A 57671-nucleotide genomic window follows, 5' to 3' on the forward strand; every position below is an offset into this window, starting at 1 on the left:
TCCTGATTGAAATTCTTGTAATCCGCATGGGCCAGATGTTCCTTGTCGCCCATTTTTGGGCGCAGCAAGGGCACCAGCCAGGATTTTGGCGGCGTCAGATAACGGTTCAGGTCAATTTCCAGAATAGTATGGACGTGAGGCGCATGGCGAACCGCCTCTTCGACCTTCTGCGCCACATCCGTTTTCGGGAAGGATTTCAGCGTGACAACCACCTTTGCATTGGTTTCGCGCAAGATGGCCGCGATTTGTTCGGGTTCCAGAAGCGGGTTGATCGGGTTGACGATTCCAGCCACCGCACCGCCCATCATTGTCACAAGCGTTTCGGTACAGTTGGGCAGCACATAGGCGACCACATCTTTCTCACCAACACCCAAGGACCGAAACAGGTTTGCCGCCTGATTGACCTGACCCAGCAAACCGGACCATGTCAGCGTTTCCGCCTTGTCTTTTGGGCCAGAGAACAGCTGAAAACTGATTGCATTGTGGTTTGGAAATTTCTCAGCCGTCCGCGACAGCAATTGGTGAAACGTAACCGGCAGGTCGCGATCTTCCCACGGCATTTCCTGCTCGATCCGTACTTTGTCTTCTAGACCCACAAAGGCCATGTGGCTCCTCCCCTTGTTTTTCTCCTGCGCGCGGCACGGTTGTGATCCATCCTAAGATGGGACCACAACCAAGGCAGCGCAAGCAAGGGCTTAGCGACTGAACGGCAGAAAATGTAGAATGACGCTGCGACGGATGGCGGTCTGCCCGTACGTCACTTTACTCGGCGGCAACACCATCGGTGAATTGAAGACGCGCCAATCGTGCATATAGACCGTCCTGCGCCACCAGGTCATCGTGGCTGCCCTCCGCAACGATCCGACCCGCTTCCATCACCACGATCCGGTCGGCTTTTTTCACCGTTGCCAGTCTATGGGCGACAATCAGCGTTGTGCGCCCGGCGCGCATCTGGTCCACCGCACCCTGCACGGCGCGTTCGCTTTCGGCATCCAGCGCCGACGTCGCCTCGTCCAGCAACAGTACCGGTGCGTCGCGCAGGATCGCGCGGGCAATGGCAATGCGCTGTTTCTGCCCACCCGACAACATCACACCACGCTCACCGACAAAGCTGTCATAGCCGTCCGGCAGCGCTGAAATGAAATCATGCGCAGCGGCAGCCCTGGCAGCAGCCTCAACTTCGGCATCTGTGGCATCGAGGCGGCCAAATCGAATGTTTTCCCGGGCCGAGGCGGCAAAGATCACCGGGTCTTGCGGCACCAAGGCCATATGCGCTCGAAAGTCGGCGCGATCCAGGGTGCGCAAGTCCTGGCCATCCAGCCTGACGCTGCCGGAATTCGGGTCATAGAACCGCTGGATCATCTGTATCACAGTCGTCTTGCCGGCCCCTGACGGGCCAACAAAAGCGACCGTCTCACCGGGGCTTACGCGCAATGAAAGGTGGTCCAGCGCCACGACATCCGGACGCGCCGGATAGCGGAACGTGACATCATCAAAACTGATTTCCCCCCGGACGGGTTGCTGCAATGCGTTGGCCTGCGCAGGGTCAGAGACCATATCTTCGGCGTTCAGCAACTCGATCAGCCGTTCTGTCGCACCTGCGGCGCGCTGAAGCTCGCTCCAGATTTCGGACAGCGCTGCGACAGACCCAGCCATTATGACCGAGTAAATCACGAACTGGATCAAGACCCCCTCGGTCATGACACCGTTGCGCACGTCGTTTGCCCCCATCCACAGAACCCCGACAATGCCGGAAAAAACCAGAAAGATGACAATGACGGTCAGCACGGCCCGTGTCTGAATACGCCGCAATGACACCAGGTAGGACGTCTCGGTCATGTCGCCAAACTGGGTGCGACTGGCCTGTTCGTGGGTAAAAGCCTGCACCGTCTGTACAGCGCCCAAGGCTTCGCCGGCGTTACCCGATGACGCGGCGATCCAGTCCTGATTCTCACGGCTGATCACGCGCAGGCGACGGCCCAGTACAAGAATTGGAACGACAACCACAGGGATCAACAAAAGCACAAGCCCGGTCAGCTTGGGCGATGTCAGGAGCATCAGAACCAGCCCACCGACAAACATCAGCATGTTCCGCAGCGCAATCGACACCGACGACCCGAGCACCGACTGGATCAGCGTCGTGTCGGTGGTAATCCGGCTCAGAACCTCGCCGGTCATAATGCGCTCATAGAACTCCGGGCTCATGCCGATAACGCGGTCGAACACGGCCTTGCGAATATCGGCCACCACGCGTTCGCCCAGTCGGGTCACCAGAGCGTAACGGATGCCAGTGCCAACCGCGAGGATGGCGGCAATGCCCAGCGCCCCGAGAAAATACCAGTCCAGCAATTCTCCGTCCTGAATACGGAAATTGTCGACGACGCGCCGCACGGCAAGCGGAAGCGTCAGGGTCATGCTCGCCGTTAGGATCAGAGCAAGTGTGGCACCGACCATCAGCAGCTTATACGGTTTCATAAACGGCCAAAGTGAGGCCAGAACGCCCAGTTTCTTCGATCCCGCTCTTTCTTCGCTGGCTCCGGGCGCAGGAGTTGTCATCGGGCTGGCAGCAGTGTTTCTAGCCATGTCGGGTCTGTGTTTCCTCAACGGTCCTGATTGCACGTTTCTTGGCCGCAGCGGCACCCGGGGTCAAGCGACACGACGCGGATTCCAGAGCGGCAACGGCCATTTGACGCAGAAGTCTCTGACTTAGCCAAAAGCGCCAACCCGGGGCGAAACCCAGATCACAAGGGTTGCTGTTGCCCTCAAGCTCTTGAAAAGAAAAGTATATCAAACCTGCAGATCGCACGTTAAAATTATTCTAATGGTGCAAAGCAGTTTTTGAAAAATCGGATTGGAGCGGGCGGCGGGAATCGAACCCGCGTCATTAGCTTGGAAGGCTAAGGTCTTACCACTACACAACGCCCGCTCAACAGAGACATCACCTATTTCATGTGAATTTTGACGTCAAGAGCGCGTTTTGGTTCAGGGCAACAATGTTGGTTCGTTTTGAGTTTTTGGTCAAAAGCCGCGCTTCACGCATTGTCTTGTGTTCTTCATTGATGTCCATGAATCCGGGTCTTCTCGGCACCTTCCAACTCCGGAGATTGTCCAACTCACCCAATGTAAAGGAGAAGGACCTTCTGAGAAGTGCCGCATTCAGCACTTCGGACAGCTTGCTGCGCCTCCAAGTTTGAGTGTGCCCCATAGTCGCTGACCGAGAAGGCCAACTACCTCCTGACGCGTCAGATAGCCGCGTAGAAATCACCGCTTATCAACGGGTTTCACCGCCACTATCTTGCTATTTCTGTGACGGGAACAATGCGTCCGTGTAGTAGCCAGGAGGAAAAAATGCACGATCAAGGCCCCAATAAGGAACCGCTTGTCATAGCGCTGCAATACATCATCTATTGGGCTGTTCGATTGCTGGCGATCATGATGGTTGCCGTGATCTTGATGGGTGTCGTCGACGTTGCCTGGACCCTCTATCAGCGTGTCTTGGAACCACCGGCATTCATTCTGACCATCCCCGACATTCTGGCTACATTCGGCGCATTCATGGCGGTTTTGATCGCAATCGAAATCTTCATCAACATCACAATCTATCTGCGGGAAGATATTATCCACGTTAAGATCGTGATCGCCACCGCGCTCATGGCGGTGGCGCGGAAGGTCATTATTCTGGACATGGAACAGACAGAACCTCTGGAATTGTTAGGCTTGGCGGCTCTGGTGATAACCGCCAGTGTCGCTTATTGGCTTGTACATAAAACACCAGCTTTCAGTGTCCGGTTGAACAAGGACATTACGGCTGATCCCACGAAAAGCACGGCAATGAGCGATGGTTGACAGACCCTATCTCAAGGTCAAGCCGACACTGATACAACATGGAAATGCAATACAGAGTTGATGCCGGGACGGAACAGGATTGGCCCGATTTAACTGGTCCGGAGTGATTGTCAGTGCGTGACTGGCCTCTGGTCCATCGAGACGATGGTTTCAGGGGCTGGTGGCCGATAACCGAATGCGCTGTGTGGTCTTTTGGTGTCGTAGTGTTTTCTCCAGGGCGGCGGCGCGGGCGGTATTCATAGCCGCCATATAGCCGGGCCAGGCCGGCCATGCCCGCTACGAAACGACCTTCGTCTTCCCGGCCTCGGGGAGAGCAGCTTTGAGTCGATCGATGCAGCCCCAACACCCGGCAGGTCCGACGTTCTGATACTTCCATCTCACTTCGGATCAGCTTATCCGGGGTCAGGTCCGACACGGCCTTTCGCAGCGGCTCATCCTCTTTCTGTAGGGGTTTCAGTTCCTTCAGTTGGCCGGCTCCCATCCCACCATATTGCTTGCGCCACCGGTTACCCGCTATATCACCCCGTGTTCCACAATCTGATCCGGGTGCAGTTCCGCCCAATCGGCAAGAAAGGCGGACATCTCCGGCTGTGTCGCAAATTGTGGGGCCTTTCTGGGAAGCGGCACGCCCTTTTCCAGGGCCAAGCGGGCGCATTCAATATGCTCTCGATCGCGCCTTTGCGGGCAGTGTTCAGATCCGTGAATGATGGTCGACAACAGTGTGCCGCCATAGGCGTTTGTATGGTCTAGGTCAGGGTTCTGCTCCAGAAAGTACGACATGACATCGGCCATCCCCTCCCAACCGGCCAACTGCAGGGGCGGCATACCCATCTCGTCAGGCAGGTTGGCGTCAAAGCCCATCTCGACCAGACGCCTCATATGCGGCAACGTGCCTGCACGCCAGACAAGGCGGCACAACAGGTACCGCATCTCATTCGACACTTGGGCCATGTCAATGCGTTCGCCCGGCATTGGTTTGCCATCGGCAGCACGTGCCAATTGCGCTTCCACAGTCGACAGTACTGTGGATGCCCCGGCCCGTTCCAACAGGTCCGCTATGGCCCTGTTCCCAAAAATGCGGGCAAATGCATAAGGCGTGTGGCTGCGGCTAACGGCATTCGGGTTCGCGCCATGGTCCAGCAAGAGTTGGGCAATTTCGCCCGAGGCCAATCGCCGGGCTGCCTGGTGCAGGGCCGGTATCACCAGAGATGGTTCGCCCGACGGATGCGGAGTGATGCCTTCATTGGGATCCGCGCCATGCTCAAGAAGCAGTTGAACAGCCTCGGGACTGTTGAAATCAATTGCCCTGGGCAGCGCGTTGGTGCCTCTGGGTTCGGCTCCGTGTTCCAGTAGCAGGCGTAGAGCCACCGTGTGGCCCAGTTCTGTGGAATGATAGAGGGACTCATCGTCGTCGGGGTCGGCACCATGGTCCAAAAGCCACTTGGCAAGCGGCATGTTATCGGCGTGACCGATGGCACCATAGAGGGCGGACAAACGGTGCTCGGCCCCGGGTTGGAATGCAAAACTGTCATTCACATCCGCGCCATGCGCGAATAGCAAGTCGGCCATGGCCAACATGTCGCTCTCTCTTTCGGGTGCGAACTTGATGTGTTTGGAAAACGCCAGATGACACATCGGACGCCGGGGCGGATAATCGCGCGTTGCGGCGCCAGCGTCCTGCGTCAGGATTTTCCGCATTGCTTTAACATCATAAAGTGCCACAAGCAGCGGCACCTGGTCCTTGGCAAGGTCCGGATCGTTGTCGAGCAGATAAGTGACCGTCTGGGCCGCACCATGATAGAGCGCCCATCGCAAGCGCCCCTGTTTTTGGGCGCGATCCATGCCCTGAGTTTCAACAGCCAGTTTCAAAGCCGACCATGTCGCATAGCCTGTTTCGCGGGCAACGACATGCAGACAGTCGGCATGCTTGTAGACCCCGTTTTTGGGCGTCGGAATAATGCCGTGAACACGCAGGTTTGCACCCTCGTCCCCAGCGGCAAGCGCTTTGTTCAGAGCCTTGGCGTCACGACGCAGTTGGTCCAGTGATTTGGTCATCGGTGTTCCCTCCATTACCCGATGGTCCGCTGTTTCGGGTCGAGAAACCGATGTGGTTTTCTGCTTTAGCTGGGAGGTGCCGATGACAGCTTTCCGCGGACCGGGTGGCCGCCTCAAACGGCCCGACCCAACGGTATCGCGCGCAAGGCGCCCTAGCAAGCATGATAAGTCATGAAGTGTCAAAATTGCACGTACGCACAGCCACGTCTGTGACGCGGTTTTGGCGTTTGGGGTGAGCAGTCAATTCCTCAAATTGGTAATGTTGCAAAGATATGCAGTTGATGTAAGGGGACGATGAATTCACCAAGCTTACAGGCATCGAGACCTCGTGGACGTTTATACCGTTTGCGTCGCTACAGGAGGAGATCAATGCAGAGGGTATCGCGTCCAACAGGGTTTTCGACGTCTTCAACTGTCTGGACAGTTGGACCTTCGGAACGCGCGTTGACTGATGCCAATTGATGATCTCATCGCACGCGGCAGGATTGCGAGGGATCGCTATCCAACCGTGTTTGCGCAGTCGGGACCTTTTCGCGCATCAGGACATCGCGACCGGAGCGCCCACTTATCCATCCGCCGCCTAAGATGGCTACAACGGTCTGAATCTCGGTGCTGCTGGCGATATCTGAATGGCGGCCGTCTGGGCTTGCGCCAATATCTGGTCATCTTATCAGGATGGCCCCTTCCGATGAGTTCTGCAAAACCCGTCTTGCATTTGGTATGTCATTGGACAATGCTCGAGCCTTGGCCGACTTGGGGTCGAGGCCAAACGCGACCCACCTTTCTGTAAGCCGTGCTTCGAGTGTAGGCAACGCAACATCCAGAAACACACTTGACGCCCAAAGTTTCTGTAAATCCGCCCAGCGCGGTTCTTCCAGCAGAAGGTAGTTCCCCTCCACCAGAACAATTAGCTGATCCGATGTGACAACGGTTCGAGCCGCTATGGCTTTGTCCAGCGTTCTGTCGAACTCGGGTACGGCAACTTCGTCCTCGACAAGAAGCCGGCCCAGAATGGCGCGAAATCCCGCAATATCAAAAGTCTCCGGCGCTCCTTTTCGGTCCAAAAGACCGCGGACCGACAGAATCGCGTTATCGAAATGAAACCCGTCCATGGAGACCAGCCCGCAGGGTATCCCGCGCTTTTCCAACTTATGTTGCGCCAGTTCCGCGAGCGTTGATTTTCCCGAACCCGGCGGACCGGCAACAGCGACCAGTTGCCGTTTGGAAGAGCCTGCCAGCGCCGCAGCGGCGTCGGCGATTTTCTGTGCCAGATGGTCCGGAGAGGCATCTTGGCCGCTCACGCCGCTTTGTCCTCTGCCGGGGGTTCCTTGGCACCGGTCATGAACGCCACGGCATCAGACATTGTGTAATCCGCAGGGTCTATGACACACAGCCTTTTGCCCAGCCGGTGCACATGGATTCTGTCGGCAACTTCGAAGACGTGCGGCATGTTGTGGCTGATCAGGATGATCGGAATTCCACGCGCCTTCACATCGTTGATCAGTTCCAGCACCCGGCGGCTTTCCTTGACACCCAAGGCGGCGGTTGGTTCGTCGAGAATGATCACTTTTGATCCGAAGGCCGCAGCGCGGGCGACGGCGACCCCCTGACGTTGACCACCGGACAGGGTTTCGACGGCCTGATTGATGTTTTGGATCGTCATCAGGCCGAGCTCGCTCAATTTGTCCCGGGCAAACCTCTCCATCGTTGGTCGATCAAGCATCCGGAACACCGACCCCATGGGACCTTTGCGGCGGATTTCCCGCCCCATGAACATGTTATCCGCGATTGACAGAGCCGGAGACATCGCGAGCGTCTGATAAACGGTTTCGATCCCGGCCTCGCGCGCGTCGATTGGCGACTGAAAGTTGACCTTTTGGCCTTCGAGCCAGATGTCGCCGTCATCCGGCGTGACCGCGCCGGAAACAGCCTTGATTAAGGTCGATTTGCCAGCGCCGTTGTCGCCGATGACCGCAAGGATTTCACCCGGCATCAGGTCAAAATCGCAATGGTCCAGGGCCGTGACCCGGCCATAGCGCTTCACAAGGTTCCGTCCTTTGAGAATGGGTTCCATCAGGCTGACACCTTTCTGATCCACTGGTCGACGGCAACCGCCGCAATGATGAGTATGCCGATCAGCAGGAAGGTCCACTGCGCGTCTGCCCCAAGCAACCGCAGACCAAGGGTGAAGACGCCGACAATCAGCGCGCCGAACAGCGAGCCCAGGATCGACCCGCGACCTCCGAACAGCGATATGCCCCCAATCACAACAGCGGTGATACTTTCTATGTTGGCCAACTGCCCCGAGGTCGGAGACACCGAGCCGATCCGCCCGATCAGGGCCCAGCCGGCGAAGGCACAGATCAGCCCAGACAGCATGTACACAGACATCAATGTGCGGTGAACGTTGACCCCGGATAATTCTGCGGCCTCCGGATCGTCTCCCACTGCGTAGACATGACGGCCCCAGGCTGTATGGCGCAGTGCGTAGGCAAGGCCGAGGATCAGCACCAGCATGAAGACGACGCCAACGGTAAAGACAGCGCCTCCAACATTAAACTTATTGCCGAACAGTTGCAGGATCGGTGCATTGCTCTCGATATCCTGCGACCGGATGGTTTCGTTCTGAGAATAGAGGAAATTCGCTGCCAAGACGATCTGCCACATGCCAAGGGTGACTATGAAGGGCGGCAGTTTGATCCGGCTGACAAGGAACCCGTTCACTGCGCCAATCGCAGTTCCAACAGCTAAACCGCACAGGATGGCGACAGATGGCGGCAATCCATACCGAAAGGTGAATTGACCCATGACAACCGACGACATCACCATGATCGCCCCGACGCTGAGGTCGATACCGGCGGTCAGGATCACGAGGCTTTGAGCGGCCGCAACGATACCAACGATCTGAACCTGCTGCAGGATCAAGGTCAGCGCAAAGGGCGAGAAGAACTTTTCGCCGAGCAGAACACCAAAGATGACAATCGCGGCGACAAGCACGATCAATGGAACAAGCGACGGGTTCACGTGCAGAAAGTGCTGGACCGTCCCGACAAAGCCCCTGTGGTGATCTTCGAATTCCGCGACCTGTTCCGGGCCGCCCTGGGCTGCTGCTTCGTAGTCGTCGGATTGTCGTGGCGTATCGGACATTTAGATTCCCCCATGCGTCAAGCACCCGTCCTGGGGCCACCTTAGCAAGTTTTCGGGTAAGAAAGGGTTTTGTGTTGGAAGGTCGCCTTGGCGACCTTCCAATGTCTCAGATCAACCCCAGCAGAGGTTCATGCCTTCTTGCACCGAGATCGAGTCAACGCCGTCAGCGGCCTTGTCCGTTACCAGCGCAACACCGGTGTCGTAGAAGTCTTTCCCGGGTGTGTTCTCGGGCTTAACACCCTCATCCGCCCATTTCTTGACGGCTTCCACACCCAGCGACGCCATCAACAGCGGATACTGCTGCGAGGTCGCTCCGATGACACCGTCCGCTACATTCTGTACGCCGGGGCATCCCCCATCGACAGACACGATAAGAACATCGTTTTCACGCCCGATGGCTTTCAGGGCCTCGTAGGCACCAGCCGCCGCAGGTTCGTTGATCGTGTGCACCACGTTGATCGTCGGGTCCTTGGCCAACAGATTTTCCATGGCGCGGCGTCCGCCTTCTTCGTTTCCGGCGGTCACATCGCTGCCGACCAGACGAGCGTCATCCTCATCCCCGATCACGTTAGGGTCGGCCAGATCCACGCCAAAGCCCTGCAGGAATCCCTGATTGCGCAGAACGTCCACGGTCGGCTGGCTGACGGCAAGGTCCAGCGTGGCGATCTTGGCGTCGTTGGCGGCGTCGCCAAGCGTGGCCTTGGCCCACTGCCCGATCAAAAGTCCGGCAAGGAAGTTATCGGTCGCAAATGTCGCATCCGCCGAGTCAATTGGCTCCAGCGGTGTGTCCAACGCGATAACCAAAAGACCCGCGTCCCGTGCCTGTTGAACAGCAGGAACAATCGAAGAGGTATCAGAGGCGGTCAGCAGAATACCCTTTGCGCCGTCCAGAATGCAGGTCTCAATGGCCTGAACCTGTGTCTCGTGATCTCCGTCGACCTTGCCCGCAAAGGCCTTCAGTGTCATGCCAAGCTCTTCCGCCTTGGCTGTCGCGCCTTCTTTCATTTTAACGAAGAAAGGGTTGGTGTCGGTCTTTGTGATCAGGCACACGGTGGTTCCATGGCCATCGGCAAATGCGCTGCCAGCCATGGCTGTCACGGCCAGCGCCGTAGCGCTTGCGAGGTTCGCAAGTTTCATCGGTAGTCCTCCCAGTTTCTCCCATGCCCGTTCGGGCATATGTATAATCGGGCGGTTTCCGACCCGGTCACACAGCAAAAAACATCACAAGATTCGAGATGTGAGTCAATAAATAAATCACTCTTAATTATTATTGACAGCCGCCATATGTCACCACATTCTTGGCGCGAGGGAGGGGATGATTTGTCTGCCGACATGTCACAGGACAAACCCATGTCTGATCGGGTCTCAGCGGTGAGAGGCACGAACCAAAGCGGAATGCGCGCCCATAACGAGCGTCTGGTTCTGTCTCTGGTGCGCCGGCACACCGCCCTAGCCAAATCCGAGATTGCACGCATGACCGGTCTGTCGGCACAGACGGTTTCGGTCATAATGCGGCAACTCGAAAGTGACGGCTTGCTTCTGCGTGGCGAGCCCATGCGCGGAAAAGTCGGGCAACCGTCTGTTCCCATGCGGCTCAATCCCGAAGGTGCGCTGTTCTTCGGGCTGAAAGTCGGCCGACGCAGCACCGAATTGGTATTGACGGATTTTCTGGGACAGGTGCGTCAGCGTGCGAGGCGCACTTACGACTATCCGAACCCAGAGGCGACGCTCGAGTTCGCGAACGAAGCCCTCGGCACAATGATGGCGAATATGCCAAGCGATACGCGTCGGCGGGTGTCCGGATTGGGGATCGCGATGCCCTTCTATCTCTGGGATTGGGCGCAGACCTTGCAGGTGCCGCAGGAAAAAATGGATGCTTGGCGCACCGCCGACCTGAAAGCCGCTCTGGAAGCAACCCATGACATTCCCGTTTTTGTTCAGAACGACGCTACCGCTGCCTGCGGGGCGGAACTGGTTTTTGGGCCGGCGGACGGGCCAAGAGATTTCCTGTATTTCTACGTTGGTTACTTTGTTGGCGGCGGGGTTGTTCTGAATGGATCAATTTTCTCCGGGCGCGGCAATGCGGGAGCATTGGGTCCGTTGCCTGTCCCTGTTGGCTCTGGAGAGGTTCAGCCTCTGATTGACGTTGCCAGCCTTTATGTTCTTGAGCGTTCGATGACGGGCACCGAGTGTGGCGCGACACTGTTGTGGGAAACATCTGACCATTGGGACGTCCCTAAAGACCTTTTGGATGGCTGGCTGGAACGAGCGGCGCAGGGTCTTGCGCATGCGATTGTCTCGTCCTGCAGCGTCATCGATTTCGGGCACATAAAAATTGATGGCTGGATGCCCGCAGACTTGAAGACGCGGCTTATCAAGGAAGTCGAAGCCCATATGTCCTCTCTGAACCTGACAGGGCTGGAGCGGCCAAATATCTCGGCGGGAATGGTGGGCCCGGATGCCCGTGCCCTTGGTGCAGCAAGTCTTCCGCTCTCGGAAAGATACCTCGTAGAGGCCTAGCTTCCGTGGCGTTCGGGTTAGCCGTGTGCAGAGTGCCTTTCCTGCATCAAAACACCCGCAAATTCGGGCAACAGCTAACGATTTTCCGGCATCGTTCCAATGGTCGAATTGAACCCTACTGCCGATCGACCTCGCGACTATGTAGTCGCCTCCTCACTTTCGGGATTGGCAAGTGACTGGTCGAGCCACTGCGTTTCGCGTGCGTGGAAGTCGGGATCGGTTTCTCCGTCGCGCGGTCCCCGTGACAAGCTGCGGGCGAGGTCAAAAAAACCCTGGGCAGGCAGTCTGTCCCGGCCACGGCTTGCGGCGCGGGCGGCGATGAAGGGTCGGCCTGCGGCGGCGTCTTCGCGCATCGTAGCTTCAAGCGCCCGTGTGACCCGTCCTACCGACCCGGGAGTCCAGAGACCGAGCGAACGCGCGAGCGATCCGTAGGTGATTGGAACCTGGTCCGACGAGAGGCGTGACAGCACAGCCCGCACCCGATCTGTAAGTTCACGCTCGCGACCAACTGCGACACTTGCCTCCCTCGGCGGAGGAATTTCTCGCGCTGTGCCATCGTCAAAAATTTCGGCAGCCCAGGCGCGCGTCGGGGTCCGGACAGTGACCCGGGTTTTGCCTTCGTCCGCGCCTTGCCCGATTTCGGTTACGCCGGTGACGTCACCAAGGCGCAAACCGGTGCGCAAGGCATCAGGCGTCAACCCCAGCTTTGGTGCCAAGTAATCCGGATCGACGATCACTTGCCCGTCTTCCCAACTGATCACACTCTGAGGAACCGGACGGTTCAAAAGAGGCGACTGCCGACCATCCTGAGAATAATACGGATTGCTGCTAGCGTCATGATCCGTAACATCCACGATCTCGCCGATCTCCGGTAAAGCCGCACGCAGCATACGCTCGACCCCATTTCGCAAGGTGATCGAAGATGCCGCACAGCCCTGACATCCACCCGACATCCTCAGGTACACTTTGTCGCCCTGCACACGGTCAACCGAAATCTGGCCACCATGCGCCGCGATAGACGGGTTGACCTGCTGGTCCAGCAACTCTTCTATCCGCCGCAGCAGAACCGCCTCGGGATCGTCTGTTTCCGATACCGCGCCACCTTCCAATGGCGTATCCGTTTCTTCGAGAACCCGACGAATGGCAGCGGCAACCGTTGGTTTCAACACCGCCCAATCTGCACCGGACTCTTTCTTGACCCAGATTGTTGCGTCGCTCACCTCGATCCGGGTCACACCCGGCGCCGAGAGAAGACCGTGCGCCAAGGGGCCCTGACCTGCGTCATCGAACCGAACCGACCCGCCCGGGTTGATCGGCGCGTCCAGAACAAACCCCATGACATCAGCATCCTTGACTGAAGACTGCGCGCGGATGCGCCGGTGGTGCGACAGGTCAGACATCTTCAAGCTCCGTCCCCTGCATCTCGCGCAGGGCTTTGAAAGTATAGATTCCGGTTGAGTGGCCATCGGTGAAAGCAAGCCCCAACGCGTAGTTCCCGACGCTCCAAACGCGTGTCAGGCCAATGCCTAACGGCACAGTCTCGGGGTCCAGCAATGGCGAACCGGTCATTTCATCGCGACATTGTGCGCAGGAGCAGGCAAGGCGCAGGTCGCGCGGTGTCAGGCATTTTTCAGTCCCGTCGGCCCATCCGATAGTCAAACCCCTGTCGTCATAGTCCAGTGCTACAAGAACGTCCGGCGCGGCGGTTGCCGCTTGGGCAGCGGTCGGCTTGCCCGTGCCATCGGCGATGGTCCAGGCGAAAGGTGTCGTAATTCCGCCCGTGTGACAGGCGGTTTCCGTCAGAGCTGCGGCAATCCGCCGATATGCTGTTGCGGCCGGGCTGTCGGGCGCGGCACGGACAATGGGGCTGCCGTTGTCACCACAATCGACGACGCTGGGGTCCAGTGGCACTTTGCCCAGGAATGCGACGTCCAATTCGCCCGCGATGGCCTCTCCCCCACCCTGATGAAAGATATGAGTCAGCGTCCCGCAAGACGGGCAAGTGAACCCACTCATGTTCTCGATAACACCGAGGATTGGCACATTGACCTGTTCCATCATGCGCAGGCCGCGCCGGGCGATCTTGAGGCTGACATCCTGGGGCGTGCTGACCACAACGGCCCCAGCAAGCGGAAAGGCCTGTGCCAGTGTCAGCTGGATGTCACCGGTTCCGGGCGGCAGATCCAAAAGCAGAACGTCCAACTGGCCCCAGTCCACCTGTTTGACAAACATCTGCAAATACTTTGTCACCATGGGACCGCGCAGGATGGCAGGTTTGTCATCGTCAGTCAGCATAGCCATCGAGATGACTTTGACCCCGTGCGCCTCGGCTGGAATAACCTTTTCCTCTGGGGACATGGCGGGTTTCTCGGCCGGGATACCAAGCATACCCGGAATGGACGGGCCGTATATGTCGGCATCCACAATGCCGACCGACAATCCGGCCTCGGCCATTGCGACAGCGATATTGGCCGACACGGTTGATTTCCCGACCCCACCCTTGCCACTGCTGATCGCAATCATACGGGGGGCCGCAACTTGATCAGGCCTCGTCATCCTGCTCTCCTTGGTTTGAAACTCTAGGTCGGTTCGCGATAGCTCGCGCACAGCTTGTCGGTTTGGTCGGCCGCCAGTTCGGCGGACATACAGGCACAGTAGGCCGCACCACCGGTTGTCGTGAAATGGCTGCAGCCATTGCAGGTTCCAAACGCCGGCACATCCCGCAACCCGGCAAGTGCAGTTGCCAGACGCGACAGCGTGTTTAGAAACTGTCTCCGTTCCGTTGGCTTCAGGCCGTCGATCACGCCGACCAGATCGCGAAGCGGGTCATGCGACAGGATTTCGCGTCCCTTTTTCGTGAGGTCGAAGAATACGCTGCGCCCGTCACGCTCTGAACGATGACGCGTCACCAGATCGCGGCTCTCCAGCGACTTGATGATTTGCGACGCGGTTCCGCGCGTCGTCGCCTGAAAATTGGCGAAGCTTGACGGCGTGCGCGTGTCGCCATTGGCCCGCGCAAGGAATCGCAGACAGGTCCATTGCGCCGCGGTCAGTTCGGATCGACCGTCCTCGCTGCGCGCTGCACGGCCCACATGGATCAGCAGTTCGGCGATTCGGTCGGGTGTTTGATGTTCGTCGCTCATACTGAATTTAGTATAGAACCGAAATCATTTTGACAATAGCGGCGGCGCGTGTTTAGTATCGCTTCGAAACTAACTTGAGACCGAAGCCATGAATCAGCCACTACCGAATTGGGGAAGCCGACCGCGCCACAAACGCACAGCCCAGATGCTGTCCGAGGATGAGGAGCGGCATCTGGTTCGCGCCTGGCGGTCCCGGCGCGATGCCCGCGCGCTCGACAAGCTTGTCCAAGCCTTCACCCCTTTGGCTGCCTCAGCCGCAAAACGGTTCAAACCTGGACCCGGAGAGGCCGACCCGGACCTGATGCAACAGGCGCTGATCGGGTTGATCAAAGCTGCCAACCGTTTTGATTTGGATCGTGAGAACCGCTTTTCGACCTATGCGGCCTGGTGGGTACGTGCAGAGATTCAGGACTACATTCGCGCCAATAAATCGATCGTACGCCGCCCCAACTCTGCGCAGACCCGCAAGGCAATCGCAGAGATCGCGGCGCTGGAAACCGAGATGGCAGCCGATCCCACGATCGACCGCGCGGAATTCGACACGCGGCTGGCCGACACGCTGGGCGTCGACCTGAACCGGGTTGCTGACCTGCGCACGCAGGCCATGGGTCAGGACCATTCCCTGAACGCACCCGCGCTTGATGACGGCGGCGAAGAACGCATCGCCCTGCTTGTTGATCCGGACAGCGTCGACAAGCAGGCACCGTTGCAAGGGCTGGAAACGGCCGCATTGCGTCGCGAATTGGTGAAGGCGCTGAACGCGTTGCCGGTTCGCGAGCGCGATATAATTATTGCGACCCAACTCCACGATCCACCTGCAACCCTGGAGGGTCTGGGAACACAGTACGGCGTGTCAAAGGAACGGATACGCCAGCTGCGCGAACGCGGCTTCGAGCGCCTACGCGAAACGATGTCCCAGCGCGAATTCGGTGTGGGTTACTTTGCAACGTAAACCCCGGCCCCAGTCTGACGGAAAACCCATGGCGTTTGGGGCATAAGTCCGAAAGGCGTTGCGTTCAGGCGGGTCTTGGCCTCTGGTATCTGTGTTGGCCAATCTGAAACCCGGTTGATTGGGCTGACATATGTACGCCACCGGTAAACCAGTCGAGCAGGCAGCGGACTGTATGTCTTGAATCCCATGTGATCGAGGCAAAGAAACTGTTGTCTGTCTAAGATGCAAGACATGCTCGCCCCGCGCGTTTTCCTTGCGAAAACCGATTTTGAGATAACGGTTTAGGTCAAGACGAAAGCGAGGCCGCCTTGGTCAGACATTGTGAGGCCGATGCGGGTCTTTTGAGGATATCGCATTGACTGAAATCAAAGTCAGGCGCAGATACCTTAGTTAATCTGTCAGAAAAGTGGAGAGCGCGATGCGGCTAACTGTATTTCTGACATTTTGCGGATGCTTGACGGCTTTCCTCGGCGGCCCCGCCGCGTGCGCCGAGGACCCGATCACAAAATCCGAGCTTGGGCGGATGCTGTTCTTCGATACAAACCTGTCCGCCAACCGCACCCAAGCCTGTGCCAGTTGCCATAATCCCGAGAACGGGTTCGCCGATCCCCGCGGCATGGCATCCCCCGGCGACGATGGCGTTTCGCTGGGGGACAGGAATGCGCCGACAGCCGCCTATGCCGCGCTGTCCCCGGTGTTCCACCGCAACGCAGAGGGCGATTGGATCGGGGGCCAGTTTGTGGATGGGCGCGCGGCAACACTGGAGGATCAGGCTGGCGGACCGCCCTTGAATCCTGTCGAGATGGGCATGCCGGACAAGGCCTCCGTCATGGCTCGACTGGTTGAGAACCCTGTCTATGTCACGGCTTTCTCGGCGCTGTTCGGCGACGGCATTCTGGACGATCCAGAAGCGGGATACAGTGCAATGACACAAGCCATTGCCGCCTTCGAGCGCACCTCAGAGTTCAGCCCGTTTGACTCAAAATACGACCGCTACCTGCGTGGCGAAGCGGAGTTGACCCGCGGCGAAGAACTGGGAATGGTCCTGTTCTTCTCGCAGCAGTTCACCAACTGCAACCAGTGCCATCAACTGTCGACAAGTGCGATTGATCCACGCGAAACGTTCAGCGACTACCGCTACCATAACATCGGTACGCCGGAAAACGTTGCACTGCGGGAATTGAACGGCGTACCGATCGGAACCATTGACGAGGGTCTGGCCGCCAATCCGGCGGTTGCAGGAGATCCTGCACATCTGGGCAAGTTCAAAACGCCAACGCTGCGGAATGTCGCCGTGACAGGCCCCTACATGCACAACGGTGTGTTCCAAGATCTGCGTACCGTGGTCTTGTTCTACAACATCTACAACACTCGATCCGAGGACCGTATGATCAACCCCGAGACCGGTACTCCGTTTGGGCCGCCGCTTGTCAAAGACACGTTGGCCGTGGAGGAACTGACCCACGGTCCGGCACTGGAGGACGAGCGCATAGACGCCATCGTCGCCTTTCTGAAAACTCTCACGGACGCGCGGTATGAACACCTTCTCGAGGAGTAACTTCGGATGGCCGGCACTATACGCTGGCTACTGTCCAAGAAACCTCAGGAATGTCCGTCTCCTAGGTGTCGCCACGGCGCGAACAGTGCCGAGGTTGGATACCGTATGCCGCTTGTCCGCCCATTGCTCTTGTGTGTTGGAAAGGAATGGGATTGGCCAACGAGCTGTTCAGCAGCCTAAAGTCCTGATCCCACAAAGCATTTGAAAACCCATCAAAAACAAAAACTTACATGGCTATAGCGGATTGGTCAGAGACTTATCAACGGACCATTGTGGCGCGGTCCCACTCTGCATAGTCCGGGCTGCTTTCTCCTCCGATGTCGCCGGTGTAACCAAACTCGACCATGTGCGTGAGGGTGGACCTTTGGTCAGCAAAAATGACGCTGTAGGCCTCAGGCAGCTTCGCTGACGACAGCAGTTTCGTAGCAGCAAAATCCGGCCAGCCGGCGTGATTTGTGCCACGCGGCGCTGAAAACGCGACCCCATGCAAGGACCCGGCGAGGGGGAGATGACAATGACCATGGAAGATATGGCGTATCTTGTCCGTGTGGGGGGCGATGGTATCCGCAAAGCGCTCGTGATCCAGCAACATGATCTTGTCCATGGGCAAGATGCGGATCGCGACCGGGTTATGATGCATGAATATCCACACCGGCCCTGCCAGGGTGTTGAGCTGGTCGGACAACCAGTCCGCACGCCGTTCGCAGAAATGGCCAGCGTGCGTCTCGGGCCCCCATGTGTCGAGGCAGATCGCTGTGCCGAGTGAAAGTGGCACGGTGTACTGCACAAACCCGTCCGGACCCTTAAGTTCGGGGAACGTTCTTAGGAAGATCGCCCTGTCGTCATGGTTTCCGATCAGCAGATGTACCGGGAATGGCAGCCTTGCGATGGACCGCTTTATCCGGTCATAGTCATCGGCATCCCCCCAATCAGAAAGGTCGCCGGTGATGAACATGGCCTCTGCGTCGTGATGCAGAGACAATGCGTGCGAGAGCCCCTTGGCGAAATTGGCGTTTGGGTCACGGCCATCTATCGTATCGCCGGGTCTCGTCTGATGGATGTCTGTGAATTGCAGGAGTTTCATGCGCCTGTCCCTTTTTTGAAGCCCCGAGCAATTGCCCGGGGCCCAGGTCCTGTCTCGGATTAGTTCAGCAGATCCTGAACTTCTTCACTGAGTTCTTCCTGCAACGCACCCATGTCTTCGTGCTCGCCGGTCACGATACCTTCCAGGCCATCATAGATGACCTGTGTTGCCGCCAGGCCATTATCGCCGGGATACGCCTGCCACTCACGCAGCAAAGGCAGTTGCCGTACTGCTGTCGCTTTGGCTGGGTTTTTTGCGTAGAATTCCGCCAGGATGATTTCGTTGGCAGCTTGGTTCGGAGGCATATAGCCTGTGGTTCGGGCAACATCGGCTGCGCCCTCGCCCGAAGTTATGAACTTCAACCACGCCCATGCAGCCTCAAGCTCGGCGGGGTCCTCGGATGTCGAGACCAGAAGTGCGGCATTACCACCGGCGGGCAAACCCATCGGACCAGCCGAGTCCAGACCAGGATACTCATGTGTCACCAAGGTAAAATCACCCATCGCCCGCTCCACCGCACCCACGGCTGATGTTGACCAATACATCATGCCGAGGTCACCGGCCGAGAAGGATGCCAAAGCGGCCTTCCACTCGAGATTCTGCATCTCACAGCCCTGGAACATATTCTGCATGATTTCCAATGCCTTGAGGCCTTCCCGCGTGTCCAGTTGAAAATCAGCGCCCTCAACAGTGGGCTTGCCCTGCGACCACATCAGCGCCTGCAGAAACCAGTTACCGGTGATGTTCCAGCCCCAGAACATTGGGTTTTCGACGCCGGCCTCACGCAGCTTGCCGCATGCCTCGACCACCTCGTTCCATGTGGTGGGCAAATTGGTCTCGTCGTAGCCGGCCCTGGCCATAACTTCCATGTTGTAATAGCCGACCGGGAGGGAAATCGAAAATGGCAATCCGTAGACGTCACCATCGAAGGTACCCAGATCCAGCATGGCTTTGTGGTAGCCGTCTTTGGCAAAGTCTGCTTCTTTGGCGATGAATGGCTCCAAGGACTTGGCGATCCCCTTCTCCACCAGAATAGCCTGACGGTTCAGGCCCTGCATGGTTACATCCGGCAGCGTGCCGGCCACCGCTTCGCGCAGTATCGTGTTTGTGCCATCCTCATATGTCTCGTACGTCGCCCGCATCTTGATTTCAATATTCGGGTGCTGCGCGTAGAACTTTGGCAAAATCTTTTCGTAGGTTACGTCAAAGAGATGGCTGTAAGGATAGCCAAACTCGACAACGATTTTGTCTTCCGCCGCCGCGGCGGTTGCAGCAAGCACAAGGCCCATTGCAGTCACTGTGCGTTTCATTAACTTACTCTCCTGTTACGGGGGCTGACGGTTTGGCGATTGGCAGTCCCCAGTGATGATCCCGGACGGGATGCTGCGGGTAGGACGGGGCAACCCGTCCTACTTCATTCCAGACAGTGTGATCCCCTCGATAAAGCGGCGCTGTGCCAGCAGGAAACAGACAATCAAGGGGGTGACGATGATGCAGGCGGTGGCCATCATCGGCCCAAAATTGTCACCATCGGCATCGCCTTTGAATTCGCGCAGGCCCAACGGCGGGGTAAAGAGTTCCCGGTTTCCGGTGATAACAATGCGTGGCCAGAAATAGTCATTCCAATGCGCCACGACGCTGAAGATTCCAAAGGCCATAAGTGCCGGGATTGCTGTGGGAAGCATGACTCGCCAGATGATTCCGTATTCGGACATCCCATCCATACGGGCCGCGTCAATCAGGTCGTCCGGAACCGTCAGGAAAAACTGCCTCATCAGGAAAATGCCGAACACCGAAATTGTCCACGGGATCACCAAGGCGGCATAGGTGTTTGTCAGCCCCAGTTTGGCCAGCATGATGTAGAGCGGCAAGGCAATCGCATGTACCGGGATTAACAGGCAGAACAGGACCAGACCAAAGACCGCCTCACGCCCCCAGAACCGTAGCTTGGCCAGGGCATAGGCGCAGGGCAAGGCAACAACCACCTGAATAATGAAGATTGAAAGCGTCACGATTACCCCATTGAAAAGATATCGCAGCAAAGGCGCTTTTTCGAAGGCGGTCGTATAGTTGTAGACGATCGGGTTGACCATGCAGTCTTCCACTGCGTTGCCCAGCTTGACGCAGAAATCGTCCCGAAACAGCTGCTGACTGCCAAGAAACCCGCCGGTCTGCTGCATGATCTCGGCCGGCGATTTCAAAGACAGGCTGACCATCGTGTAAAAGGGCAGCAGGACAATCACCGCCCCGACGATCAGGATCGCATGTTTCACTGCCTCGTTTGTCGAAAAGCGATCAGACATAATGCGTCCTCCTCTCGACCAGCCAGCGCTGGATCAGTGTCAGCACGATCACAAACCCCAGAAAAACAACCGTAATTGCTGCACCGATGCCCATCAGGTTCTGCTGAATACCTTTCTCATAAATGGCGAACATCATGACGAAGACGGATTTCGACGGCCCCCCGCCTTGCGGATAGAAGGCCTCGACCATGTCAAAGACCTGAAATGACCGGATGAAACTGATCGTCACGACAAAAACCGTTGTCGGCCCCAGAAGGGGCCAAGTTACCAGACGGAACCTGTCCCACCCACGATGCGCGCCATCCATTTCGGCAGCGTCGTAGAGCGATGCCGGGATCGACGTGAGCCCGGCAAGATATAAAACCATATTGAAGCCGAAACCCTGCCACACGCCGATAAAGCTTACCGTCCAGATCGCATAGTCGCGATCCTGCAGCCAAAGCGGGAACGTTTTTGCGCACCCCTGGGCATACCACGACCAGCTTTCCAGGAATGTGCCGCATCCGCGCTCAAGCGTGGAATTAATCACTCCAATTGTGGGATGGAAAGCAAACTCCCAGACGATGGCCATCGCAATCAAAGCGGCCATTACGGGCAGGAAGAATACGGTTTTGTAGAGGTCTCCAAACCGTCCCAAAGAATGGATAAGCAATGCAGCACCAAGCCCCAAACCGACGGTCAGAGGTACAACCACGAACACATATCGGAAGGTCGCACCAAACATCTTTTCGTAAGCGGAACGGGTGAAAATCTTCTCATAGTTCTCGATCCCGACAAATTCAGCGCCTTGATTTCCCAGGGAATAGTTGGTGAAGCTGAGGCCAACGGCGATCAGAATCGGCAGCAGAAGAATGGCGATCATCAAGAACAGCGCCGGGCCGATGAACCAAAGATGCGCGCGTGACTGCATCATGCCACCTCACGGCTGGCCAATGCCGGGCGCAGCCGTCTGCCATCTGCATCAAAGATAAGCGCCTGCTCGGGATGAAAATCAAAGCCGACGGTCGACCCGCGACCAAATCCCTGGGCCGTCGTCGGGTCAGCGCGCAGGACCAACATGGTGTCTGACCCTGTAACACCGAGATGCAGGAATACATCAGAGCCCAGGTTTTCCCTGTACCGCACTATGCCCTGATATCTTCCCTGCGCGCTGAGAAACAAATGCTCCGGGCGCAAACCCACATGTATCGGCCCGACAACCTGGCCATGCACCGCAAAGCCCGGCTTTGCAAAGACTGTCACCTGACCGCTGCCTGTCACTTCTCCAGGCATGATGTTGATCGAAGGTGAGCCGATGAACCTGGCCACCTGAAGAGAAACTGGATCAGTGTAGATTTCATCCGGTGGCCCGACCTGTAGGATATACCCATCCATCATAACCGCCATGCGATCCGACATTGTGAGCGCTTCGGCCTGATCATGGGTGACATAGACAAAGGTCGCATCCAGATCGCGATGCAGAGCCGACAGTTCCGCACGCATGTGGACGCGCAATGCGGCATCCAGATTTGATAATGGTTCGTCCATCAAAAAAGCGACCGGCTTGCGAACCATGGCGCGTCCGAGTGCTGCACGCTGCCGCTGTCCGCCGGATAGATGCCCCGGCTTGCGCGCCAAAAGGGCCTCAATCTTGAGGGTTTCCGCGACCGTCCGGACACGTTCGGTCATGTCGCGATAGGTGGATCGCGCCAAAAGCGGTCCAATGACCGGCAATCGCCCAACCGGGTTCAACTCCCGCATCTTCAGCGGCGTCATCATGTTTTCGGCGACGCTGAGATGCGGGTAAAGAGCGTAGCTTTGAAACACCATCGCCAGGTTGCGGTCAGAAGGGCGAATGGCCGTAACATCTGTCTCGTTGATTGTGACGGTTCCGCGGTCGGCTTTTTCCAACCCGGCCAGAATACGCAACAGAGTGGATTTGCCACACCCCGATGGGCCGACCAGGGTAACAAACTCGCCATCATGGATATCGAGCGACACGCCCCTGAGCACGGGCGTTTCCCCAAACGATTTCTCGATCGCCTGTAACGATATGTGCGACACCGTTCCGTATCTCCAAATTACTTCGGCGTCATGCTTGCAAACTTGGGTCTCGATTCTGTGACGTAATATTAGTGTTGCTAATAGCCGCGATAGTGCCGCCAAAAGAAGGAGTGCGACATGGCGGCGAACACATATCAGATGCTGGCCCTGGCCCATGTGGTTCGGGAGGGCAGTATTTCCGGTGCTGCACGGCAAATGGGCGTCACACAATCTGCGGTCAGCCAACACTTGGCCAAACTTGAACGTAAGGTCGGCGCACAGGTCCTTTTGCGGAGTCGTGAGGGCATTGTGTTGACGCCAATGGGGCAAGAGCTTTTTCAGTTGGCGGATCAGTTTGCGTCCCTTGATCAACAAATCACCGAACGGTTGCGGGGGCATGCCGCCCTGGACAGAGGCCACCTGACGGTTATTGCAAACGCGCCGCAACCCGCACTTGGCCTCATCGAGCGATATGCAAATCGGTTTCCGCGAATCTCCGTGGATTTCGCGCTTTTCGACTGGGCTTCAGCCATGGAGCGTCTAAGAGACAAACGTGTTGACATCGGGATCGTCACGGAGCCAACAAAGATGCCGGACCTATATGTCCAACCCGTTCATTCTGCACGATATGTGGTATACGCCCGCTCTGACCATCCGCTTGCGAAACGGGACAAAGTGTCCTTGGCAGAAGTCGCGCAATTCACATTGTTGCTGCCGGAAAAAGGCTCGCTGACCCAACGGATTGTAACAGACGCGTTTCTGAAATCCTCGATTCAGCCAAAACGCATTGTGACCATGACCACCTTCCCGGTCATGAAAGAGGCAATCCTGCAGGGGATCGGCGTCGGCATCTTTTTGGAGGCAAGTTCCGTTGCAGAACACAGGCTTCAGGAAATACCGATCACTGAACTCGATCAGGTGTTTGAGACCTGTCTTGCGGTGCCACGGCATAAAACCGGTCTGAGAATCATCAAGAGTTTCCTGGAGACCGTTGACGAGACTTTGTTGTAGGACGCCCATTGGGGTATCACGCACACAAGCGTTGCCCGAAGGTCAAAAAGCAATCAACTCTGTTTACCGCGATGACTATCCGCAATGTCGTCTTCGATCGTGCGGACGCGTCGGGTTGTTTCGTCATGGGGATCAAACCCTTCATTGACCACGGCCTCGATACGGCAGTCTTCGCAAAGCTCCAGGATTTTCAAACGCTTTTCACCTTCTTCTCCACTGAACATCCAATGGTCCGACAGCCGCTTCTGAATGCGTTCAATACCTGTTGGCGTGGCAAATGGCTTGCCACAGGTGGTGCAGCAAAAGGGTTGCTCCTCCTTGAGAATGCGACGTGGCGTGTCCCATGCCTTGAAATCGATCTGCGGCTTGAGCGTGATCGCGTCTTCCGGGCAGGTCTCTTCGCACAGGCCACATTGCACGCAGGCCGTCTCGGTGAAGCGCAGCATGGGCGCCTCGGGATTGTCAATGAGCGCATTGGCAGGGCACGCGCCGGTACAGGCCATACAAAGCGTGCAGGCATCTGTATCCAGACGAACCGCGCCAAACGGAACACCATCTGCCAGGGGCACGGTTTCAGCGGGTCGCGGAGCACTGCGGTTCATCTCGCCAAACGCCATCACCAACAGGCCACGTTTGTCCTCGGGCGGCAGGAAACCGGCGGGGTTTTCATGACGAGGTGCCCGTGGAAGGCCGGCCAGCGCCTCCTCCATGGCGTCCGGGTCATCCGTTTCGATCAGCGATGCCGGCCCGTGTCCGATCGCTGCGGATACCTCGTTCACAAGGGCGAGGCTGGCATGAAGTCCGCTGAGATCGTGCAGCGGACGCGCTCTGCCCAAAAGCGTGACCGCCCCGGCACCATACGCCATCGCGGCCGCCATCACCTCGGGGCCAACCTGCGAGATTTCATTGACGGCAAAGGGGATGACATGGGCCGGAAGTCCTCTGCCAAAGCGCGCTGAGACATCGATCAACGGCTCGCCATGATCGGTATCGTAAAACAGAACTACGGGTGCCCAAAGCCCTCCGGCGTCGTGCCAGGCGCGCAAACCTGCCCGGAGCTGATGCGCCAGGGTTGCGACATCCGGCAGCACATACGAGGCGGCACCGGTCGGGCAGGCCGCCGCACACTGGCCGCACCCCGCGCAGACGTTGGGATCGATGCGGACACTGTCACCGTCGGGCAGGATGGCACCTGTCGGACACAGGTTCAGACACCGGGTGCAGCCGGTGATTTCGTTGCGGGAATGCGCACAGATATCAGCGGTGAAATCGATAAAGATCGGTTTGTCGAAAGTGCCGACCATCTGCGCTGCTTTGTGGACCAACCGGGCGACGGCTGTCGGGTCCCGCGGATCGGCGCGGAAGTAACCCGGTCGCAAATCCGCCGCCGGGAAAAGCGGGGGGTTGCCTGTCAGGTCGATCACCAGATCGGCCTTGGAAACAGCACCGTTTCGCGGGCTTTCGAATTGCAGCATGTGGCGCGAGGACGGCGACGGAGCGGCATAGCTGTCGACGGTCAGATTGAAGGCGCCAAGATGCCCCTCGGTTTTTGCGACCTTACCTTGCAGAACCGGGAAAACCGTTTGTCTTGGCGGAGTTACCTCGGTTCCGGGCATGAGGAGAACGGTGATGTCGAGCGTGTCCGCCAGATCTTGCGCTGCGTTCACGGCCACTTCGTCCCGACCAAGCACAAGCGCTACGCCATTGCTTTCCATGGCTGTGTAGGAAAAGGCCGAAGGTGCAACCTCTGCCGCCGCAATCAGCGCCGCCATTTTTGGCCCGCTCTCAGCCGCGTCTGCTGTCCAGCCGGCTGTCTCACGGATGTTGGCAAAACTCAGATCGACAGCGGGAGCTTCGGTCTCGGCAATCTCGCGAAACAGAGGCGCCTCCTGGGTGCAGGTGACCGTAACGGGATCGCCAATTGCCAACGCGGCCTGGAACCGATCGAGATTGGCACGGCAAAGCTGGTGGGCTGCAGGGTCGCCTCCGCATCCGGCTTTGTTCAGGGCCGTTTCGTCGAGGCGCATGGTCCCCTCGCATGTACAGGTCAGAACAGTCCGTTTGCGGTCAGGGTTCACCATGTAGCTGCCTTCTTGTTGGTTGCTGGTGTCGGCCTCCGAGGCCGGGGCTTGAGGTTAATGAAAGATGCTCTATGTCTCTCGCAGTTCAACCCGCGATGATAGGATCCTTTTGTGCTGGATGAAATTCCACCGCCCAGAAAGCTCACACTTCCACCTCCTTATACAGAGCATTGGCTGCCGATTGGCGACGCGTTCGAAGACGCACAGCGGCGGGCGGAACAAGAAGGCGCGGGATGCCTGACCTGGCACTACGGCAGCAGTGCGGACGGACCCGGTCGCCTTGATTTTGCGGTTGTTCTGGAACCGGAAACGCCGATCGACGACGCGCAGAAAGCGGTCATCATCGGCATGGTTGCACTCGCCGAAGCCGTGGCGGCGCATTGTCCGCCTGAACGGGACGTGCGGTTCGGCTGGCCAACCGAGTTGGTTCTGGACGCCGGTCGTCTGGGCGGCATGCGGCTTGCTGTCGCGCCCGGTACAAACGCGGGAGATGTGCCCGATTGGATGGTTCTGGGTGTCGAACTCATCGCCGACCGAAACCATCTGAACGATGCGGGGGAGTTTCCCAATTCGGTTTCGCTGGAAGAAGAGGAGTTTTCCGACCCGCTGGCGATTGTTGAGAGCTTTGCAGCCTATCTCATGCTGAATTTCGACCGGTGGACCCATTCGGGTTTCGCATCCGTCGCCGCGCTTTATGCGGGGCGGCTGACAACCAACGGTGCCTTGAGTGAAGCGGCTGAACTGGTTCACGACGGTCGGGTCACAAGCCTGAGCGATGGTCTTGCACAAGCCGGCTGGCGGGGCGCCGAAGGTCCGGACCTGTGACGCGGTTGCTGCGCACAATTCGGCTGGACAAGTCCGACGGTGTCATATTCGCACCTGCGGCCAATCCCGATGAATGGGCTGTGCCCGGTACATTCATCTTTGCCGGGCGGGCGGCCGATACCATGAGCCGCAAAGAGCAGATCGCCTTCCGGTCGGGCTTACTGGGGATCACAAGTTTCGGCTGGTCGACACTGGTTGTCGTAACTGAGGCGCGCGGCGATGAACGCGCAGAGGCCGTCACCGGATTGGCGCATCAACTGGTGACACATTTGGGCGCACCGAGTCTGGAGATTGCCCTACCCGCCGCCGAAGAAGAAATAACGCTGTCGGAAGAGCTGTGCCGCGGCCATGACGAAGGCACGCTGATCGCAATTCATCGCCATGTCGACGATATGGGTGCCACGCGCGAGCAGTTCCGCTCTCTGAAACCCAGAGACGAAACAGCATTCTCGGCAGGCTACTTGCAGGGTCACGACCGGGCCTTCCATTTTGTCGAAACCGATGAAGAGGACGACGTGGCCGAAATTGACCTGGCCGCGATGGGCCGTGGGGAGACAACACGATGAGAGAGTTCTGGGTAGCTTCGGGGCATCAGTTAACCCGCCTTGATGAGGCCGCGCGCATGCAGGTGACCGACGAGTTGATCCTGGCCTGGTTGGCTCGGCCCGAGATATTGCCGCCGCCGGACGCGTGCGATGCGGAACGGGCGCTGCACTCCAAACTACTCGCCGCGCCCACGGCTCCGGTGGATGCGGCGCAGATCGAGGCGATGGCGGATGTCGATGCACAGGAGAACTGGCGGTTTCTCTTATGTCTGCGCGATGTGTTGCTGGAGGAAGGGAGCATAGAAGCAGGTTATGTGCGACTGGTGCGCGACGGCGTTACGCTGCCGGTCCTGTTCTACAACCAGTTGGTCCAGCTTATCCTGCGCAACGCGCTGGAAGGATGTGAGGATACGCGGGTCCTGCGCGCCGGAGAGCTGTTTTTCCGGCCTCAACGGGCCTATGTGAACGACGGTGCGCTGATGCTTGCAGATGACGAGCTGGTCGCCGAAATCGAGGCGGACAAGCATGCCGATCCGCTCGGAGCGATGATGAAAGGCGGTGTTGACGCGCTTGACGTGTTGGGGGACGCCAACGGCTGGACCTATTGGAGCCGTTCGGACGCGCATTCCATGGTATTGCCATTCGGGGCGGACCCAAAGGCGCGGGACGCATTGGGGCGTGTCATCGAAATATGGATTGAACACCTGATGGGCCGCAAGGTCAGCGTGACCGCCCTGACGGAAGTGCCGGAAGCAGACTTACGGTGGTTCGTCGGGCTCGATCCCGTGGGCACCGAAATCGGCAATGCGCTTTGGAACGGTGTGGTGCCCAAGAGTGCCCTCGTCGGCATTTTTGCGTTAGACTTCGCAAGTGAAGAAGGGATCGAGCCCGGAGCCAAGGGGCATCCGGTTTATCTTCTTCTGGGAATGGGCAGCGACAACGTGATCCGATGCAAACCACAGAACCTTGTGACAAACCTTCCGATTGTCGAAGCAACAGCCCGACAGTCGGCGCTACAATCGGTCGAGGGCACCTGATGCCTCAGCAGGTCTTTCGGTTGGGCATCGTTGCCGCGTCGCATCCGCCCGCGAACCAGTGGGCTGGCCGTGTACCGCGCCCGGTTGCGGCCATGACGGATCTGCCGATGATGGCAGCAGGCACTCTGATGTCGAACCGAGACGGCATAGAAACCACCTATATGGGCGATCACGCTCTGGTACTTCATTCCGGTGAGACACGGCATTACATCGACAACCTGACCGCAAAACGCCCCTCGGTCTGGGTGGCATTGGATGAAGGCAAGGTGCGTCTGGTCACCGTCGACCCCTACGAAGGAGAGGCTTTGGCGAGTGATCCTGACCGGATCGTCGAAGCCGTGCCGATGCCGACGTCGCTGGTGGCGCAGCTCGAAGCCTTCATTGCGGAGCACCACGTCGAGGAGGTGTTCCACAAACGCAAACGCGTACCAGCGACGTCTGCTGATGATCCGCGCGCGCCGCGCATTATTCACTCCGACGAGAAGTGGGTCACAAGCCGGGGTCGCGCGGGGCGGCCGCCGCGTGGGAAGGGCTGAGATGGCAGAGGATGACCCAAGGCGAGATGGTGAAGGTGCCCTGAGCGCCTGGTCCCGTCGAAAGCGTGCCGCGCGGAAGGCCGACGCGGTTGAAGACAATGACGCTGTGCAACGGACAGTTGAAGACACCGGCGCTGAGGCCGGGACCGAGCCACAGGAAGCAGTGGTTGACGAACAGTACCTGGCGTCGCTGCCTTCGATTGACGAGATTACCGGCCGGACAGATTTGCAACCGTTTCTGAAACAAGGCGTCCCCGCGCAACTTCGTAACGCCGCCATGCGCAAGGTGTGGCTGGCCAACACCCTGATCCGGGATCATGACGATCCGGCGGTCGATTATGCCTGGGACTGGAACGCACCCGAGGGCGTACCCGGTGCAGGCGGTGCGCTCAATGACGAAGGCGTGTCAAAAATGGTGAAAGATCTGATCAACCGCGCCAGCCCGGATGAACCCGAGCAATTGGCGGACGCCGATGGGCAGGCAATGGATGCTGAAACACAGCCATCATCCAAAAACGACCCGACCGAAGCAGATCGCGTGATCGAGAATACCGTCACACCCGCGCCATCTGTTCGACGCAGCGAAAGCTCTGGTCCAGCAGAGTCCGGCACCGTGAGTGAAGGCGAGCCGGGTGGCAAAAAAGTTGCGCGCGGTGCGGGTGACGAGCCAACGCCGAGGTCGCCCCGACATGGCGGCGCAATTCCAAAGATATAGCTTCGGATGAGTTATCTGATAGGATTTGCCTATTATGGTCTTTGGCCGTGGAAGACCCATACCCGAGCGGCTACCTTCAATTCACCAAATCTGATATACTCAGGCCAAATGCCAATTGGGGAGTTGAGTGGCATTGACCCAGGTCGTCAACGAAGACACGCGTGAAAACGCAAAAGAACACACGCGCACTACCGCAGAAGAAAACGTGCTCCGGGCTCAGCAGTGGTCCTTTCTGGCGCGAACTCTGGCTTCTCCTCCCGACTCTGAAATGCTGAAAACCCTGTCGCAGCTCTACGGCGATGATACAGCCCTTGGCCAAGCCTACGGCGTGCTTGCAAAGACCGCGCGCTACGCCTCTGCAGACGACGTTGCGAATGAGTTCTTCGAGTTGTTCGTGGGCGTTGGCCGTGGAGAATTGCTGCCCTATGCCTCGTTCTACATCACCGGTTTTTTGAACGAACGCCCACTTGCCGATCTGCGCCGCGATCTTGCCGTCATGGGAATCGAGCGCGCCAAGGACCGGTTCGAACCCGAGGACCACATTGCCAGCCTGGCCGAAGTCATGGCCGGGCTTGCCGCCGGCGAATTCGACGCAACCCCGCTTGGCTGCGGCGGTGCGGGAGAAGCCGGATTTTTCGCGCGCCACCTGCAGCCCTGGGCAACACAATTCTTTGACGATCTGGCCGTTGCTCCCAGCGCAAAGTTTTATCGCGCGGTGGCCGAGATCGGCAGGACGTTCACCGATGTTGAGATGCGTGCCTTTGAATTGGCGCGCAAAGAGACCGCTGGTTCGCCACGCGGCGCCGCTTAGTAAATCCAGCTTCAGCGGTTTCAAAGGAATATCGCGGCGCACAGCCGCCGGAGGAGAAGTTAAGGAGATCCGCATGCGCGACAAGAAAACAAAACCCGTGAAAATGGGTCGGCGAGGCTTTTTCGGCGCAATTGCCGGGGCATCCGTGGGCGTCGTTGCAACAGGTTCGGCCCGCCCGGCCTTTGCTGATGAGGTGGGCGATGAGCGCACCAAGGCGCGGTATCAGGAAACCGATCACGTGCGCGCTTTCTACCGCACCAACCGCTACTACAAGAAGGATTGATCATCGATGCTTGTGAAACGCAGATCCTCCGTTGCCGCACGCGGTGGCCTTCAGTCCTTTGCCAAAAACGTGGCCGCGCGTCCCGTGGATCGCCGCTCTTTCCTGCGCGGTTCAGGTCTTGCGGTCGGCGGTTTGGCGGCTGTCGCCACGGTAGGTACTGGCACGATGCGCCGCGCCGAAGCCGGCCCGACCGATTACAGCAAGCCGATCGAGGTCAAAACCAATATCTGCACCCATTGCTCAGTGGGGTGCACCGTGAAAGCAGAGGTTCAGGACGGCGTCTGGGTCGGGCAGGAACCGGCCTGGGAAAGCCCGATCAACCGTGGCACCCACTGCGCCAAGGGCGCGTCGGTCCGTGAGCTCGTTCATGGCGATCGCCGACTGAAATACCCGATGAAAAAAGAGAACGGCAAATGGGTCCGTATCTCGTGGGATCAAGCCATCGATGAGATTGGTGGCAAAATGCTGGAGGTCCGCGAAAAGAGCGGTGCCGATGCAGCATACCTTTTGGGCTCGGCCAAGTTCTCCAACGAAGGTGCGTATCTCTTCCGCAAGTTTGCGGCTTTCTGGGGCACCAACAACGTCGACCACCAGGCGCGTATCTGCCACTCGACCACTGTTGCCGGTGTTGCCAACACATGGGGCTACGGCGCCATGACCAACAGCTACAATGACATCCGCAACTCGAAGACCATCGTCTTCATGGGGTCGAACGCGGCCGAGGCGCACCCGGTGTCACTGCAGCATATCCTGACCGGCAAAGAGACCAACCGGGCCAACGTGATCGTACTGGATCCACGCTTCACACGGACGGCGGCACATGCCACCGATTACATCCGGATGCGTCCCGGCACCGACATTGCGGTGATTTGGGGCATTATGTGGCACATCTTTGAAAACGGTTGGGAAGACACCGAATTCATCGACCAGCGCGTCTGGGGAATGGATCAGATTCGCGAGGCCGTACAGGCCTATCCGCCAGAAGAGGTGGAGCGTATTACCGGCATTCCCGGCGAGACGCTGCAGCGCGTCGCGCAAACCTTTGCTACACAGAAACCCGCCACCTTCATCTGGTGCATGGGCGGCACGCAGCACACGGTTGGCACCGCCAACGTGCGCACCTATTGCAACCTGCTTCTGTCCACCGGCAATGTCGGAAACATTGGCAACGGGGCCAACATCTTCCGCGGTCACTGCAACGTGCAGGGCGCAACGGATTTCGGCCTCGATATCGGCTCGCTGCCTTGCTACTACGGCCTGTCCGAGGGCGGATGGCGCCACTGGTCGCGCGTCTGGGAGGTGCCTTATGAGTATCTCGAAGGCCGGTTTGACGAAGTTCCGGCCAAAGGCGGCCGGGATGCCCGTACCCGCAAAGAGAACATGAGCGTTCCGGGCATTCCGTCGACCCGTTGGTTCGACGCCGCAACGCTTGATTCCGAGGAAGTCGATCAGCGTGACAACATCAAAGCGATGATCGTCTTTGGCCACGGTGGTAACACGGTTCCGCGGATGGGTGCATCGCTTGAGGGCATGAACGCGCTGGACCTGCTTGTTGTCGCTGACCCGCACCCCACGACCTTTGCGGCGCTGCATGATCGCACCGACAACACCTACTTGCTGCCGATCTCGACCCAGTTCGAGTGCGACGGCAGCCGGACCGCGTCAAACCGCTCCGTTCAATGGGGCGAGAAAGTTGTCGATCCGATCTTTGAAAGCGACAATGACTATGCCGTGATCTACCGCCTGGCACAGCGTCTTGGCTTTGCCGACGAGATGGTCAAGAACTACGAACTGGTCGATGGCAAGTTCGGTCCGGAGCCGACGGCGGAATCCATTCTGGAAGAGATCAACCGGGGTGGCTGGTCGACCGGCTATACCGGGCAGTCGCCGGAACGGCTCAAGGCGCATATGCAAAACCAGGGCGCATTCGACCTGGTCACGCTGCGCGCCTTTGACGATGCGCCGGATGAGGTCAAGGGCGACTATTATGGCCTGCCTTGGCCATGCTGGGGGACGCCGGAACTGCGGCATCCCGGAACGCATATCCTGTACAATCCCAACATTCCGGTCGCTGAGGGCGGCGGTGCATTCCGTCCCCGGTTTGGGCTGGATCGCGAAGGTCAAACCCTTCTGGCCGAAGGCAGCTATCCGGTTGGCTCGGACATTCAGGACGGCTATCCGCAATTCACCTATGGCGTGTTGCAGAGCCTCGGCTGGGATGGCGAACTGACCCCGGAAGAGCTGGCCACCATCCAGCGGATCGGTGGGAACGACCCAGAGCGCATGGCCTCGGTCAGTTGGTCCCTTGATCTGTCCGGTGGTATTCAACGGGTGGCCATCTCGCATGGTTGTGTCCCCTTCGGCAACGGCAAGGCCCGGGCGGTTGCGTGGAACCTGCCTGATCCGATCCCGGTCCATCGCGAACCGATCTACAGCCCGCGCCCCGATCTGGTAGCTGACTACCCGACCCGCGAAGACGGGCGTCAGTTCCGCGTGCCCAACATTGGCCGCACGATGCAGGACTCGGCGGTTGAGCGGAACGTTGCAACCGATTTCCCGATCGTGCTGACATCGGGTCGTCTTGTGGAATTCGAAGGCGGCGGCGAAGAGACCCGGTCGAACCCTTGGCTGGCAGAGCTTCAGCAGGACATGTTCGTCGAGATCAATCCAGCCGATGCCGAAGCCCGGGGGATCACCGACGGCGGCTGGGTCTGGGTAAACGGGGCCGAAATGGACAGCAAAGCGTGGGTCAAGGCGCTGGTGACCGAGCGCGTGGCGCCGGGCGTGGCCTTCATGCCATTCCATTTCGCCGGCTGGTTCCAGGGCGAAGATCAGCGCGGCAAGTATCCCGAGGGCACCGACCCGATTGTTCTGGGCGAGAGCGTTAACACCGTCACGACCTATGGGTATGACCCGGTGACAGGCATGCATGAAGGCAAGGTAACCCTTTGCCAGATCGCTGCGGCGTAAAGGAGGAAGACAAAAAATGGCAAGGATGAAGTTTCTTTGCGACGCGGATCGCTGCATCGAATGCAACGCCTGTGTAACGGCCTGTAAGAACGAACACGAAGTGCCGTGGGGCATCAACCGGCGGCGTGTCGTGACCATCAATGACGGTCTGCCGGGCGAGCGCTCGGTCTCGATGGCCTGCATGCACTGCACCGACGCACCCTGCGCGGCCGTATGCCCGGTGGATTGCTTTTACACCACCGATGACGGAGTTGTGCTGCACTCCAAGGATACCTGCATCGGCTGTGGCTATTGCTTCTTCGCCTGCCCCTTCGGCGCGCCGCAATATCCCAAGGTGGGCAACTTCGGCACGCGCGGAAAGATGGACAAATGCACGTACTGCGCAGGTGGTCCGGAAGCGGACATGACCGAGGCGGAATACGTCAAGTATGGTGCCAATCGTCTGGCAGAAGGCAAACTGCCGATCTGCGCCGAGATGTGCTCGACCAAGTCTCTCTTGGCCGGTGACAGTGATATCATTGCCGACATCTATCGTGAGCGTGTTGTGACCCGCGGCTATGGCTCGGGCGCATGGGGCTGGCGCAGCGCCTACGGCGAAACCGTCAATGTGTAAGAGGGAAGGAAGCGAAACGATGAAACCATCATCACTCACGGCTCGTATCGTCGCCATCCTCTGTTTCGGTCTGGTCGCGCTCTTTGCGTTGCCACAGTTGGCCGACGCGCAGCAGGTCAACCCGACGGCGCAATCTGTGACCGAAGAAACGCTGATGCAGGCGTTGAACCCGGATGGGCAGGTCGCAGGGCGGGTGTCGATCCCGGACGGCCTGTCGGCCGGATTGATCAAGCCCGGCAACAAGGATTGGGCGTCGACTCACGGAGGGCCGGTCCGTGTGGTCACGATCCTCTCGCTTGTCGGGATTTTCGCGGTTCTGATCGCGTTCTACATGATCCGCGGCAAGATCCGTATCGATTCCGGACGCTCGGCGGTCAAGATCCTGCGGTTCAACAGCTTTGAACGGTTCGCTCATTGGCTGATGGGTGTGTCGTTCATTGTGCTGGCGTTGACGGGTCTGAACCTCGTCTTTGGCCGGGCGGTTATCCTGCCGCTCTTTGGCGAAAACGCGTTTGGCACCCTGTCGGCATGGGGTAAAATTGCGCATAACTACATGGGCTTTGCCTTCATGCTGGGCCTAATCATGGTGTTCCTGACATGGGTGGCGCACAATATTCCCAACAAGCTGGATGTGCAGTGGATCAAACAGGCGGGCGGCCTGTTTTCCAAAGATGTTCACCCGCCCGCCAAAAAGTTCAACGCCGGGCAGAAAGTCATCTTCTGGTCCGTCGTTCTGGGCGGTGCCGCTCTCTCGTTCACAGGCGTGATTATGCTGTTCCCCGGTCTGGCGGGCGGCGAAGGGACCTGGCAACTTTATCAGGTTCTGCATGGAATAATCGCTGCCCTGCTGACGGCCGTTGTCATTGCGCATATCTACATCGGGTCGGTCGGTATGGAAGGGGCCTTCGACGCGATGGGATCGGGAGAAGTGGACCTGAACTGGGCAAAAGAGCACCACTCGCTTTGGGTTGAGGAAGTTCAGGGAGAAACCGAACAACCCGCAGGTGATAAAAAACTGCACCCGGCCGAGTGAGACACATCAGGAACATGGTCGGCGGGGCAGTCCCGCCGACCATCTCATATATCGCATCCGTACCACCCAAAAAGAGCGCACGGCGCGATTTCAGAGACTTCAAATGACAATGACCGAAGACGATCAGTTATCCACAGCCCGCACGGCGCTTGAGGGTATCTTGCTGCCCGATGGTGCACCGCTGTTGGGTGCGGACAACGTCTCCGGTCCACTTGTCGCCGGCGGCCGTGTGACTCTGGCGATATCAATCACGGAAAGCGAAGCTGCCGCCTATGCGGAAACACGATCCCGGGCTGAGACGGCCTTGCGGTCGACACCCGGCTGTGCAGAGAGCATCGTCGTCCTGACCGGAGAAAAGCCTGCAAACCCACCGCCACAGCTGAAATCGGCTGATGCCGTGCCCAAGACCCCGTTGCCGGTTCTTGCCGGAGTTAAACACGTGATCGCGGTCGCTTCGGGAAAGGGCGGAGTCGGCAAATCGACCACCTCTGTCAATCTCGCGCTGGGTCTCCGGGCATTGGGCCTGAAGGTCGGGATCATGGATGCCGACATACACGGCCCCTCATTGCCGACACTTCTGGCGCTGCATGGCCGCCCGCGCGTGGGACCGGACCGTCGGCTCAAACCGATGCAGTCACACGGGCTCAGTGCGATGTCGATGGGCATGCTCGTCGATGCTGAGACCGCGATGATCTGGCGGGGGCCGATGGTGATGTCGGCGATTACCCAGATGCTGGCCGAGGTTGAATGGGGCGAGTTGGACATTCTGATCATCGACATGCCGCCGGGCACCGGAGATGCGCAGCTTGCGATAGCGCAGGGTACAGAGTTGTCTGGCGCGGTCATCGTGTCCACCCCACAGGATCTGGCTTTGATTGATGCCCGCCGTGGCATCGCGATGTTCAGGAAGGTTGATGTGCCGATCCTCGGCGTCATAGAAAACATGGCGCATTTCCTGTGCCCTGATTGCGGCTCTACGCACGAGATCTTTGGCGCTGGAGGAGCACAGGAAGAAGCGCGCCGAATGGGCGTGCCCTATCTGGGTGCCGTGCCGCTGACGATGGAATTGCGAAAGGCATCCGATAACGGACAACCGATCGTGGCTCGGGACCCCGATGGTGCGCTCGGAACGACCTATATCGATATGGCCCGTACGCTGTGGAACGCGTTGGTGGCCACACCCGAAGAAACACCAAGAATTCAGTTAGGAGTGTAACCCATGAAAGCTTTCGTCGCATCTCTGGCCATTTGCCTGGTGGTGGCAATCGGCGCGGCCTATATTCTGGACGGAAATTTTCAGGCCGATGCACACAGCGAATTCACCACCGAAGGTGCCCGCGTCGACAAACCCGGAGACAACCTGATCAACTATTGATACGGCGGTTGTCCGCGTTGACCGTACTGCGAACACTTATCCTTGTTGCCGGAGTCATCGCCTTGGCCGGGCCGTCCGGTGCGTATGATCTTCGTGGACATGGCGGGCCTGTACGCGCACTCGCGCATCAGAACGGGTCGGTGTATTCGGGCTCTTTCGACACGCGTGCCATCGTCTGGAACGGCCCGGTCGCCCGTCAGGTCACACGCGCCCATGCTGGAGGCGTGACCGCTGTGCTCCCTCTGCCGGACGGGCGGTTTGTTTCGGGGGGACAGGACGGACATATCGCGATTTGGAAGGACGGAGCCCAGCCAACCCGTTTTGAGCAAGGGCACAATATGCCGGTTGCCGACCTCGCGCTTTGGTCGCAAGGTTTTGCATCCGCATCATGGAATGGGCAGATTGCGCTTTGGCAGGGCACCGATGCGCCTCGGTATCTACAAGGTCACAACGGGCAAGTCACAGGTCTCGTGGCATTTCGCGACGGGCTTGCCAGTGTAGGCTCGGATCTGCGCCTTCGTTTCTGGCAAAAGGATGGATCGGCTGGCCGGGTGTTCGATCTGGCGGCTTTGCCGGCAGATTTGGCCGCGGATAGTGAGGCGTTGTTTGTGGCAGGCTCAGACGGATTTGTGGAGCGAGTTGTTCCGGGTGAGCCGAGCACCAGAATGGAGCTCACGACCCGGTCGCTGGCCGGTGTTGCGGCAGGTCGTGGTGTCGTGGTCGTGTCGGACATAACCGGTCAGGTCTGGGTGCTGGACCCTTTGAGTTTGGACACTCAAACAAGTTTCAACACTGGACAGGGCGCGGTCTGGGTTGTTGCTCTGACCGAAACTGCAATCCTGACGGGTGGCAATGACGGAGTAATCCGGCGCTGGACGTTGGCAGGTGAACCGCTGGGCGCCGGAACCGGAGTGCCCGAGCCAACTCTGACCAACCCGAGAGGCGCCGAAGTATTTCGGGCCTGTGCCGTGTGCCACAGCCTGACGCCGGATGATGAGAGACGGGCTGGCCCAACGCTGTACCGGGTTTTTGGCAGAAGAATCGGTACGGCCGAGGGGTTTGACTATTCTCCGGCCCTGCGCGACCTGGACATCATCTGGACGCCGGAAACAGTAGCTGAGCTCTTCGAGTACGGACCCACGGCCTATACACCCGGCAGTCGGATGCCTGAACAGAGGATTCCAAGCCAATCAGATCGGCAAGCACTTGTGGAATTTCTGGCACGGGCAGCCCGTTAAAATGAGACCAACATGGCAAATGCGTTACCTGCAAGAGCCGAATCGCATCGAGCAAATTCCAACCGTCGAACCGTCATCGTCTGCTCTCTAGCTTGGCAGGCCCCGGGACAGAGTTCTCAGTACGCCTTCACAGTAATGCATCGCATCCCTGAGGCGCAGCTTCTCGCGCTTCAGCCTCTGAAGTGCCATTGGGTCGGGGCTTGGTTGGCGCTCGATCTTGGCTATCCGGTCTTCGATATTCCTGTGCCGCTGCCCCAACGCGGCCAGATGCGATCCTACCTTTGCGACTTTGCTGGTCACTTGAATGTTCATCTATTGTGTCTCCTCTTCTGGACGTCCGGGTCTCGTCAGGCTTTCCGGCCCAGACATTTCGCTTCATTCGAATTGGCAGCGCTGGTTGGCTGGCTGGGCAGAACACGGCCCAAGTCACCCTTACTTTGTCTGTCCTATCCCTTTGCCCGAGTCGGCGATTCCCAATTGCTTTAGTGTTTCGGTTCTTCCTGTGCTTCTAGATGGGCTTGCCGCATCCACAATACCAGCCTATTTGGTATTCAGACCTGATTGGAAAAAACTATCAAATGAATGAGCAACCGACCCTAAAGCAATTACACTACTTCCAGGCCCTTGCTGAAACTGGGCACTATAGAAAAGCCGCTGAACGAGTCGGGATAAGCCAGCCGTCCCTGAGCCTTCAGATCAAGAATCTGGAAGGCACATTGAAGCTTCAATTGGTTGAACGAGGCCGCGCAGGGGCCATGCTGACACCCGAGGGTCGGGAGGTTCTGTCAAAGGCTCGGGGCATTCTGGACGATGTCGCCGCACTACAGGAGACAGCGGAGCGAATGAAGGCGGGACTGGCCGGAACGATCCGCCTGGGGTCTTCACCCACATTTGGACCTTATCTTCTGCCAAGCGTCCTGCGCAACCTGCACCAAATCTACCCGGATCTCCGACTGGTGATCAGAGACGGAGCGTCCTCTGACCTCGTTGAGGAACTCTTGAGAGGATCTCATGACCTGATACTGACCCAATTGCCGGTGCACTCGACGGATGTCACTGTCGTGCGCCTGCTCCGCGAACCGCTGCACCTTGCCGTCGCACTCGATCACCCGCTGGCCAGTGCTGAAGTTGCCGGTGATGAAGACCTTGCAGGTGAAACCGTTCTGGCAATGTCCGGACGTTTCATTCTTCACAGTCAGGTCGCGCAACTGGCAGGCGAGATCGGTGCCAACCTGCGCGAGGATTACGAAGGAACCAGCCTGGACGCATTGCGACAGATGGCTGCCATGAATATGGGCGTGACCTTCCTGCCGGCACTCTACGTCAACTCAGAGATACCGGATCCCGGCGGAGATGTGGCTCTGGTTCCATATCGTCGCGGCGGCTTTTCACGATCAATCGGGCTTGTTTGGAGAAAATCAAGCGGCAATCACGCGGCCTTCGAGATTTTCGCCGACGTCATCCGCTCGATCGCCAAGGAGAAGTTCAAATCCCTTGTCAGCCTCGAGGCCTGAGCGCTTTGGGTAGGGCTGCGCGTTGAGTGCCCAGGGCTCCCTGCTGATACGACCGAACAAGTCGCGGGAGCGATGTGCAAGCAAGACTTTCGTGCAGGCGACACCTTTAGTTATGCCGGATCCTTAGCCAAATTACGCAGGGCTTTTTGATGCTTCACTAATCGCGACGGCAGCAACAAACACCATTAAACACAGTCAGGTGATTGCGGCTTCTGCTACTCTCTCGCAGGTTTCTGAACTTTTTCGTTGCCGAAACCGGTTTCGGAGCGAAGAATTTGACGCATGACAACGAATCCCGGACTGCACAAGCGCACTTCACTGAAAGAGCGTCCATCCGCGACAGGGCGGGTCAAACTTGACGAACTGGCCGAATATCTGGGCCTGTCAAAGAGCACTGTGTCCCGGGCATTGAACGGATATCCGGATATTTCCGAGATCACGCGAAAACGGGTGGAAACGACCGCACGCAAGATGGGGTATCGCCCGCTCAGCCACGCTCAGGCCATCAGAACGGGCAGAGTGCGCGCGATTGCCATGGTGCTCAATAGTGACGAGCCGGACCGGCATAATCCGTTCCTTCAGGACTTTCTTGCCGGTGCCTGCGAAGCCGCCAGCAAATTTGACTGGACCATGGCAATTTCGACGGCGACATCCGAACGGGACATGCTTTCGGCTCTCGGACGGCTTGTTGAAGAGCACAAGGCAGACGGGTTCATCTTGCCGCGAACAGAAGTTGACGATGCGCGCGTCGCGCTTCTGAGGAAACTCAACGTGCCGCATATCCTGTACGGGCGTACTGGTTACGGAAGACCTGAGGCCAACACACAGACATCGTGGTTCGACATTTCCGGGGAAACGGCCATACGCAAAGCCGTTTTACGTCTGGCAGGCTTTGGGCACCGTCGAATTGGCTATGTCGGCAGCGATCCAAAGTTCAACTACAGCCACCTCCGGCAGGATGGGTATCTCGACGGCCTGTCGTCTGCCGGTCTACCGGGCGCACCGGAACTGATCCGGGACGGCGCCCGAACCCGAGAAGAAGGGGCGACAGAGGCGCAGGCACTGCTGCAGTTGGCGCAACCGCCGACAGCGATCGTCTTTGCGACCGACCTTGCCGCTTTGGGTTTTTACGCGGTAGCTGCTAATCTGGGACTTGAGATCGGTTATGATGTTTCGGTCATCGGCTACGATGGCGTTCCTGAATGCCAATATGCACGACCGCCCCTGACCACGTTCAGTGTCGATTCAAGAATGGCGGGGCACCGGCTTGCAACCCTGCTGATCCGCCAGATTCGCGGTGAGGATCCTGGGAAGTTGCGGGAACTCAGCGACGCTGCCCTGATCGAGCGTTCATCAGACGGACCGCCTGCCCTGTCGCCTGAGGAACTGGCCGCAAAAATTCGAAATTCCAATGTTCATAACCGGGGAGGAGACCGACTATGAAACTTACACCAAGAGCTGCCAAGCTGATGCTTGGGACTTCGCTTGCATTGGCGATGTCGGCCATGTCGGTTCAGGCCGACACAATTCGCTTCTGGACCACGGAAGAGCAGCCTGAGCGTCTGGCAAAACAGCAGGAGATGGCGAACCAGTTCAAGGCCGAAACCGGCACAACCGTCGAGGTGATACCGGTGACCGAGACCGACCTTGGAACGCGTGCCACGGCAGCGTTTGCGGCCGGTGATCTGCCAGATGTGGTGTATCATCCCTTACAGTACGCTTTGCCCTGGGCAGAAGCCGGCATTCTGGATACCGAGGCGGCCACGGAGGTAATTGAGGAACTTGGCGGCGAGACGTTTGCGCCGGGCGCACTGGCCATGGCGGCTTTCAATGGGGAAACCGCTTCGGTTCCCGTCGATGGCTGGACCCAGATGGTTGTCTATCGCAAGGACCTCTTTGACGAAAGCGGACTGGACGCACCGAACTCCTACGCGGCGGTGGAGGCCGCTCTGGAAAAGCTGCACAGCCCGCCAGAAATGTACGGGTTCGTGGCTGCAACCAAGGTCGACGAGAACTTCATGAGCCAAGTGCTGGAGCATGTCTTTCTCGCCAATGGCGTCAGCCCGGTTGGCCCGGACGGGTTCCAGCCGCTGGATGAAGCCAGAACAACCGAAGTGCTGGATTTCTATAAAGCCATCTCCAAAGCATCCCCACCGGGTGAGTTGTATTGGAAGCAGTCCCGTGAGCTGTACTTTGACGGCAAGGCCGCGATGATCATCTGGTCGCCGTTTATTCTGGACGAACTGGCAGGCCTGCGTGACAGCGCACCGCCGACCATCAACGACGACCCGACCTCGCGGGACCTGGCGAGCAAAACCGGCATCGTCACAAATTTCTCCGGCCCGTCGAACCCGGATGGCGCCGCCTGGGGTGACGTGCGGTACTTTGGCATCACAAGTGACGCCGATACCGACGCGGCAATGGATTTTGTTAAATTCGCCATGGATGACGGGTACACGCAAACCCTGGCCATCGCGCCTGAGGGTAAGTTTCCCGTCCGTCGCGGCAACGCCGACAACCCCGCCGCGTTTTCAGAAGCATGGGCGCAGTTGCCTGTTGGTGTGGACCGCAAGGCGCCGCTGGGTGAGCTCTACGATCAGGCGATGATCGATGAAATTGTGGGCGGGCTGGACGTGGCGCAACGCTGGGGTGTGGCCGAAGGTCAGCTTTCACTGGCGTCCAAGATGATCAATAGCCAAGCGATCAATCGCATCGTCCGTCAGTACATCGATGACGAGGTTGACGCGACCGCAGCGGTGGCCGCCATGAACGAAGAACTCGCCAAGGTTCAGTAATCGCAACCTGAGTTAGTCGCAGCGGCGCGTTTGCCGCTGCACCCAACCCATCGAGGTACCCCATGTCTTCGGCCCTACCACCGACCGGCACGGGCGCGCTTGCAAAACGCGAGGCACGTTTGGCATGGGCGCTTCTGGCCCCGACCCTGATCAGCGTATCGCTGGTTGTGATCCTGCCCTTGCTGGCAATCATCTGGATCAGTTTCAAACCGTTCACCTTGTCGGACTTGCGCCCGCCTGCCCCGGTTGTGCGCGAAAGTCTGCGCGGGTCCGGCGACGATCTGAGGATCGAGTACCGGGTGCGCAACTCCAGCCAGGACATTGCAATCACCGGGGTCACAATAAGTGACACGCTCCCCGATGGGGTCACGCCCAGCGCGGACATCGCTGCGCCCTGCGACTTGGACGGACAGGACCTGTTCTGCAATTTCGGCACACTTGAGGGCGGACAGCGCGAACGCGTTCGTATCCCGGTCACGGTAGTCGGCGATCAGGACACCATCGAAGAGTTGGTTGAAGGATCGGAACCCGGCCTCACCGGAAGCGGTCCAAACATTTTGACCAATTTTGAGTTCAGCTTCGAGAACTTTGCCCGTGTTTTTGACGGATCGGAATTCTGGGGAGTTCTGTGGGTCACGTTGTTTTACACGGTTTTTGGGACCATCGGCGCCCTTGTCATGGGCCTGTTTGCTGCACTTTTGCTGAACAAAAGCTTTCGCGGTCAGGGCTTTATTCGCGGCCTCTACCTGTTTCCCTACGTTGCACCCGTGATCGCGGTCGCCTTTACCTGGGTCACGCTGTTTGATCCCTTTTCCGGCTCAGCAAACGCTTTGCTGGTTCAGATGGGGCTGAGCAGCGACCCGATCAACTTCTTCGGAGAGCGCCCGCTTGCCCTGATCATGGTCACGGTGTTCGAAATCTGGCGTTACTTCCCACTGTCCTTCCTGTTCATCCTCGCACGAATGCAATCCATCGACTCGAGCATGTACGAAGCGGCCGACATGGATGGAGCCTCGCCGTTTCAGAAGTTCTGGTTGCTGAGCATTCCGCAATTGCTGGGCATCTTGTCGGTTCTCTTCCTGCTTCGTTTTATCTGGACCTTCAACAAGTTCGACGACATCTTCCTGCTCACGGGCGGTAATGCAGGCACCCGCACGTTGACCGTGAACGTCTATGAACAGGCATTTGCAATCTCAAACATCGGCGCGGGCGCCGCTGTGGCAGTGGTGATCCTGGTGTGCCTGATTGCCTTCAGCTTCATCTTCTTCCGATTCATCAGCCGAGAGGAGGGATTGTGATGCGCAACGGATTTGTCACCGGCCCGGTTCTGGGCGCGCTTTGGCTGGTGGTGATCGCCACCACGATCGCCATCACAATGTCCTTCGCAACCGGCGCTGCGTTTCGGCCGCAGATCCTGCTCTGCCTGATCTGGGGCGGCGCACTCGGATTCGTCGATGTCCGGTTTCTGGCGCGGCATGCCCCTGCCCGTCTCGGCGCATCAGCATTGCTGGCCTTGTCCTGCCTGACAGGTTTTGGCCCGGTTCTGATCGGCCCGGAAACCTCCCTTCAGGCAACGGCGATAACCATCATCGGCCTTGCCGCCGTCATGCATGTGTCGTTGGCGGAAATTCTGAAGGACACCCATTTTGGCGCGCTGACGCGCCACGAGTTCGAGGCTGCGGTGATCCGGTTCTGCACCGGGTTTGGGTACATTTTCTTCACGGCCATCGTCGTCATTCCATTCTATGTGATGGTCATGACCAGCCTGAAATCCCAACAGGCTTTGCTGCAAAATCCGCTGGATTTCTCGATCGATCTTGACCAGGGAATGGCCTTGTTCCGCAGCTATACGGAGCTGTTCCGTGACTTCAATTTCGGAACCTACCTGTGGACGTCCTTTTATGTCTCGGTCCTGACAGTGTTCATCACCTTGGCATTCAGCGTTCCCGGCGCCTATGCGGTTGCCCGGTTCCGGTTCAAAGGGCAAAAGGCATTCTCGCGCTCGATCCTGTTGATCTACATGGTGCCAATGATTGTTCTGGCACTGCCGATCTACATCGCGTTTTCCCTGACTGGCCTGCGCAACTCGATCCTGGGCATCGTCATGATCTATCCGGTCACGACCATCCCGGTCGCGCTTTATATGTTGCAAGGCTATTTCCGCGGGTTGCCGACCGAAGTCGAGGAGGCCGGCCTGATGGACGGGTTGTCGCGGATTTCGGTGATCTGGAAGATCACTCTGCCGCTCAGCCTGCCGGCGCTGGCCTCAGTCTCACTCTATGTCTTCATGATCGCCTGGAACGAGTTCCTGCTGGCCTTCATGCTGCTGGACGATCCATCGAAATTCACACTGACACGAGGGGTCACGATGCTGAACTCCTCGGAAATTCCCCGTCAGCACCTGATGGCCGGTGCGGTGATCGCCACCGTTCCGATCATGGCGCTTTTCCTGGGGCTTGAACGTTTCATGACCAAGGGCCTGACTGCGGGGTCCGTCAAAGGATGACAGACATGAACCAGATAACGAACCCTGACCGCGAAGCGCGAAACATCCTGATCGCCAATGATCGGGGCGGCTATACCATCCCGACCGAAGGGCTGTACCCGTATCAGTGGAACTGGGACAGCGCGATTGCGGCGCTTGGTTTTGCCGAGTTCGACATAGACCGCGCCTGGACGGAAATCGAAACGCTGTTCTCCGGACAATGGGATGACGGGATGGTTCCACACATCCTGTTTCATCAACCCGACGAGGGATATTTCCCCGGCCCGGACGTCTGGGGTTGCAATGGGCCGATTCCGTCCTCGGGGATCATTCAACCGCCTGTTGCCGCAACGATGGCTCGCAAAATCTGGGAACGGGACACTGCCGCCGGTGACGCGCGCATCCGGGCCTTGTTCCCCGCCATGCTCGCCTGGCATCGCTGGATCATCAAATGGCGTCTGGACGACCAAGATGCCGTCTGTACCACCCATCCCTGGGAGGCCGGGCGCGACAATGCGCCTGACTGGGATAAGGCGATGGCGCGAATGGATGCGTCTGACGTGGGAGAGTATCAGCGTCGGGACATCAGGCATGTGAACAGCGATGACCGGCCCACCAAGTTCGACTATGACAGATACATCAAGCTTGTTCAGATCGGTCGGCAAGCGGGTTGGGATCAAGAAGTTCTTCTGGCGAAAAACCCGTTTCGTATCGCGGATCCGACGATGACCTTTACGGCGTTACGCGCCGCGAGGGACCTTCTGGACATAGGCACTCAGTTGGGTCTGGAGAGTGATGGGTTGGGCGGCGATATTGCCCGGCTCCAATCCGGAGCTCAATCGCTTTGGAACGAAGAACTGGGTGTCTACGATTCACGCGATGCCCGCACCGGGGAATGGGCCAGCAGTGTCTCCAACGCCTCTTACCTGTGTTGGTTTGCAGGTATCGAATCCGACAAGATGCTGCATCGGCTTCGATCAGTCTTGGCAACGGTTCCTCATCCCATCCCCAGCTACGACCCTGACATGCCAAACTTTGACGCGCGCCGATACTGGCGCGGGCCGACCTGGGCCTTCATGAACATGTTGATCGGCTTTGGGTTGGCAGAGATGGGACATCTGAAAGAAGCCGAAGAGTTGCGCCGGAAGACGGCGGAACTGATTTCCATCTACGGCTTCGCCGAATATTTCGATCCAAAAACCGGCAGCCCGGCCGGCGGGAACGCATTTACCTGGACAGCCGCGGTTTGGCTGCACTGGGCAGGGAGGGACTAATGGGCAGCATCCAACTTGAGGCCGTCGAAAAATGGTATGGCACCGCTCAGGTCATCAAAGGCATAGATCTTAAGATCGAAGAGGGAGAGTTCGTTGTTTTTGTCGGTCCATCCGGCTGTGGTAAATCGACCCTGCTGCGTATGATTGGCGGGCTCGAAGATATCTCGCGCGGATCGCTTTTGATCAACGACACCGACGTGACGGATCATCCGCCGTCCAAACGGGGGCTGACCATGGTGTTTCAGTCCTATGCGCTCTACCCCCATCTGACCGTGGCCGAGAACATGGGGTTTTCGCTGAAGGTCGCCGGAGTTCAGAAATCCGAGATTGACGTACAGGTTGGTAAAGCGGCCGAAGTTCTGAAACTGGGCCCGTTTCTTGAACGGCGCCCCAAGGACCTGTCGGGCGGGCAACGCCAGCGTGTTGCGATTGGCCGGTCGATTGTGCGCGACCCAACTGCATTTTTGTTCGACGAGCCGCTTTCGAACCTTGATGCTGCCCTCCGGGTCGAGATGCGCTATGAGATCGCGAAACTACATCAGAACCTCAAGCGAACAATGATCTACGTGACGCACGATCAGGTTGAGGCAATGACGCTTGCGGATCGCATTGTTGTTCTGGAGTTCGGAAAGATCGCGCAGGTCGGTACACCGCGCCATCTGTACGAGCGCCCCGCCAACCTGTTTGTCGCGCAATTCATCGGCAGCCCCAAAATGAATATTCTGCCATGTTCGACCCAGAAGGGGCTGTATCACCTTGAAAAGGGAAGAAGCGGGTCGTTTGACCGGTCCGGAGGCGCGACAAAACTGGGCATTCGTCCCGAGCACATCGAAGTTGTCCAATCTGGTGAAGGACAAACAGACGGCGTCGTCGAGGTCATTGAATACCTCGGCGCCGACACCTTCCTGATCGTTGACTGCGGCTTGGAGGATAAAGTCACCGTGCGCTTGAACGGGGACACCGATTTGAAGGCCGGAGCACGCATCGGCCTTCACTTCCCGCAAGAAAAGCTGCATTTCTTCGACGCGGACGGGCAGGCCATTTTGGGGGCGGCAGAGCCTGCCTAGGCCTAACCGCCGCTTTCTATAAAGACCTGTGGGTCGAACGAACTGATCGGTCTGACAGGGCGCATATCAGAAGCCGGTGAGTTAACCCAATCAGCACGCTGGGAGAATTGCAAAGTTGTGCTCAAATATCTTCTCCGGGTGGCTCCAATGCGCCGCCGGGCTGCAACAGAGCGCGTTCGGACAGCCATGGATTCAGTTCAAGCGCGGCCAAAAGTGTGGACCGTGCTTCATCGAAACGCTTCAGGCCCAGCAAAGACAATGCACGGCCGCTCAAGGCTGCAACGTGGTTCGGTGACAACGCCAGCGCCATGTCGAGATCTTGCAGCGCAGCTGCGAAATCCTGCCTCAGATAGTTGACAAATGCCCTCTGGTTAAAACCTTCCGCATAGTTCGGACAGTAAGAGACCAGTTGGTTGAGTTCGTCTAGCGCACCGATCAGGTCCCATGCTTCCCGCCGTGCCATTCCTCGATCCAGCAGTGTTTGGGATTTCGCATCGGGTGCATCCGTCCAGAACTCCCACATCTGATTGGAAATGACGCGGGCATCGGTTTGCGACTCGGCCTGTTGTACCTGAGCGATCAGCGCCTCAACGCTATCTGTATGATCCGGAGCAGTTGGGCATGTCTGTGCATCAGCTGCCGCAGACAACGCAATTAGTGCAGGTATGGCAAAGTATGTCCGCCTCATATCCCAATGATGACGCTCAGGCCGGGCACGTCAACCGGTCGGCTCGAGCCTGCCCAGCATCCCAACTTCTTTGACCGCTTCCATGGCCACAAAAGTCGACGTGTTGGCCACATGCGGAAGAGATGAAATTTTCTCTGCCAAAACAGCGCGGTATTCCGACATCGATCCTGTTCGCACCTTGAGCAGATAATCGAAATTCGAAGCAATCATATGGGCCTGTTCGATCTCGGCAATTCTGCGAACCGCCGCATTGAATTCTGTCAGGGCCTTTTCCCGCGTATCCGTCAATCGAACTTCAACAAAGGCCACGTGGTCCAGCCCCAGACGGATCGGATCCAGCATCGCCCGGTACCCGGTAATCACCCCATCCGCTTCCAGGCGTTTGAGGCGCGCCTGTGTCGGGGATTTGGACAGCCCGATTTTCCGAGCGAGATCCGCAACAGATATGCGGCCGTCTTCCGCAAGGACCGTCAGGATTGACCGGTCAAATCGGTCCAGATCAAGAGAGGCGTTTTGCATCACTTACCCTTCGATTTTTAGGCGGTTGATCTGCAATACACCCAAATTTGGTCCACTGTCCCGAGAAATTGTGGCTAGACTGATAAAAAAGCCCGGAGAAATCATGCCACACAGCCTGCGCACCCTGATCGACTCACAAACCTATGCCGACCAGTCCGAAATTTTGGACACACTGATCCAACAGGTGGATTTGTCGAAACCGGATCGCGCCGCCATTTGTGATGCCGCTGCACAGCTTGTGCGAGACATTCGGTCAAGCACGTCGCCCGGGCTTATGGAAGTCTTTCTGGCGGAGTATGGGCTGTCCACCGATGAAGGCATTGCGCTGATGTGTCTGGCCGAGGCGCTGTTGCGTGTACCGGATGCTGACACGATTGACGCCCTGATCGAGGACAAGATCGCCCCATCTGACTGGGGAAAACACCTGGGGCAGTCATCCTCTTCGCTGGTAAACGCATCGACCTGGGCCCTGATGCTGACAGGCAAGGTACTGGACGACGGGAACACTTCGCCGGTGGGTGCATTGCGTGGCGCGATCAAACGATTGGGCGAACCTGTGATCCGCACTGCGGTCGGTCGCGCGATGAAAGAAATGGGGCGTCAATTTGTGCTGGGGGAAACGATCCAGTCCGCCATGTCCCGCGCCAGCGCCATGGAGGCCAAAGGCTATACCTACTCCTACGACATGCTGGGAGAAGCCGCACGGACAGAAACGGACGCCGCGCGCTATCATCTGTCCTACTCGCGGGCAATTGCAGCCATTGCCGAGGCCTGCACCCAGGACGACATCCGCGCCAACCCCGGGATATCCGTGAAACTCTCGGCCCTGCACCCACGCTATGAACTGGCGCAGGAAAAGCGCGTCATGGACGAACTGGTTCCGCGCCTGAGGGCTCTGGCGCTGCTGGCCAAGGCCGCTGGAATGGGCCTGAACGTGGATGCGGAAGAAGCGGACCGGCTGTCGCTGTCACTCGATGTGATCGAAGCCGTGCTGGCAGAGCCGGCACTGGCCGGGTGGGACGGCTTCGGTATTGTCGTGCAGGCCTATGGCCCGCGCGCAGGGCTGGTTCTGGACACGCTATACGACATGGCCCAACGGAATGATCGAAAGCTGATGGTACGGCTGGTCAAGGGCGCCTATTGGGACACCGAGATCAAGCGGGCGCAGGTCGAAGGCGTCGACGGATTTCCGGTTTTCACGCAGAAGGCGGCCACCGATGTGTCGTACATAGCAAATGCCAGCAAGCTGCTTGGCATGACGGACCGGATCTATCCTCAGTTTGCCACGCATAACGCACACACGGTCAGCGCCATTCTGCATATGGCTGATGATCAACCGTTTGAATTCCAGCGCCTGCACGGCATGGGAGAAACGTTGCATCAACTCGTGATGGACAAGCACAATGCGCGCTGCCGCATTTATGCGCCGGTGGGCGCACACCGCGACCTGCTGGCCTATCTGGTGCGGCGTCTGCTGGAAAACGGTGCCAACTCGTCTTTCGTGAACCAGATCGTTGACGAAAACGTACCGCCCGAAGTGGTTGCAGCGGATCCCTTTGGTCTGCTTGAGACCCCGTCTGCCCCGCTGCTGACCGGGCCAGATCTGTTTCAGCCAGAGCGCCCCAATTCGAAAGGGTTCGACCTTCAGCACACGCCGACCCTGGACACAATTGATGCCGAGCGGGGCACCTTCCAGACACACCATTGGGCGGCTCAACCACTGCTCGCACATGCGGCTGAACCGGATGCCGAAGAACCGATCATCAACCCGGCCAATCCGCAGGACACGCCGGGTTCGGTTGCCCCGGCAAGCGCCAAAGATGTCGAGTTGGCCCTGACCTCGGCACTTCCCTGGGCTGCGAAAGCCACGGAACGGGCGCGCATTCTCAACCGGGCGGCCGATCTCTATGAAACTCATTATGGTGAGATTTTCGCCTTGCTTGCGCGTGAAGCCGGCAAATCTGTGCCGGACGCGGTTGCTGAATTGCGCGAGGCTGTTGATTTCCTGCGGTATTACGCGGCGAACATTCCCGCTGCCAAGTCGGCAGGCGTCTTTACCTGCATAAGCCCGTGGAACTTTCCACTGGCGATCTTCACAGGCCAGATATCGGCGGCGCTGGCTACGGGGAACGCGGTTCTGGCCAAACCGGCCCCGCAAACCCCACTGATTGCGCACCGCGCCGTCCAACTCCTGCACGAGGCCGGAGTGCCCCGCGAGGCACTGCAACTGCTGCCGGGCGGACCGATGGTGGGCGCAGCATTGACATCAGATGCGCGTGTGTCGGGTGTAGCGTTCACCGGATCGACAGCAACCGCGAAGAAAATCCGTACCGCCATGGCGGACCACCTGCGCCCTGGAACGCCGCTGATTGCCGAGACCGGCGGGTTGAATGCGATGATCGTCGACAGTACCGCCCTGCCCGAGCAAGCTGTGCAATCAATAATCGAAAGCGCCTTTCAATCTGCAGGCCAGCGCTGTTCGGCCCTGCGCTGCCTGTACGTGCAGAACGATATTGCCGAGGATGTTCTGACAATGCTGCAGGGCGCAATGGACGCACTGCAGGTGGGCGACCCCTGGTTGCTTTCGACCGACTGCGGACCCGTCATAGACGCGATGGCGCGCCAGGGAATCGCGGATCATGTGAGCAAGGCAAGGGAAGAAGGCAGAGTCCTGAAGGAGCTTGATACACCGTCCCAGGGCACATTTATTGCCCCGACGCTGATCGAGATTCCCGGAATCGCGGCGTTGGGCCGCGAAATCTTCGGACCCGTCCTGCATGTCGCGCGGTTCAAGGCCCAGGACATCGACAATGTGATCGCGAATATCAACGCGACCGGCTATGGCCTGACCTTTGGTCTGCACACACGGATCGACGACCGTGTGCAGCACGTGACCGAGGCGATTCATGCGGGCAACATCTACGTGAACCGAAATCAGATCGGCGCCATCGTGGGGTCCCAGCCCTTCGGAGGCGAGGGTCTTTCCGGCACCGGACCAAAGGCCGGTGGCCCGAACTATTTGTCTCGGTTCTGCGAACCGGACCGCCAGGCAGCACATGATGCGTGGTCCGGGGCCGCGAACCTGTCGGCACCGCAGGGACAACCTGCCCCGGTCACGACACGGTCCTTACCCGGACCCACCGGAGAATCGAACCGGTTGAGCGAGTTTGCCCGAGCACCTTTGCTATGCATGGGGCCCGGCGCAACTGCGGCCCGCGCACAAGCCGAAGCGGTGATGTCGCTTGGCGGAACCGCAATCGAAATGACGGGTATGCTGGATCTTCACCGGCTTGAGAACCTGACAGGCTTCTCGGGCGTCCTGTGGTGGGGAGATGACGACACCGCCCGTCAGATTGAGCGACATCTGGCGCAAAGAGATGGGCCAATCCTGCCACTGATACCCGGAAATCCCGATCGAACACGGGTTCTGGGCGAGCGGCACGTTTGCGTGGATACCACGGCTGCGGGCGGTAACGCGGCGTTGCTGGGTGGTATGGCATAACCTGACTTGACGCTGGGCCGGGAAAAGCCCAGCGTCGCGCCATGTTTCCTATTCGAGATCACAACCCTTCGGGGCGCACGCCCTATGTCGTTTACGCCCTGATGGCCGCAAATATCCTGATCTTTCTCAGCTATGTCGGGATCATGAATGACGCACCGTTGATCAACCGGTTTTATTTTGACTATGCGATCATTCCAGCACGGATCACCGACGGATTTTCCTACGAGACTTTCTTGACGTCAATGTTCCTGCATGGCGGCTGGATGCATCTGGCTGGTAACATGCTGTTTTTGTGGATATTCGGAGACAATCTTGAAGATGAAATGGGTCACCTGCCGTTTCTCATCTTCTATCTTGTCGCGGGCATTGGCGCAGGCGTGATCCATGTTGTCACCGCACCGGAGTCGGTGGTGCCGACGATTGGCGCGTCCGGGGCCATTGCCGGTGTCATGGGCGGCTATCTCTTGCTGTTTCCCAAGGCACGCGTCGACATTTTGCTGATCCTGATCGTTTACTTCCGGGTGTTCACCATACCCGCGTTCGTGATGCTTGGCGTCTGGTTGGGCATGCAGTTTCTGGGCAGTCTGTCCGTCAATCCGGACGAAGGCGGCGTTGCCTATTGGGCCCATACCGGTGGGTTCTTTGTCGGCTTGGCTCTGTGCATTCCATTATGGCTGAAACGCGGTGGAACCGGGTTCTGGAGCCGCACACACGGTCACCCGCCTCACCCCGAGACCAAATACAGGTTGTCACGCTCGCGCATTCCACGAGTCCCGCGCAGGTAAGCCTTTTTCCAAGGCTGACCGGTGCTAGTCCCGGATCACTTTGGCAAAGGTGTCAAAAATCGGCTCATTCGCGCAAAGGACTTCACCGTCTTCCAGAATACTGCCTTCAGGATTCAAGGGCTGGATGAGGCCACCGGCCTCCTTGACGATGATGATCCCCGCCGCCAGGTCCCACGCGTTCAGACGACGTTCCCAGAATCCTTCGTACCGGCCCGCTGCGACATACGCCATATCCAGCGCAGCGGCCCCCCAGCGACGAACGCCCGCGCACACCGGCATGAGTCGCGCAAGGTCCTGCAGGGTTTCCGGCAAATCGGACCGCCCCCCAAAAGGCAGGCCCGTGGAAAAGATCGACTCGATCATGCGATGGCGGCCCGAGACGCGGATGCGCATGTCGTTCATCCATGCGCCCTCGCCCTTTTCGGCAAAGAACATCTCATCCTTGGCGGCATCATAGATCACACCAGCAACGATTTTGCCTTTGTGTTCCAGTGCGATGGAAACAGCCCAGTGCGGCAGGCCATGCAAAAAATTCGTGGTGCCATCCAGCGGATCTACAATCCAGCGCCGCGTCGGGTCTTCACCAGCGATTGCACCGCCCTCTTCGGCAAGCCAGCCATAGGTCGGACGCGCGCCCAGCAGTTCTTCTTTCAGGATGGCTTCGGCGGCGATATCGGCCTTGGACACAAAATCCCCGGCACCTTTCACCGACACTTGCAGGTTTTCGACCTCACGAAAATCCTTGACCAGAGACCGCCCTGCTTTGCGCGCGGCTTTGATCATGATGTTGAGATTTGCACTGCCAACCATTGTCCTGAGGCTCCTGTCCGGTCAAACCGCGCGTATACTGGTGCTTCTCAGGCTTGCCAAGAGGAATGATATGCATACCCGCCCTTACCTGAGCGCCGTGTATCTCGCCTATTGTGCCTGCAGCCGCCGCGCTTCGTTCCGCGCCAGTTTCACCAGTTCCTGAACGAAGGGTTTTTCCAGATCATCCGTCCGCACGGCTGCGTAAAGGCGTCTTGTAACGCCTTCATTGGTCAGCGGTCGGGTGACGTAGTCCGAATTGTATTTGACCTCGCGAACAACCCAGTCCGGCAGGACCGAAATCCCCCGGTTTGACGCCACAAGCAGCAAAATGACGGCCGTCAGTTCCACTTGCCGGATCACTGCCGGTTCGACCCGGGCCGGGATCAGCAACTGGCTAAACACATCCAGCCGGGTGCGCTCAACCGGATAGGTGATCAAAGTCTGACCTCGAAAATCCTCGGCCTCAACGTAGTCCTTTTCGGCCAGAGGGTGGGAAGACGCTGCTACAAAGACGGCGTTGTAGTCGAACAGTTCAACAAATTCGACACCGGGCAGATCCTCGGGGTCTGACGAGACCACCAGATCGACCTCTTCCTTCTGCAACGCAGGTATGGCGTCGAAGGCCAAACCCGGGCGTATGTCCACATCCACATCCGCCCAGGACTTCCGAAACGCCTCGAGCACCGGGAAAAGCCATTCAAAACAGGCGTGGCACTCGATAGCGATATGCATCCGGCCGGTGCGCCCATCCCGCAGCGAAGAAAACTCTTGCTGCGCCGCCTCGACCTGCGGCAAAATCTGCTCGGCCAGGCGCAACAACCGCAAACCGGCAGCGGATAGTTTCATGGGTTTCGACCGGCGCAGAAACAGCTCAACCCCGGCCTGATCCTCCAGCCCTTTGATCTGATGACTCAATGCGGATTGCGTGATGTGCAACTGGTCCGCCGCGCGCGCAAGACCACCACATTCGTGGATTGCTTTGATCGTCCGCAGATGCCGGAATTCGATATGCATATTTCACTGCGCTCATGTTGTTCTTGAAGAATATGAGTTTGTCTCACAATGCACAGCATGGCACAAGTACCCCAATTGACCCCATGAGGCCGCTATGACCAAACCTGAGATTTCATTTGAATTCTTTCCCCCGAAAACCCTCGCGGCATCCTTTCGTTTGTGGGATACCGTTCAGACACTGGCGCCGCTGGAACCCCGCTTTGTTTCCGTCACCTATGGGGCTGGCGGCACAACACGCGAACTGACGCGGGACGCTGTCTCAACCCTGCACAATTCATCCGGATTGCCTGTTGCAGCGCATCTTACCTGCGTGGATGCAACTCGGGAAGAAACCCTGGCCATTGCTGACAACTTTGCGGAGGCGGGTGTAAAAGACATCGTGGCCTTGCGCGGCGATCCACCAAAGGGGGACACCAAATTCAAACCGCACCCCAATGGATTTGCCAACTCGGTTGAATTGATTTCGGCGCTGGCCGAAACGGGCAAGTTCAATATTCGCGTGGGTGCCTATCCGGATATCCATCCCGAAGCCCGAAACGCCGCTTCTGACATCGACTGGCTCAAGGCCAAACTGGATGCGGGCGCGGACGAGGCCATCACCCAGTTTTTCTTTGAGGCCGAAACGTTCTTTCGCTTCCGCGACGCCTGCGCCAAAGCCGGAATCGACAAACCAATTGTTCCGGGCATTCTGCCGATCGAGAACTGGCAAGGCGCACGCAAGTTTGCCCAGCGTTGTGGCGCGCATATCCCGGCGTGGATCGAAAACGCTTTCGAGAAAGCCATCCGCGACGACCGCGAGGACTTGCTGGCCACGGCTTTGTGCACCGAATTATGCTCGGACCTGATCGAAGGTGGCGAGGACAAGCTGCACTTTTACACGCTCAACCGTCCCGAACTGACACGTGATGTGTGTTTTGCGCTGGGGATTACACCTAAAGCCGAGTTGCAGAACGTCGCCTGATCTTGACGGACTTCGACCCTCACCCGGGCCAATTCCTGGCCCGGGTTTTCTTTGCGCCCGCATGAGGTGTGACCTTGTTCACATACTGCGCACGAACCCTGTTGCTTCGGAACACAATTGTCAGGCGGGCGCCTAATTGTTCTCACTAACCAACGAAATTCTCGGGAAAATTTGACAACATCCAAGCCATAGCCAAACTGGGTACGTGTAGTTTAAAGAGTGTTTTTGGTATGGAGCCTGTCGACAAGATCAGGGCGCGCACCGACGCGCTGGCAGCGCTTGGATTGGACGCGTGCGCCGGTTCAGACGATATTCGCGAAGCATGGCGACATATCGCGTTTCACGGTCATCCGGATCACACCGGCGGTGACTGTGCGGATTTCGCCCAAGCCAAGGCCGCCTATGACTTTTTGCGCAAGGAAGGTCTGGTTGCAAAAGGCGCGGCCGGTACAGACGCGCGCATGCCTCGGCGGCCAAGGCTAAAAAAGCGGGTCATCGAGTTTCCTCAAGACGCCATCGCGACATGCAAGGACCGGTTGAATCCGGACCGGGCGCTTTCGGATATGTCACGCGCGCAAGACTCAGATCCAAGCACATCAAACGGCCCCGCGTCCGATCACGTCCCGGATGCGGTGGGTTTTTTTGGACGCCACCTGACATATTTTGTGCCGACGCCGGTATGTGAAGGCGCCAACCGGGTTGCCTTGCCCACGTCTGTGCTGACGCATGCGCGCCACACGGAAACCGAGGTCTTGAGCTTTCAGTCCAAGGGCGCAGGCCCCGGTGAGGTCGTGATCCCCGAAACGATCTGTGCGCGCAAGTTCCCCGGTGCCAAAAGCGTCCGGATCCGGTTTGAGTCCACTCCGGACATCCGAGACGAATTCTGGCTGGCAAGCTGATCAAACGAAAAAGCCCGGCATTTTCAAGCCGGGCTTTGGCTGGTCACTCCATCGTTAGTTGGCGACCGGACCTTCCGAGGTAAACTTCGGGATAACACTGGTCGACGCGCCTGCAGGTTCGATGCCGGGCCAGTTGCCTTCTGCCAGGTTGATGTTGCCCGGCACATCTTCTTCCCAGAACCCTACAACCACATCTGTGATGTTCAGATACAACTTGTCATCGACAATGCGCCACAGGTTCGGATTTGCAGGCACTTTGCCGCCCTTGGAGACACCATACGCGCAATGACCGTCATATTGGGGCGCATAGAAGGCCGGGTTTTCCAGGAACTTGTCGCGGTTTTCCTCGCTCGCAAATGCCCAAGTGGCGCCGTTGTATTCGGCGGTAATGTCGGCCTTACCGCGCACACCTTCGGGCTGCGACTGACCGACCGGGACCTGATCGAGGCTGCGATACGCAACAACGTCATATCCAGACACGGCAAAACCAGTGCCGTCCACATATTGCGGGCCAGCGAATGCTGGGACGGCAAGCGCCATTGCCGCAGCGAAGGTCAATGCAAAACGTTTCATGTGGTAGATCCTCTTGTGTCATCCATTGCAGGGGCGCCGATTTGGCGGGATGAGCGAGACAATATTCGATTCTGAGGCGGTTCGTAGTCCTGCTCGCGCCGCTGTGACGTCGTACGAGAAAAAGTGAGGAGAATACCGGTTTTATTACAGTGTCGCTTTGATAAACGGGGGTGGACTCTGGAAACTGCAATATTAGCTGTAGCAAGTTCGGGCGCGCGGCCCCGAAATCGGCAGGAAAGGCAAGAGATGAGCGATCAATCCACATACACCCCCCCGAAGGTCTGGACCTGGGACAGCGAGAGCGGCGGGCGATTTGCCAACATCAACCGACCCATCGCCGGTGCCACCCACGATAAGGATTTGCCAGTCGGTCGCCATCCGATGCAGCTGTATTCGCTGGCTACGCCCAACGGAGTCAAAGTGACCGTCATGCTGGAAGAGCTGCTGGCGCTCGGCCACGAAGGTGCCGAATACAACGCCTGGCTGATCAATATTGGCGAAGGTGACCAGTTCAGCTCGGGATTTGTTGGAGCAAACCCCAACTCAAAAATCCCGGCTCTGTGGGACAGATCCGGCGAGGAACCCATCCGCGTCTTCGAAAGCGCATCGATCCTGTTTCATCTGGCCGAAAAGTTTGATGCCTTCCTGCCGAAATCCGGTCCAGAACGCACAGAGGTCATGAACTGGGTGTTCTGGCAGATGGGCAGCGCGCCTTATCTGGGTGGCGGGTTCGGACATTTCTACGCCTACGCGCCCGAAAAATGGGAGTATCCGATCAACCGCTTTGCTATGGAGACCAAACGGCAGCTGGACGTTCTGGATCGCGAACTGGCCGACAAGACTTACATTGCGGGCGAGGAATACACCATTGCCGATATGGCGATCTGGCCATGGTACGGGCAGCTCGTGCTGGGGCGCCTCTACAGCGCGGCAGAGTTTCTCGACGTCGACTCCTACAAGAACGTTCTGCGTTGGGCCAAGGCGATTGATGCACGCCCGGCGGTGCAGCGCGGCCGCATGGTCAACCGCGCGTTCGGCGAACCACACACACAGTTGCATGAACGGCATGAAGCGGGCGATTT

General features: G+C 58.3%; 52 protein-coding genes, 1 tRNA gene and 1 pseudogene (2 of these 54 cut by a window edge). 30 read left to right on the forward strand and 24 right to left on the reverse strand.

Going from position 1 to position 57671, the window contains the following annotated elements:
• The 3 genes from ACR3E0_RS15275 to ACR3E0_RS15285 form a co-directional block, all read right to left on the reverse strand.
• On the reverse strand, positions 1-605 hold the 5' portion of the coding sequence (locus ACR3E0_RS15275; protein ID WP_480479660.1) for an acyl-CoA synthetase. It extends 1285 nt beyond the left edge of the window; the window shows 605 of its 1890 coding nt (coding positions 1-605); it begins with the start codon at positions 603-605; the stop codon falls past the left edge of the window.
• Between the two features lie 157 nt (positions 606-762).
• A complete protein-coding gene (locus tag ACR3E0_RS15280; RefSeq protein WP_480479661.1) occupies positions 763-2583 on the reverse strand; it encodes an ABC transporter transmembrane domain-containing protein in 1821 nt (606 codons plus the stop codon).
• Between the two features lie 269 nt (positions 2584-2852).
• Positions 2853-2926, reverse strand: a tRNA-Gly gene (locus ACR3E0_RS15285).
• Between the two features lie 422 nt (positions 2927-3348).
• Here ACR3E0_RS15285 and ACR3E0_RS15290 point away from each other — a divergent pair.
• Positions 3349-3846: a phosphate-starvation-inducible PsiE family protein gene (locus tag ACR3E0_RS15290; protein WP_480479662.1), complete on the forward strand. Its 498-nt coding sequence runs from the start codon at positions 3349-3351 to the stop codon at positions 3844-3846.
• Positions 3847-4147: 301 nt separating this feature from the next.
• Here the strand turns inward: ACR3E0_RS15290 and ACR3E0_RS15295 are convergent.
• The 6 genes and pseudogenes from ACR3E0_RS15295 to ACR3E0_RS15320 form a co-directional block, all read right to left on the reverse strand.
• Positions 4148-4348 (reverse strand): annotated as a pseudogene (locus ACR3E0_RS15295) (IS3 family transposase); the annotation flags it as partial.
• Positions 4349-4359: 11 nt separating this feature from the next.
• The gene (locus ACR3E0_RS15300; RefSeq protein WP_480479663.1) at positions 4360-5901 is read right to left on the reverse strand and encodes an ankyrin repeat domain-containing protein; all 1542 of its coding nucleotides are present in this window, start codon (positions 5899-5901) and stop codon (positions 4360-4362) included.
• 662 nt (positions 5902-6563) lie between these two features.
• The gene (locus ACR3E0_RS15305; RefSeq protein WP_480479664.1) at positions 6564-7202 is read right to left on the reverse strand and encodes a nucleoside/nucleotide kinase family protein; all 639 of its coding nucleotides are present in this window, start codon (positions 7200-7202) and stop codon (positions 6564-6566) included.
• A complete protein-coding gene (locus tag ACR3E0_RS15310; protein WP_480479665.1) occupies positions 7199-7975 on the reverse strand; it encodes an ATP-binding cassette domain-containing protein in 777 nt (258 codons plus the stop codon). The genes ACR3E0_RS15305 and ACR3E0_RS15310 overlap by 4 nt, the downstream gene beginning before the upstream one ends.
• Positions 7975-9048 carry an ABC transporter permease gene (locus ACR3E0_RS15315; protein ID WP_480479666.1) on the reverse strand — a complete coding sequence of 358 codons (1074 nt, stop codon included), beginning with the start codon at positions 9046-9048 and terminating at the stop codon, positions 7975-7977. Before ACR3E0_RS15315 ends, ACR3E0_RS15310 begins: the two co-directional genes overlap by 1 nt.
• Positions 9049-9159: 111 nt before the next feature.
• Entirely contained in the window at positions 9160-10185 is a 1026-nt protein-coding gene (locus ACR3E0_RS15320) for a substrate-binding domain-containing protein (RefSeq protein ID WP_480479667.1), read from the reverse strand.
• A 213-nt stretch (positions 10186-10398) separates the two neighbouring features.
• Here ACR3E0_RS15320 and ACR3E0_RS15325 point away from each other — a divergent pair, with 213 nt between their 5' ends.
• On the forward strand, positions 10399-11568 hold the full coding sequence (locus ACR3E0_RS15325) for an ROK family transcriptional regulator (protein ID WP_480479668.1): 1170 nt from the start codon (positions 10399-10401) through the stop codon (positions 11566-11568).
• 137 nt (positions 11569-11705) lie between these two features.
• Here ACR3E0_RS15325 and ACR3E0_RS15330 read toward each other — a convergent pair whose 3' ends face one another.
• From ACR3E0_RS15330 to ACR3E0_RS15340, 3 genes are read right to left on the reverse strand one after another with little or no spacing between them, the layout of a single operon-like run.
• Entirely contained in the window at positions 11706-12968 is a 1263-nt protein-coding gene (locus ACR3E0_RS15330; protein ID WP_480479669.1) for a DUF6522 family protein, read from the reverse strand.
• Positions 12961-14124 (reverse strand): P-loop NTPase, encoded by a 1164-nt coding sequence (locus tag ACR3E0_RS15335; protein WP_480479670.1) that lies wholly within the window; start codon positions 14122-14124, stop codon positions 12961-12963. Before ACR3E0_RS15335 ends, ACR3E0_RS15330 begins: the two co-directional genes overlap by 8 nt.
• A gap of 23 nt (positions 14125-14147) precedes the next feature.
• Positions 14148-14711, reverse strand: a complete 564-nt coding sequence (locus ACR3E0_RS15340; protein WP_480479671.1) for a MarR family winged helix-turn-helix transcriptional regulator — start codon at positions 14709-14711, stop codon at positions 14148-14150.
• An 88-nt stretch (positions 14712-14799) separates the two neighbouring features.
• Here ACR3E0_RS15340 and ACR3E0_RS15345 point away from each other — a divergent pair, with 88 nt between their 5' ends.
• Positions 14800-15663, forward strand: a complete 864-nt coding sequence (locus ACR3E0_RS15345; protein WP_480479672.1) for a sigma-70 family RNA polymerase sigma factor — start codon at positions 14800-14802, stop codon at positions 15661-15663.
• 418 nt (positions 15664-16081) lie between these two features.
• Positions 16082-17221, forward strand: coding sequence for a cytochrome-c peroxidase (locus tag ACR3E0_RS15350; RefSeq protein WP_480479673.1), 1140 nt, complete (start codon positions 16082-16084; stop codon positions 17219-17221).
• A 259-nt stretch (positions 17222-17480) separates the two neighbouring features.
• On the opposite strand, the gene ACR3E0_RS15355 is transcribed toward ACR3E0_RS15350, so the two are convergent.
• From ACR3E0_RS15355 to ACR3E0_RS15375, 5 genes are all read right to left on the reverse strand, one after another.
• Complete coding sequence (locus ACR3E0_RS15355) at positions 17481-18305, reverse strand: metallophosphoesterase (protein ID WP_480479674.1); 825 nt, start codon at positions 18303-18305, stop codon at positions 17481-17483.
• A 59-nt stretch (positions 18306-18364) separates the two neighbouring features.
• Positions 18365-19615, reverse strand: a complete 1251-nt coding sequence (locus tag ACR3E0_RS15360; RefSeq protein ID WP_480479675.1) for an extracellular solute-binding protein — start codon at positions 19613-19615, stop codon at positions 18365-18367.
• Positions 19616-19714: 99 nt separating this feature from the next.
• Positions 19715-20608, reverse strand: coding sequence for a carbohydrate ABC transporter permease (locus ACR3E0_RS15365; RefSeq protein WP_480479676.1), 894 nt, complete (start codon positions 20606-20608; stop codon positions 19715-19717).
• The gene (locus ACR3E0_RS15370) at positions 20601-21521 is read right to left on the reverse strand and encodes a carbohydrate ABC transporter permease (protein ID WP_480479677.1); all 921 of its coding nucleotides are present in this window, start codon (positions 21519-21521) and stop codon (positions 20601-20603) included. Before ACR3E0_RS15370 ends, ACR3E0_RS15365 begins: the two co-directional genes overlap by 8 nt.
• Complete coding sequence (locus ACR3E0_RS15375) at positions 21518-22651, reverse strand: ABC transporter ATP-binding protein (RefSeq protein ID WP_480479678.1); 1134 nt, start codon at positions 22649-22651, stop codon at positions 21518-21520. Before ACR3E0_RS15375 ends, ACR3E0_RS15370 begins: the two co-directional genes overlap by 4 nt.
• Positions 22652-22768: 117 nt before the next feature.
• Between ACR3E0_RS15375 and ACR3E0_RS15380 the strand changes: the two genes are divergently transcribed.
• Entirely contained in the window at positions 22769-23641 is an 873-nt protein-coding gene (locus ACR3E0_RS15380) for a LysR family transcriptional regulator (RefSeq protein ID WP_480479679.1), read from the forward strand.
• Positions 23642-23694: 53 nt separating this feature from the next.
• Here ACR3E0_RS15380 and ACR3E0_RS15385 read toward each other — a convergent pair whose 3' ends face one another.
• Entirely contained in the window at positions 23695-25668 is a 1974-nt protein-coding gene (locus ACR3E0_RS15385) for a 4Fe-4S dicluster domain-containing protein (protein WP_480479680.1), read from the reverse strand.
• A gap of 165 nt (positions 25669-25833) precedes the next feature.
• On the opposite strand from ACR3E0_RS15385, the gene ACR3E0_RS15390 reads away from it, so the two are divergent.
• The 13 genes from ACR3E0_RS15390 to ACR3E0_RS15450 all read left to right on the forward strand — a co-directional run bounded on the left by ACR3E0_RS15390 (position 25834) and on the right by ACR3E0_RS15450 (position 37703).
• Positions 25834-26547, forward strand: a complete 714-nt coding sequence (locus ACR3E0_RS15390; protein ID WP_480479681.1) for a biotin/lipoate--protein ligase family protein — start codon at positions 25834-25836, stop codon at positions 26545-26547.
• Entirely contained in the window at positions 26544-27113 is a 570-nt protein-coding gene (locus ACR3E0_RS15395) for a DUF6505 family protein (RefSeq protein WP_480479682.1), read from the forward strand. Before ACR3E0_RS15390 ends, ACR3E0_RS15395 begins: the two co-directional genes overlap by 4 nt.
• On the forward strand, positions 27110-28129 hold the full coding sequence (locus ACR3E0_RS15400; RefSeq protein WP_480479683.1) for a DUF6352 family protein: 1020 nt from the start codon (positions 27110-27112) through the stop codon (positions 28127-28129). Before ACR3E0_RS15395 ends, ACR3E0_RS15400 begins: the two co-directional genes overlap by 4 nt.
• Positions 28129-28665: a DUF3305 domain-containing protein gene (locus ACR3E0_RS15405; protein ID WP_480479684.1), complete on the forward strand. Its 537-nt coding sequence runs from the start codon at positions 28129-28131 to the stop codon at positions 28663-28665. The genes ACR3E0_RS15400 and ACR3E0_RS15405 overlap by 1 nt, the downstream gene beginning before the upstream one ends.
• A 1-nt stretch (position 28666) precedes the next feature.
• Complete coding sequence (locus ACR3E0_RS15410) at positions 28667-29380, forward strand: DUF3306 domain-containing protein (RefSeq protein WP_480479685.1); 714 nt, start codon at positions 28667-28669, stop codon at positions 29378-29380.
• 127 nt (positions 29381-29507) lie between these two features.
• On the forward strand, positions 29508-30191 hold the full coding sequence (locus tag ACR3E0_RS15415) for a TorD/DmsD family molecular chaperone (RefSeq protein WP_480479686.1): 684 nt from the start codon (positions 29508-29510) through the stop codon (positions 30189-30191).
• A gap of 73 nt (positions 30192-30264) precedes the next feature.
• Positions 30265-30474, forward strand: coding sequence for a hypothetical protein (locus ACR3E0_RS15420; RefSeq protein ID WP_480479687.1), 210 nt, complete (start codon positions 30265-30267; stop codon positions 30472-30474).
• A gap of 6 nt (positions 30475-30480) precedes the next feature.
• A complete protein-coding gene (locus tag ACR3E0_RS15425) occupies positions 30481-33444 on the forward strand; it encodes a formate dehydrogenase subunit alpha (protein ID WP_480479688.1) in 2964 nt (987 codons plus the stop codon).
• A gap of 16 nt (positions 33445-33460) precedes the next feature.
• Complete coding sequence (gene fdh3B, locus ACR3E0_RS15430) at positions 33461-34057, forward strand: formate dehydrogenase FDH3 subunit beta (protein ID WP_480479689.1); 597 nt, start codon at positions 33461-33463, stop codon at positions 34055-34057.
• A 19-nt stretch (positions 34058-34076) separates the two neighbouring features.
• A complete protein-coding gene (locus tag ACR3E0_RS15435) occupies positions 34077-35090 on the forward strand; it encodes a formate dehydrogenase subunit gamma (protein WP_480479690.1) in 1014 nt (337 codons plus the stop codon).
• Positions 35091-35193: 103 nt separating this feature from the next.
• Positions 35194-36306 carry an Mrp/NBP35 family ATP-binding protein gene (locus ACR3E0_RS15440; protein ID WP_480479691.1) on the forward strand — a complete coding sequence of 371 codons (1113 nt, stop codon included), beginning with the start codon at positions 35194-35196 and terminating at the stop codon, positions 36304-36306.
• A 3-nt stretch (positions 36307-36309) separates the two neighbouring features.
• The gene (locus ACR3E0_RS15445; protein WP_480479692.1) at positions 36310-36465 is read left to right on the forward strand and encodes a hypothetical protein; all 156 of its coding nucleotides are present in this window, start codon (positions 36310-36312) and stop codon (positions 36463-36465) included.
• A 17-nt stretch (positions 36466-36482) separates the two neighbouring features.
• The gene (locus tag ACR3E0_RS15450) at positions 36483-37703 is read left to right on the forward strand and encodes a hypothetical protein (protein WP_480479693.1); all 1221 of its coding nucleotides are present in this window, start codon (positions 36483-36485) and stop codon (positions 37701-37703) included.
• Between the two features lie 87 nt (positions 37704-37790).
• On the opposite strand, the gene ACR3E0_RS15455 is transcribed toward ACR3E0_RS15450, so the two are convergent.
• Positions 37791-38015 carry a YdcH family protein gene (locus ACR3E0_RS15455; RefSeq protein ID WP_480479694.1) on the reverse strand — a complete coding sequence of 75 codons (225 nt, stop codon included), beginning with the start codon at positions 38013-38015 and terminating at the stop codon, positions 37791-37793.
• Between the two features lie 266 nt (positions 38016-38281).
• Here ACR3E0_RS15455 and ACR3E0_RS15460 point away from each other — a divergent pair, with 266 nt between their 5' ends.
• The 7 genes from ACR3E0_RS15460 (at position 38282) to ACR3E0_RS15490 (ending at position 46838) form a co-directional block, all read left to right on the forward strand.
• A complete protein-coding gene (locus tag ACR3E0_RS15460; RefSeq protein ID WP_480479695.1) occupies positions 38282-39217 on the forward strand; it encodes a hydrogen peroxide-inducible genes activator in 936 nt (311 codons plus the stop codon).
• A 282-nt stretch (positions 39218-39499) separates the two neighbouring features.
• Positions 39500-40660, forward strand: a complete 1161-nt coding sequence (locus ACR3E0_RS15465) for a LacI family DNA-binding transcriptional regulator (protein WP_480479696.1) — start codon at positions 39500-39502, stop codon at positions 40658-40660.
• Positions 40657-42012: an ABC transporter substrate-binding protein gene (locus tag ACR3E0_RS15470; protein WP_480479697.1), complete on the forward strand. Its 1356-nt coding sequence runs from the start codon at positions 40657-40659 to the stop codon at positions 42010-42012. The genes ACR3E0_RS15465 and ACR3E0_RS15470 overlap by 4 nt, the downstream gene beginning before the upstream one ends.
• Before the next feature lie 62 nt (positions 42013-42074).
• Positions 42075-43310, forward strand: coding sequence for an ABC transporter permease subunit (locus tag ACR3E0_RS15475; protein ID WP_480479698.1), 1236 nt, complete (start codon positions 42075-42077; stop codon positions 43308-43310).
• The gene (locus ACR3E0_RS15480; RefSeq protein WP_480479699.1) at positions 43310-44518 is read left to right on the forward strand and encodes a carbohydrate ABC transporter permease; all 1209 of its coding nucleotides are present in this window, start codon (positions 43310-43312) and stop codon (positions 44516-44518) included. Before ACR3E0_RS15475 ends, ACR3E0_RS15480 begins: the two co-directional genes overlap by 1 nt.
• 5 nt (positions 44519-44523) lie before the next feature.
• Positions 44524-45771 carry an MGH1-like glycoside hydrolase domain-containing protein gene (locus ACR3E0_RS15485; protein ID WP_480479700.1) on the forward strand — a complete coding sequence of 416 codons (1248 nt, stop codon included), beginning with the start codon at positions 44524-44526 and terminating at the stop codon, positions 45769-45771.
• Entirely contained in the window at positions 45771-46838 is a 1068-nt protein-coding gene (locus ACR3E0_RS15490) for an ABC transporter ATP-binding protein (protein ID WP_480479701.1), read from the forward strand. The genes ACR3E0_RS15485 and ACR3E0_RS15490 overlap by 1 nt, the downstream gene beginning before the upstream one ends.
• Before the next feature lie 121 nt (positions 46839-46959).
• On the opposite strand, the gene ACR3E0_RS15495 is transcribed toward ACR3E0_RS15490, so the two are convergent.
• Together ACR3E0_RS15495 and ACR3E0_RS15500 are read right to left on the reverse strand one after the other, a co-directional pair.
• Complete coding sequence (locus tag ACR3E0_RS15495) at positions 46960-47526, reverse strand: tetratricopeptide repeat protein (protein WP_480479702.1); 567 nt, start codon at positions 47524-47526, stop codon at positions 46960-46962.
• A 30-nt stretch (positions 47527-47556) separates the two neighbouring features.
• The gene (locus ACR3E0_RS15500) at positions 47557-48045 is read right to left on the reverse strand and encodes an Lrp/AsnC family transcriptional regulator (protein WP_480479703.1); all 489 of its coding nucleotides are present in this window, start codon (positions 48043-48045) and stop codon (positions 47557-47559) included.
• A gap of 103 nt (positions 48046-48148) precedes the next feature.
• Here ACR3E0_RS15500 and putA point away from each other — a divergent pair, with 103 nt between their 5' ends.
• On the forward strand, positions 48149-51547 hold the full coding sequence (gene putA, locus ACR3E0_RS15505) for a bifunctional proline dehydrogenase/L-glutamate gamma-semialdehyde dehydrogenase PutA (RefSeq protein ID WP_480479704.1): 3399 nt from the start codon (positions 48149-48151) through the stop codon (positions 51545-51547).
• A gap of 41 nt (positions 51548-51588) precedes the next feature.
• The gene (locus tag ACR3E0_RS15510) at positions 51589-52332 is read left to right on the forward strand and encodes a rhomboid family intramembrane serine protease (RefSeq protein ID WP_480479705.1); all 744 of its coding nucleotides are present in this window, start codon (positions 51589-51591) and stop codon (positions 52330-52332) included.
• A 24-nt stretch (positions 52333-52356) separates the two neighbouring features.
• On the opposite strand, the gene ACR3E0_RS15515 is transcribed toward ACR3E0_RS15510, so the two are convergent.
• Complete coding sequence (locus ACR3E0_RS15515) at positions 52357-53142, reverse strand: inositol monophosphatase family protein (RefSeq protein ID WP_480479706.1); 786 nt, start codon at positions 53140-53142, stop codon at positions 52357-52359.
• A gap of 108 nt (positions 53143-53250) precedes the next feature.
• Positions 53251-54156 carry a LysR family transcriptional regulator gene (locus ACR3E0_RS15520; protein WP_480479707.1) on the reverse strand — a complete coding sequence of 302 codons (906 nt, stop codon included), beginning with the start codon at positions 54154-54156 and terminating at the stop codon, positions 53251-53253.
• A gap of 94 nt (positions 54157-54250) precedes the next feature.
• Here ACR3E0_RS15520 and metF point away from each other — a divergent pair, with 94 nt between their 5' ends.
• Positions 54251-55117 (forward strand): methylenetetrahydrofolate reductase [NAD(P)H], encoded by an 867-nt coding sequence (metF, locus tag ACR3E0_RS15525; RefSeq protein ID WP_480479708.1) that lies wholly within the window; start codon positions 54251-54253, stop codon positions 55115-55117.
• Positions 55118-55347: 230 nt separating this feature from the next.
• Positions 55348-56016 carry a J domain-containing protein gene (locus ACR3E0_RS15530; RefSeq protein WP_480479709.1) on the forward strand — a complete coding sequence of 223 codons (669 nt, stop codon included), beginning with the start codon at positions 55348-55350 and terminating at the stop codon, positions 56014-56016.
• Positions 56017-56070: 54 nt separating this feature from the next.
• On the opposite strand, the gene ACR3E0_RS15535 is transcribed toward ACR3E0_RS15530, so the two are convergent.
• Positions 56071-56589 (reverse strand): YHS domain-containing (seleno)protein, encoded by a 519-nt coding sequence (locus ACR3E0_RS15535; protein ID WP_480479710.1) that lies wholly within the window; start codon positions 56587-56589, stop codon positions 56071-56073.
• Positions 56590-56835: 246 nt separating this feature from the next.
• On the opposite strand from ACR3E0_RS15535, the gene yghU reads away from it, so the two are divergent.
• On the forward strand, positions 56836-57671 hold the 5' portion of the coding sequence (gene yghU / locus ACR3E0_RS15540; protein WP_480479711.1) for a glutathione-dependent disulfide-bond oxidoreductase. It continues 43 nt past the right edge of the window; the window shows 836 of its 879 coding nt (coding positions 1-836); the start codon lies at positions 56836-56838; its stop codon lies beyond the right edge, outside the window.

The sequence above is a fragment of the Ruegeria sp. AJ12 genome, assembly GCF_056536245.1.

Bases quoted from the DNA above. Each gene is read 5' to 3' on its own strand.
- ACR3E0_RS15485 (WP_480479700.1), top strand. From the start codon at position 44,524: ATGAACCAGATAACGAACCCTGACCGCGAAGCGCGAAACATCCTGATC.
- fdh3B (WP_480479689.1), top strand. From the start codon at position 33,461: ATGGCAAGGATGAAGTTTCTTTGCGACGCGGATCGCTGCATCGAATGC.
- ACR3E0_RS15470 (WP_480479697.1), top strand. From the start codon at position 40,657: ATGAAACTTACACCAAGAGCTGCCAAGCTGATGCTTGGGACTTCGCTT.
- ACR3E0_RS15350 (WP_480479673.1), top strand. From the start codon at position 16,082: ATGCGGCTAACTGTATTTCTGACATTTTGCGGATGCTTGACGGCTTTC.
- ACR3E0_RS15280 (WP_480479661.1), bottom strand. From the start codon at position 2,583: ATGGCTAGAAACACTGCTGCCAGCCCGATGACAACTCCTGCGCCCGGA.
- ACR3E0_RS15510 (WP_480479705.1), top strand. From the start codon at position 51,589: ATGTTTCCTATTCGAGATCACAACCCTTCGGGGCGCACGCCCTATGTC.
- ACR3E0_RS15420 (WP_480479687.1), top strand. From the start codon at position 30,265: ATGCGCGACAAGAAAACAAAACCCGTGAAAATGGGTCGGCGAGGCTTT.
- ACR3E0_RS15355 (WP_480479674.1), bottom strand. From the start codon at position 18,305: ATGAAACTCCTGCAATTCACAGACATCCATCAGACGAGACCCGGCGAT.
- ACR3E0_RS15405 (WP_480479684.1), top strand. From the start codon at position 28,129: ATGCCTCAGCAGGTCTTTCGGTTGGGCATCGTTGCCGCGTCGCATCCG.
- ACR3E0_RS15365 (WP_480479676.1), bottom strand. From the start codon at position 20,608: ATGTCTGATCGCTTTTCGACAAACGAGGCAGTGAAACATGCGATCCTG.
- ACR3E0_RS15480 (WP_480479699.1), top strand. From the start codon at position 43,310: ATGCGCAACGGATTTGTCACCGGCCCGGTTCTGGGCGCGCTTTGGCTG.
- ACR3E0_RS15535 (WP_480479710.1), bottom strand. From the start codon at position 56,589: ATGAAACGTTTTGCATTGACCTTCGCTGCGGCAATGGCGCTTGCCGTC.
- ACR3E0_RS15500 (WP_480479703.1), bottom strand. From the start codon at position 48,045: ATGCAAAACGCCTCTCTTGATCTGGACCGATTTGACCGGTCAATCCTG.
- metF (WP_480479708.1), top strand. From the start codon at position 54,251: ATGACCAAACCTGAGATTTCATTTGAATTCTTTCCCCCGAAAACCCTC.
- ACR3E0_RS15300 (WP_480479663.1), bottom strand. From the start codon at position 5,901: ATGACCAAATCACTGGACCAACTGCGTCGTGACGCCAAGGCTCTGAAC.
- ACR3E0_RS15455 (WP_480479694.1), bottom strand. From the start codon at position 38,015: ATGAACATTCAAGTGACCAGCAAAGTCGCAAAGGTAGGATCGCATCTG.
- ACR3E0_RS15515 (WP_480479706.1), bottom strand. From the start codon at position 53,142: ATGGTTGGCAGTGCAAATCTCAACATCATGATCAAAGCCGCGCGCAAA.
- ACR3E0_RS15315 (WP_480479666.1), bottom strand. From the start codon at position 9,048: ATGTCCGATACGCCACGACAATCCGACGACTACGAAGCAGCAGCCCAG.
- ACR3E0_RS15410 (WP_480479685.1), top strand. From the start codon at position 28,667: ATGGCAGAGGATGACCCAAGGCGAGATGGTGAAGGTGCCCTGAGCGCC.
- ACR3E0_RS15290 (WP_480479662.1), top strand. From the start codon at position 3,349: ATGCACGATCAAGGCCCCAATAAGGAACCGCTTGTCATAGCGCTGCAA.
- ACR3E0_RS15435 (WP_480479690.1), top strand. From the start codon at position 34,077: ATGAAACCATCATCACTCACGGCTCGTATCGTCGCCATCCTCTGTTTC.
- ACR3E0_RS15335 (WP_480479670.1), bottom strand. From the start codon at position 14,124: ATGACGAGGCCTGATCAAGTTGCGGCCCCCCGTATGATTGCGATCAGC.
- ACR3E0_RS15440 (WP_480479691.1), top strand. From the start codon at position 35,194: ATGACAATGACCGAAGACGATCAGTTATCCACAGCCCGCACGGCGCTT.
- ACR3E0_RS15475 (WP_480479698.1), top strand. From the start codon at position 42,075: ATGTCTTCGGCCCTACCACCGACCGGCACGGGCGCGCTTGCAAAACGC.
- ACR3E0_RS15460 (WP_480479695.1), top strand. From the start codon at position 38,282: ATGAATGAGCAACCGACCCTAAAGCAATTACACTACTTCCAGGCCCTT.
- putA (WP_480479704.1), top strand. From the start codon at position 48,149: ATGCCACACAGCCTGCGCACCCTGATCGACTCACAAACCTATGCCGAC.
- ACR3E0_RS15400 (WP_480479683.1), top strand. From the start codon at position 27,110: ATGAGAGAGTTCTGGGTAGCTTCGGGGCATCAGTTAACCCGCCTTGAT.
- ACR3E0_RS15330 (WP_480479669.1), bottom strand. From the start codon at position 12,968: ATGTCTGACCTGTCGCACCACCGGCGCATCCGCGCGCAGTCTTCAGTC.
- ACR3E0_RS15495 (WP_480479702.1), bottom strand. From the start codon at position 47,526: ATGAGGCGGACATACTTTGCCATACCTGCACTAATTGCGTTGTCTGCG.
- ACR3E0_RS15320 (WP_480479667.1), bottom strand. From the start codon at position 10,185: ATGAAACTTGCGAACCTCGCAAGCGCTACGGCGCTGGCCGTGACAGCC.
- ACR3E0_RS15530 (WP_480479709.1), top strand. From the start codon at position 55,348: ATGGAGCCTGTCGACAAGATCAGGGCGCGCACCGACGCGCTGGCAGCG.
- ACR3E0_RS15490 (WP_480479701.1), top strand. From the start codon at position 45,771: ATGGGCAGCATCCAACTTGAGGCCGTCGAAAAATGGTATGGCACCGCT.
- ACR3E0_RS15465 (WP_480479696.1), top strand. From the start codon at position 39,500: ATGACAACGAATCCCGGACTGCACAAGCGCACTTCACTGAAAGAGCGT.
- ACR3E0_RS15325 (WP_480479668.1), top strand. From the start codon at position 10,399: ATGTCTGATCGGGTCTCAGCGGTGAGAGGCACGAACCAAAGCGGAATG.
- ACR3E0_RS15385 (WP_480479680.1), bottom strand. From the start codon at position 25,668: ATGCGCCTCGACGAAACGGCCCTGAACAAAGCCGGATGCGGAGGCGAC.
- ACR3E0_RS15425 (WP_480479688.1), top strand. From the start codon at position 30,481: ATGCTTGTGAAACGCAGATCCTCCGTTGCCGCACGCGGTGGCCTTCAG.
- ACR3E0_RS15340 (WP_480479671.1), bottom strand. From the start codon at position 14,711: ATGAGCGACGAACATCAAACACCCGACCGAATCGCCGAACTGCTGATC.
- ACR3E0_RS15520 (WP_480479707.1), bottom strand. From the start codon at position 54,156: ATGCATATCGAATTCCGGCATCTGCGGACGATCAAAGCAATCCACGAA.
- ACR3E0_RS15360 (WP_480479675.1), bottom strand. From the start codon at position 19,615: ATGAAACGCACAGTGACTGCAATGGGCCTTGTGCTTGCTGCAACCGCC.
- ACR3E0_RS15345 (WP_480479672.1), top strand. From the start codon at position 14,800: ATGAATCAGCCACTACCGAATTGGGGAAGCCGACCGCGCCACAAACGC.
- ACR3E0_RS15370 (WP_480479677.1), bottom strand. From the start codon at position 21,521: ATGATGCAGTCACGCGCGCATCTTTGGTTCATCGGCCCGGCGCTGTTC.
- ACR3E0_RS15445 (WP_480479692.1), top strand. From the start codon at position 36,310: ATGAAAGCTTTCGTCGCATCTCTGGCCATTTGCCTGGTGGTGGCAATC.
- ACR3E0_RS15310 (WP_480479665.1), bottom strand. From the start codon at position 7,975: ATGGAACCCATTCTCAAAGGACGGAACCTTGTGAAGCGCTATGGCCGG.
- ACR3E0_RS15380 (WP_480479679.1), top strand. From the start codon at position 22,769: ATGGCGGCGAACACATATCAGATGCTGGCCCTGGCCCATGTGGTTCGG.